Source organism: Marivivens sp. LCG002 (assembly GCF_030264275.1).
Lineage (GTDB): Bacteria > Pseudomonadota > Alphaproteobacteria > Rhodobacterales > Rhodobacteraceae > Marivivens.
This window is the reverse complement of record NZ_CP127165.1, coordinates 2,454,999-2,511,388: the sequence shown is the minus strand read 5'-3', so window position 1 is coordinate 2,511,388 and position 56,390 is coordinate 2,454,999. Positions and strand designations below refer to the sequence as shown.

General features: G+C 58.9%; 55 protein-coding genes and 1 tRNA gene (2 of these 56 cut by a window edge). 39 read left to right on the top strand and 17 right to left on the bottom strand.

What is annotated here, in order from left to right:
* From yidC to rpmH, 6 genes are all read right to left on the bottom strand, one after another.
* Positions 1-1,454, bottom strand: partial view of a membrane protein insertase YidC gene (gene yidC, locus QQG91_RS12350; protein ID WP_285772353.1) — the 5' portion only. 346 nt of this gene lie to the left of the window's left edge; only the first 1,454 of its 1,800 coding nucleotides appear in the window; the start codon lies at positions 1,452-1,454; its stop codon lies off the left edge, out of view.
* A gap of 119 nt (positions 1,455-1,573) precedes the next feature.
* Complete coding sequence (locus tag QQG91_RS12345) at positions 1,574-3,100, bottom strand: putative bifunctional diguanylate cyclase/phosphodiesterase (RefSeq protein WP_285770527.1); 1,527 nt, start codon at positions 3,098-3,100, stop codon at positions 1,574-1,576.
* 69 nt (positions 3,101-3,169) lie between these two features.
* A complete protein-coding gene (gene ttcA, locus QQG91_RS12340) occupies positions 3,170-4,036 on the bottom strand; it encodes a tRNA 2-thiocytidine(32) synthetase TtcA (RefSeq protein WP_285770526.1) in 867 nt (288 codons plus the stop codon).
* Positions 4,037-4,102: 66 nt separating this feature from the next.
* Positions 4,103-4,339 carry a membrane protein insertion efficiency factor YidD gene (gene yidD, locus QQG91_RS12335; RefSeq protein ID WP_285770525.1) on the bottom strand — a complete coding sequence of 79 codons (237 nt, stop codon included), beginning with the start codon at positions 4,337-4,339 and terminating at the stop codon, positions 4,103-4,105.
* Positions 4,336-4,728 (bottom strand): ribonuclease P protein component, encoded by a 393-nt coding sequence (rnpA, locus tag QQG91_RS12330; RefSeq protein ID WP_285770524.1) that lies wholly within the window; start codon positions 4,726-4,728, stop codon positions 4,336-4,338. The genes yidD and rnpA overlap by 4 nt, the downstream gene beginning before the upstream one ends.
* A 17-nt stretch (positions 4,729-4,745) precedes the next feature.
* Complete coding sequence (rpmH, locus tag QQG91_RS12325) at positions 4,746-4,880, bottom strand: 50S ribosomal protein L34 (protein ID WP_068289071.1); 135 nt, start codon at positions 4,878-4,880, stop codon at positions 4,746-4,748.
* Between the two features lie 235 nt (positions 4,881-5,115).
* Between rpmH and QQG91_RS12320 the strand changes: the two genes are divergently transcribed.
* The 4 genes from QQG91_RS12320 to QQG91_RS12305 all read left to right on the top strand — a co-directional run bounded on the left by QQG91_RS12320 (position 5,116) and on the right by QQG91_RS12305 (position 8,757).
* Positions 5,116-5,826 (top strand): TVP38/TMEM64 family protein, encoded by a 711-nt coding sequence (locus QQG91_RS12320; RefSeq protein ID WP_285770523.1) that lies wholly within the window; start codon positions 5,116-5,118, stop codon positions 5,824-5,826.
* Complete coding sequence (locus QQG91_RS12315) at positions 5,827-7,200, top strand: dihydrolipoyl dehydrogenase family protein (RefSeq protein WP_285770522.1); 1,374 nt, start codon at positions 5,827-5,829, stop codon at positions 7,198-7,200.
* 15 nt (positions 7,201-7,215) lie between these two features.
* Positions 7,216-8,604 (top strand): sensor histidine kinase, encoded by a 1,389-nt coding sequence (locus tag QQG91_RS12310; protein ID WP_285770521.1) that lies wholly within the window; start codon positions 7,216-7,218, stop codon positions 8,602-8,604.
* Positions 8,605-8,680: 76 nt separating this feature from the next.
* Positions 8,681-8,757 (top strand) — tRNA-Arg (locus QQG91_RS12305).
* Between the two features lie 91 nt (positions 8,758-8,848).
* Here the strand turns inward: QQG91_RS12305 and QQG91_RS12300 are convergent.
* Positions 8,849-9,307 (bottom strand): hypothetical protein, encoded by a 459-nt coding sequence (locus QQG91_RS12300; RefSeq protein ID WP_285770520.1) that lies wholly within the window; start codon positions 9,305-9,307, stop codon positions 8,849-8,851.
* A gap of 185 nt (positions 9,308-9,492) precedes the next feature.
* Here QQG91_RS12300 and QQG91_RS12295 point away from each other — a divergent pair, with 185 nt between their 5' ends.
* Entirely contained in the window at positions 9,493-10,986 is a 1,494-nt protein-coding gene (locus QQG91_RS12295; RefSeq protein ID WP_285770519.1) for a ShlB/FhaC/HecB family hemolysin secretion/activation protein, read from the top strand.
* A gap of 10 nt (positions 10,987-10,996) precedes the next feature.
* Complete coding sequence (locus QQG91_RS12290; protein WP_285770518.1) at positions 10,997-12,154, top strand: hypothetical protein; 1,158 nt, start codon at positions 10,997-10,999, stop codon at positions 12,152-12,154.
* A 101-nt stretch (positions 12,155-12,255) separates the two neighbouring features.
* On the opposite strand, the gene exaC is transcribed toward QQG91_RS12290, so the two are convergent.
* From exaC to ilvD, 3 genes are all read right to left on the bottom strand, one after another.
* Positions 12,256-13,770, bottom strand: a complete 1,515-nt coding sequence (gene exaC, locus QQG91_RS12285) for an acetaldehyde dehydrogenase ExaC (RefSeq protein ID WP_502881602.1) — start codon at positions 13,768-13,770, stop codon at positions 12,256-12,258.
* A 138-nt stretch (positions 13,771-13,908) separates the two neighbouring features.
* Positions 13,909-14,868, bottom strand: coding sequence for a GAF domain-containing protein (locus QQG91_RS12280; RefSeq protein ID WP_285770516.1), 960 nt, complete (start codon positions 14,866-14,868; stop codon positions 13,909-13,911).
* 118 nt (positions 14,869-14,986) lie between these two features.
* A complete protein-coding gene (gene ilvD, locus QQG91_RS12275; protein WP_285770515.1) occupies positions 14,987-16,822 on the bottom strand; it encodes a dihydroxy-acid dehydratase in 1,836 nt (611 codons plus the stop codon).
* A 194-nt stretch (positions 16,823-17,016) separates the two neighbouring features.
* On the opposite strand from ilvD, the gene QQG91_RS12270 reads away from it, so the two are divergent.
* The 27 genes from QQG91_RS12270 to QQG91_RS12140 all read left to right on the top strand — a co-directional run bounded on the left by QQG91_RS12270 (position 17,017) and on the right by QQG91_RS12140 (position 43,340).
* Complete coding sequence (locus QQG91_RS12270; protein WP_285770514.1) at positions 17,017-17,829, top strand: arsenate reductase/protein-tyrosine-phosphatase family protein; 813 nt, start codon at positions 17,017-17,019, stop codon at positions 17,827-17,829.
* Positions 17,826-18,824 (top strand): ArsJ-associated glyceraldehyde-3-phosphate dehydrogenase, encoded by a 999-nt coding sequence (locus tag QQG91_RS12265; RefSeq protein WP_285770513.1) that lies wholly within the window; start codon positions 17,826-17,828, stop codon positions 18,822-18,824. Before QQG91_RS12270 ends, QQG91_RS12265 begins: the two co-directional genes overlap by 4 nt.
* Positions 18,824-20,062, top strand: coding sequence for an organoarsenical effux MFS transporter ArsJ (gene arsJ, locus QQG91_RS12260; RefSeq protein WP_502881601.1), 1,239 nt, complete (start codon positions 18,824-18,826; stop codon positions 20,060-20,062). The genes QQG91_RS12265 and arsJ overlap by 1 nt, the downstream gene beginning before the upstream one ends.
* A gap of 49 nt (positions 20,063-20,111) precedes the next feature.
* Positions 20,112-21,443: a PAS domain-containing sensor histidine kinase gene (locus QQG91_RS12255; RefSeq protein WP_285770511.1), complete on the top strand. Its 1,332-nt coding sequence runs from the start codon at positions 20,112-20,114 to the stop codon at positions 21,441-21,443.
* Positions 21,440-22,432 (top strand): NADH-quinone oxidoreductase subunit B family protein, encoded by a 993-nt coding sequence (locus QQG91_RS12250; protein ID WP_285770510.1) that lies wholly within the window; start codon positions 21,440-21,442, stop codon positions 22,430-22,432. Before QQG91_RS12255 ends, QQG91_RS12250 begins: the two co-directional genes overlap by 4 nt.
* The gene (locus QQG91_RS12245; RefSeq protein WP_285770509.1) at positions 22,429-23,859 is read left to right on the top strand and encodes a nickel-dependent hydrogenase large subunit; all 1,431 of its coding nucleotides are present in this window, start codon (positions 22,429-22,431) and stop codon (positions 23,857-23,859) included. Before QQG91_RS12250 ends, QQG91_RS12245 begins: the two co-directional genes overlap by 4 nt.
* Positions 23,859-26,093: a carbamoyltransferase HypF gene (gene hypF / locus QQG91_RS12240; protein WP_285770508.1), complete on the top strand. Its 2,235-nt coding sequence runs from the start codon at positions 23,859-23,861 to the stop codon at positions 26,091-26,093. The genes QQG91_RS12245 and hypF overlap by 1 nt, the downstream gene beginning before the upstream one ends.
* A 214-nt stretch (positions 26,094-26,307) precedes the next feature.
* Entirely contained in the window at positions 26,308-27,390 is a 1,083-nt protein-coding gene (locus tag QQG91_RS12235; RefSeq protein WP_285772352.1) for a hydrogenase small subunit, read from the top strand.
* Between the two features lie 2 nt (positions 27,391-27,392).
* Positions 27,393-29,183, top strand: coding sequence for a nickel-dependent hydrogenase large subunit (locus QQG91_RS12230; protein WP_285770507.1), 1,791 nt, complete (start codon positions 27,393-27,395; stop codon positions 29,181-29,183).
* A gap of 12 nt (positions 29,184-29,195) precedes the next feature.
* Positions 29,196-29,396, top strand: coding sequence for a hypothetical protein (locus QQG91_RS12225; RefSeq protein WP_285770506.1), 201 nt, complete (start codon positions 29,196-29,198; stop codon positions 29,394-29,396).
* 11 nt (positions 29,397-29,407) lie between these two features.
* Entirely contained in the window at positions 29,408-30,184 is a 777-nt protein-coding gene (gene cybH / locus QQG91_RS12220; protein ID WP_285770505.1) for a Ni/Fe-hydrogenase, b-type cytochrome subunit, read from the top strand.
* 272 nt (positions 30,185-30,456) lie between these two features.
* Positions 30,457-31,065: a HyaD/HybD family hydrogenase maturation endopeptidase gene (locus tag QQG91_RS12215; RefSeq protein WP_285770504.1), complete on the top strand. Its 609-nt coding sequence runs from the start codon at positions 30,457-30,459 to the stop codon at positions 31,063-31,065.
* Between the two features lies 1 nt (position 31,066).
* Entirely contained in the window at positions 31,067-31,387 is a 321-nt protein-coding gene (locus QQG91_RS12210) for a HypC/HybG/HupF family hydrogenase formation chaperone (RefSeq protein WP_285770503.1), read from the top strand.
* Positions 31,384-31,764 (top strand): thioredoxin domain-containing protein, encoded by a 381-nt coding sequence (locus QQG91_RS12205; protein WP_285770502.1) that lies wholly within the window; start codon positions 31,384-31,386, stop codon positions 31,762-31,764. The genes QQG91_RS12210 and QQG91_RS12205 overlap by 4 nt, the downstream gene beginning before the upstream one ends.
* A 12-nt stretch (positions 31,765-31,776) precedes the next feature.
* A complete protein-coding gene (locus tag QQG91_RS12200; RefSeq protein ID WP_285770501.1) occupies positions 31,777-32,616 on the top strand; it encodes a hydrogenase expression/formation protein in 840 nt (279 codons plus the stop codon).
* Positions 32,613-33,416: a [NiFe]-hydrogenase assembly chaperone HybE gene (gene hybE / locus QQG91_RS12195; RefSeq protein WP_285770500.1), complete on the top strand. Its 804-nt coding sequence runs from the start codon at positions 32,613-32,615 to the stop codon at positions 33,414-33,416. The genes QQG91_RS12200 and hybE overlap by 4 nt, the downstream gene beginning before the upstream one ends.
* Complete coding sequence (locus QQG91_RS12190; RefSeq protein ID WP_285770499.1) at positions 33,416-34,255, top strand: hypothetical protein; 840 nt, start codon at positions 33,416-33,418, stop codon at positions 34,253-34,255. Before hybE ends, QQG91_RS12190 begins: the two co-directional genes overlap by 1 nt.
* Positions 34,248-34,589 carry a hydrogenase maturation nickel metallochaperone HypA gene (gene hypA / locus QQG91_RS12185; protein WP_285770498.1) on the top strand — a complete coding sequence of 114 codons (342 nt, stop codon included), beginning with the start codon at positions 34,248-34,250 and terminating at the stop codon, positions 34,587-34,589. Before QQG91_RS12190 ends, hypA begins: the two co-directional genes overlap by 8 nt.
* The gene (gene hypB, locus QQG91_RS12180) at positions 34,590-35,417 is read left to right on the top strand and encodes a hydrogenase nickel incorporation protein HypB (protein WP_285770497.1); all 828 of its coding nucleotides are present in this window, start codon (positions 34,590-34,592) and stop codon (positions 35,415-35,417) included.
* 3 nt (positions 35,418-35,420) lie between these two features.
* Entirely contained in the window at positions 35,421-36,902 is a 1,482-nt protein-coding gene (locus tag QQG91_RS12175; protein ID WP_285770496.1) for a sigma-54-dependent transcriptional regulator, read from the top strand.
* 3 nt (positions 36,903-36,905) lie between these two features.
* On the top strand, positions 36,906-37,196 hold the full coding sequence (gene hypC / locus QQG91_RS12170) for a HypC/HybG/HupF family hydrogenase formation chaperone (RefSeq protein ID WP_285770495.1): 291 nt from the start codon (positions 36,906-36,908) through the stop codon (positions 37,194-37,196).
* Positions 37,193-38,335, top strand: coding sequence for a hydrogenase formation protein HypD (hypD, locus tag QQG91_RS12165; protein ID WP_285770494.1), 1,143 nt, complete (start codon positions 37,193-37,195; stop codon positions 38,333-38,335). Before hypC ends, hypD begins: the two co-directional genes overlap by 4 nt.
* Complete coding sequence (gene hypE / locus QQG91_RS12160; protein ID WP_285770493.1) at positions 38,332-39,366, top strand: hydrogenase expression/formation protein HypE; 1,035 nt, start codon at positions 38,332-38,334, stop codon at positions 39,364-39,366. Before hypD ends, hypE begins: the two co-directional genes overlap by 4 nt.
* Positions 39,367-39,471: 105 nt before the next feature.
* Complete coding sequence (locus tag QQG91_RS12155; RefSeq protein ID WP_285770492.1) at positions 39,472-40,527, top strand: Ldh family oxidoreductase; 1,056 nt, start codon at positions 39,472-39,474, stop codon at positions 40,525-40,527.
* A 145-nt stretch (positions 40,528-40,672) separates the two neighbouring features.
* Positions 40,673-41,527 (top strand): transketolase, encoded by an 855-nt coding sequence (locus QQG91_RS12150; protein WP_285770491.1) that lies wholly within the window; start codon positions 40,673-40,675, stop codon positions 41,525-41,527.
* Positions 41,524-42,573, top strand: a complete 1,050-nt coding sequence (locus tag QQG91_RS12145) for a transketolase family protein (protein ID WP_285770490.1) — start codon at positions 41,524-41,526, stop codon at positions 42,571-42,573. The genes QQG91_RS12150 and QQG91_RS12145 overlap by 4 nt, the downstream gene beginning before the upstream one ends.
* Before the next feature lie 11 nt (positions 42,574-42,584).
* Positions 42,585-43,340, top strand: coding sequence for an SDR family NAD(P)-dependent oxidoreductase (locus QQG91_RS12140; protein ID WP_285770489.1), 756 nt, complete (start codon positions 42,585-42,587; stop codon positions 43,338-43,340).
* 48 nt (positions 43,341-43,388) lie between these two features.
* Here the strand turns inward: QQG91_RS12140 and QQG91_RS12135 are convergent, their stop codons facing one another.
* From QQG91_RS12135 to QQG91_RS12120, 4 genes are all read right to left on the bottom strand, one after another.
* Positions 43,389-44,729 (bottom strand): NAD(P)H-dependent oxidoreductase, encoded by a 1,341-nt coding sequence (locus QQG91_RS12135; RefSeq protein ID WP_285770488.1) that lies wholly within the window; start codon positions 44,727-44,729, stop codon positions 43,389-43,391.
* A gap of 63 nt (positions 44,730-44,792) precedes the next feature.
* Positions 44,793-45,752: a LysR substrate-binding domain-containing protein gene (locus QQG91_RS12130; RefSeq protein WP_285770487.1), complete on the bottom strand. Its 960-nt coding sequence runs from the start codon at positions 45,750-45,752 to the stop codon at positions 44,793-44,795.
* 32 nt (positions 45,753-45,784) lie between these two features.
* Entirely contained in the window at positions 45,785-46,630 is an 846-nt protein-coding gene (locus QQG91_RS12125; protein WP_285770486.1) for a fumarylacetoacetate hydrolase family protein, read from the bottom strand.
* Positions 46,627-47,310 carry a GntR family transcriptional regulator gene (locus QQG91_RS12120; RefSeq protein WP_285770485.1) on the bottom strand — a complete coding sequence of 228 codons (684 nt, stop codon included), beginning with the start codon at positions 47,308-47,310 and terminating at the stop codon, positions 46,627-46,629. The genes QQG91_RS12125 and QQG91_RS12120 overlap by 4 nt, the downstream gene beginning before the upstream one ends.
* A 236-nt stretch (positions 47,311-47,546) precedes the next feature.
* On the opposite strand from QQG91_RS12120, the gene QQG91_RS12115 reads away from it, so the two are divergent.
* The 4 genes from QQG91_RS12115 (at position 47,547) to QQG91_RS12100 (ending at position 52,061) form a co-directional block, all read left to right on the top strand.
* On the top strand, positions 47,547-48,560 hold the full coding sequence (locus QQG91_RS12115; RefSeq protein WP_285770484.1) for a TRAP transporter substrate-binding protein: 1,014 nt from the start codon (positions 47,547-47,549) through the stop codon (positions 48,558-48,560).
* A gap of 96 nt (positions 48,561-48,656) precedes the next feature.
* The gene (locus QQG91_RS12110; protein WP_285770483.1) at positions 48,657-49,457 is read left to right on the top strand and encodes a TRAP transporter small permease subunit; all 801 of its coding nucleotides are present in this window, start codon (positions 48,657-48,659) and stop codon (positions 49,455-49,457) included.
* Positions 49,458-51,086: a TRAP transporter large permease gene (locus QQG91_RS12105; RefSeq protein WP_285770482.1), complete on the top strand. Its 1,629-nt coding sequence runs from the start codon at positions 49,458-49,460 to the stop codon at positions 51,084-51,086. It abuts the gene before it with no gap.
* An 81-nt stretch (positions 51,087-51,167) separates the two neighbouring features.
* Positions 51,168-52,061 (top strand): DMT family transporter, encoded by an 894-nt coding sequence (locus QQG91_RS12100; RefSeq protein WP_285770481.1) that lies wholly within the window; start codon positions 51,168-51,170, stop codon positions 52,059-52,061.
* A 44-nt stretch (positions 52,062-52,105) separates the two neighbouring features.
* Here the strand turns inward: QQG91_RS12100 and QQG91_RS12095 are convergent, their stop codons facing one another.
* Entirely contained in the window at positions 52,106-52,840 is a 735-nt protein-coding gene (locus QQG91_RS12095) for an SDR family oxidoreductase (RefSeq protein WP_285770480.1), read from the bottom strand.
* Positions 52,841-52,858: 18 nt separating this feature from the next.
* Positions 52,859-54,640 (bottom strand): IlvD/Edd family dehydratase, encoded by a 1,782-nt coding sequence (locus QQG91_RS12090; RefSeq protein ID WP_285770479.1) that lies wholly within the window; start codon positions 54,638-54,640, stop codon positions 52,859-52,861.
* Positions 54,641-54,756: 116 nt separating this feature from the next.
* Between QQG91_RS12090 and QQG91_RS12085 the strand changes: the two genes are divergently transcribed.
* Positions 54,757-55,236: a hypothetical protein gene (locus QQG91_RS12085; protein WP_285770478.1), complete on the top strand. Its 480-nt coding sequence runs from the start codon at positions 54,757-54,759 to the stop codon at positions 55,234-55,236.
* A gap of 21 nt (positions 55,237-55,257) precedes the next feature.
* The gene (locus QQG91_RS12080; RefSeq protein WP_285770477.1) at positions 55,258-55,959 is read left to right on the top strand and encodes an RraA family protein; all 702 of its coding nucleotides are present in this window, start codon (positions 55,258-55,260) and stop codon (positions 55,957-55,959) included.
* 2 nt (positions 55,960-55,961) lie between these two features.
* Here QQG91_RS12080 and QQG91_RS12075 read toward each other — a convergent pair whose 3' ends face one another.
* On the bottom strand, positions 55,962-56,390 hold the end of the coding sequence (locus tag QQG91_RS12075) for a phytanoyl-CoA dioxygenase family protein (RefSeq protein ID WP_285770476.1). It continues 471 nt past the right edge of the window; 429 of the gene's 900 nt are visible here — the last part of the coding sequence; the start codon falls outside the window, past its right edge — the gene reads right to left on this strand; the stop codon is at positions 55,962-55,964.

Below are 56,390 nucleotides of genomic sequence, written 5' to 3'. Positions count from 1 at the left end.
TTGAGGATAGACGACGGATCGGGTGCCGAGAGGTCGCGAATCCAACCAAGCCACTCTGCATGGCGAAGTTCGATTGTGACGAAAATCACTTTGTAGAGCGAGAAGAAGATCGGGATCTGGATCAGGATCGGAAGGCAACCCGAAGCGGGGTTCACTTTGTTGTCCTTGTAGAGCTTCATCATCCCTTGCTGGAGAGCGGCGCGATCATCGCCGACACGCTCTTTGAGCTTTTCCATCTCGGGCTGAAGCTCTTTCATGCGGGCCATAGACACATAGGACTTGTAAGCCAGCGGTAGAACCAATGCCTTGAGGATGATGGTCAGCGCCACGATGGACCAACCCATGTTGCCGATACCCGCATTGAGCGTGTGAAGCAGCCAGAAAATCGGCTTTGTCAGGAAGAAGAACCAGCCCCAATCGATCGAGTCGATAAACCCGTCGACATCGTCATTGTTCTGGTACTCGCGGATGGTCTCCCACTCCTTTGCCCCGACAAAGAGACGGGTATCGACCGATGTAGACGATCCTGCAGAAATCGTGTGGACCGGCTGGACAGCCTCGGCTTGGTAGAGGTCGCGGCTTTCGAAATACTTCGAGACCGAGCGGAACGGCGTATCCTGCGCGGGAATGATCGTCGTCATCCAATAGTGGTCGGTGTAACCGATCCAGCCTTTTTCGGCGACTTCGATGCGTTCTGCCTGGGTTTGGTCAAGCTCGCTCAGGTCGTATTTGCGGATGTTCTTATACTTGGTCTGTTCAAGAACACCGTCCGACATGCGCACAAGGCCTTCGTGAAGAACGAAGAAATTCTTGAGCCCGTCGGGTTCGGTCACGCGGCGCAAAAGACCATAGGGACGCAGCGCGATTTGCGCGCCCGATGCGTTTTCGACCGACTGCGAGATCGTAAACATAAAGTTTTCATCGACCGAATAGGTCTGACGGAATGTCTGGCCTGCGCCGTTTTCCCAAACAAGGGTCACGGGCGTGCTCGGGGTGAGCTTGTCCCCCGCTTCGATCGACCAGAGCGTATCCGGGCCGGGGACGGCATCGCCGGCGATACCTTCGGCTGCAGCCCAACCAAAGGCCGCGTAATAGGCGTCGTTCTCGCCAACGGGACGCAAGAGACGCACGGTCTCGGAGTCCTCGTCGAGGGTGAGCGTGTATTTGCTCAGGTAAATGTCGTCGATGCGACCGCCGAGAAGCGAGATCGAACCAGCAAGGTTGTCGGTCTCGATCTGGACGCGGGGTGCTTCGGAGACGGTGGCTTCGCCATCGGTTGCCGTGGTCGCAGCCGTTTCGACAGCCGGAGTCGCATCTACAATGGTTTGCTCTGTGGCAACAGCCGGATCAACCGTGTTTGCCGTGTCTTCTGGTGGGAATAGCCAGAACCATACAAGGATCACGACAAAGCTGAGCGCTGTCGCGAAGATTAGGTTCTTGTTCTGATCGTCCATCTGAACCGCCGTTTTCGCGTTGGAAATGATACGGCGGTTCAATAGGTCAAGGCTCCAAAGGTCAAGCGGTTTTCAGTGAAAAAAGCCTCTTTGGCGCCATTGTCGGCGCAGTTGTGAACTTATGTCGCCCTCAGTCGCGGACGATGCGCGGCCAGATGTGACCTGATCCAGGTCTCGGTCTCTTCCTTGGGCATGGGTCTTGCGATACCGAAGCCTTGGATATGGCCACAGCCCAACGCGCCGAGCATTTCATGTTCGCCTGCGGTCTCCACACCCTCTGCCAGTGTTTCAAGCCCGAGCCGTTCGGCCATCGTGAGGATCGCCGCTACCATTTTTTGTTGCTCGGCGTCCTGATCGATGCGCGTGACGAAGCTTCTGTCGATTTTGATCCGCTCGATACTGTAGCGGCGAATCGACGTGATCGAAGCGTGTCCCGTCCCAAAGTCATCAAGGTCCAGACGACATCCGAGTTCGGCAAGTCTGGACAGGTTCTGGATCACGAGATCGTCCTCGTGATCGGCGACTACGGTTTCGAGAACTTCGACCGCAAGACGGCAAGGTTCCAGCGTGAAGCGATCCAGCTCCTGCCTGATCTTGTCTACAAGGCCCGGGTCCCTGAGTTCCGTGTTGGAAAAGTTCACACCGATGCGCGGCACATAAAGTCCGCTCCGGTCCCACTCGTGAAGAGCACCAAGTGCGTCGCGGACCATGACCTCTGCCAGTTTGTCCATGAGTCCCGCTTCTTCCAGAGCGGGGAGAAATTCGATCGGCGGGATCAGCCCGCGTTCAGGATGTTTCCAACGTGCCAGCGCCTCAAGGCCTGTGAGTTCGCCGAATTTCGTGCCGACTTGCGGCTGGAAGAATGCTCGAACTTCCCCGCGCTCCATGGCGCCGCTGACCTGTGCAATCAGATCGCTGCGACTGGTGATCCGCGTCTGCATTGCCTCGGAATAGCTTCGGATCGCGCCCGGGCCGTGACGCTGGGCCTCGATCAAAGCGGTTGTGGCGGCTTGAAGGATCTTTTCCCCCGAAGGTGCGGGGAGGCGCGACGCAAGACAGAATCCGGCCGAGGCCGTCAGATAGACATTCGCCCCATCGATCGGAATCGGAGCAGCGATCGCTTGTTGGATTCGCGAGGAAAGCTGGATCGCGGCTTCGAGGTTCAACCGTCGAATGGGCGAGAGCAGAACCCCGAAGACCGCGCCATCAAGCCGGACCGCGGCGTCGGTTTCCCGCACGGTTGCACAGATACGCTCGGCCACGATGCGCAACATCAACTCGACCGAGGGCCGCGAGTGCTTTTCCTCGATCACGCGAAAGCGGTCGATTTCAAAAACAATTGCGCCCGTCGCAAACCCTTTGCGGGCAGAGGTGGCGAGCGTTTCGTCAAGCCGTCTGATCGCACAATCGCGCAGCATCAAACCCGTGAGCCAGTCTTTGCTTGGCTCTTCGGTCTTTTTGCTCAGTGGCCCCAAAGCGAGCGCGGCGGGAAATGCGACGGCTGTCGCCGTTGCGCCGGTTGCTCCGCCCAAGGCAAAGGCTACACCGATTCCGGCAGGCATGCTCGCAAGGAGCGCAAGCCGTTTGTTTCGCGGCGTATTGAGCCGACGCATACCTTCCAAAAGGCGGTTCCGAGTGCTTTGCATAATCCGATTTCCCATAGCCCCAACCAAAAGTGACAGGGACAAAGTAGGAACATCAGGCTGACATAGGCGTTAACGCAGGTCGGGAATATCGCTCGAATTGTCACGATCTTTGGGGCTCAGCTCGAGCCCTTTGAAATCGAACAGGTTGGGGTCCAAAAGATGCGAGGGACGCGCGTTCATCAAGGCGCGGAACATCACCTGACGGCGACCGGGGCGGTTCTTTTCCCAACCGTCCAGAATGCCTTTGACCTGTTGCCGCTGAAGCCCGTCTTGCGAGCCGCAAAGATCACAAGGAATAATCGGGTAATTCATTGATTTGGCGAACTTCTCACAGTCCTCTTCGGCCACATGCGCAAGCGGGCGATAGACAAAGAGATCGCCTTCTTCGTTGACCAGTTTGGGCGGCATCGTCGCAAGACGCCCACCATGGAACAGGTTCATAAAGAATGTTTCGAGAATATCGTCGCGGTGATGGCCGAGCACCACGGCAGAACAGCCCTCCTCGCGCGCGATGCGATAGAGATTGCCGCGGCGCAGACGCGAACACAGGGCGCAATAGGTGCGACCTTCGGGGACTTTGTCCTTAACGATGGAATAGGTGTCTTCGTATTCGATCCGATGCGGAACACCCATCTTTTCAAGGAATTCAGGAAGCACGGTTGCAGGAAAGCCCGGTTGCCCCTGATCGAGATTGCAGGCAAGCAGCTCCACAGGCAGAAGCCCGCGCCATTTGAGCTCGTACAGGATCGCGAGCATCGTATAGCTGTCTTTTCCGCCCGAAAGGCAAACAAGCCAACGGGCATCGCGCTCGACCATCCCGTATTGCTCGATCGCTTCGCGCACGTTTTGAACAATGCGTTTGCGAAGCTTTTTGAACTCGGTGGTCTTGGGCGCGCCGTGAAAGAGCGGGTGGATATCGTCGCAATCGTCAAGCATGAGCGTGCTTTAGTCCTCATGAGGGTTTGCAGCAAGAAACCTTTTGGCCGCGGCCATGGTTCGGGGTCAATGTCGGCGGGTCTTGTCCGGAACAGGATCATACCCCGAGCCGCCGAGCGGATGGCACCGACCGATGCGTCTTAGGGTGAGATAGGTGCCTTTGAACGCGCCGTGCTTTTCAAGCGCTTCGAGAGAATAGGCCGAGCAAGTCGGCTGAAAACGGCAGCCATGTCCCACCCAAGGCGAAAACAAAAGCCGATAGGCCCGCACGGGGAGCGCGAGGAGATGCGCAAGCGGGCTCATTCATGCACCTTGCGGAGCGCAAAGCGGAGGTCTTTCTGAAGCAGGACGAAATCGCGTGTGGCGGTCGCGTCTTTGCGCCCGACGAGGACATAGTCCCATCCCGCTTTTCCCGCGTCACTGAGAACAAGCCGCGCGATTTCCCGCAGACGGCGCTTTGCGCGGTTGCGCGCCACAGCATTGCCGACCTTTTTCGAGCAGGTGAAGCCGACGCGAAACGGGGCGCTGTCCTCACGGAATCGCGCTTGGAGCAAGAACGCAGGTGTGCCTTGCTTGCGGGCGTTCGAAGCCCGCACGAAATCAGCCCGTTTTTTTATGACCGGAGGAAGAGCAAAAACCGCCTGAGGTAAAGCCTCGGCGGTTTCGACTTTTTCCGTTTCCAGCGAGGTCATCCGACCGCGCGGAGCGCTTAGGCGCTCAGAACCTTGCGGCCGCGTGCGCGACGAGCGTTCAGGATCTTACGGCCATTTTTGGTAGCCATACGAGCACGGAAGCCGTGACGGTTCTTGCGAACTCGGTTCGAGGGTTGGAACGTGCGCTTCATCGCGTTCTCTCCGAATAACTGCGGGCCGAACCGCATTATGCGGGATTCGAGGCCAATGAACTTTTCGAAGCCCTGCCATAGAGGGGGCCTCGATCCATGTCAACGTGTCCGAACCGTGGTTTTTAGAAAAACTCGGAAAACTCGCGCTGAAACATCGGGTCAATCCCTCGTGACAGGGCTACCACCTTTCCTCTGGATAGGCCATCTAGGGGTTGAAGCCAATGAGAGCGCCCAGATGCCTGCATATTTCCCCAAATGGTTGCCCCTCGCGGGAATCGCTTTTGTCGCCGTCGCGGGGGCCTTTTTACTGCGCGATGTCCTGACCTTCGAAGTGCTCCAGCAAAACCGTTCGGCGCTTCTCGCCTTTCGCGACGAGAACTATCTTCTTACGGCGCTTGCCCTGATCGGGTTCTATATCGGCCTTGTGACGTTTTCCTTGCCCGGTGCGACGTTGGCAACGCTGACCGGCGGGTTCCTGTTCGGCGTCTTTCCGGGTGTGCTGTTCAACATGACGGGCGCGACCATCGGCGCGGTGCTGATCTTTCTGGCGGCGCGGCGCGGTTTCGGGGAACGCCTTGCGGCAAGGATGGACGCGAGCTCGGGGTTGATTCAAAGGCTCAAGGGCGGGATAGACCGCAATCAGTGGGAGATGCTCTTTCTCATCCGTTTGATGCCTGTCGTGCCGTTTTTCGTCGCCAATCTTCTTCCCGCTCTGATGGCTGTTCCCCTTTATCGTTTTGTCGTCACGACCTTTTTGGGAATCATGCCGGGCGCCTTGGTCTATACCTCGGTCGGCGCAGGGCTTGGGGAAGTCTTCAATCGCGGGGAAACCCCCGATCTGGGTGTGATCTTTGCGCCGCAAATTCTCTTGCCGATTCTGGGGCTCTGTGCGCTTGCGGTCCTGCCGATCGTGATCAAGTCCCTTCGGGGCGGAAAGGTCATCTGAATGAAAACGATTTCCACGGATATTTGTGTCATCGGCGCAGGCTCGGGCGGGCTTTCCGTTGCTGCGGGCGCGGTTCAGATGGGTGCGCGGGTCGTTTTGATCGAGGGCCACGAAATGGGGGGCGATTGTCTCAATTTCGGCTGCGTGCCCTCCAAGGCGCTGATCTGGGCCGCCAATCAAACCCCGCCACTGGAATTTGCAGCCGCCAAAGATCACGTCAAAGCAACCATCGAAACGATCGCCCCAGTGGACTCGCAGGATCGGTTCGAAGGGCTGGGGTGCACCGTCATTCGGGACTATGCCCGTTTCGAGACCCCCAAAACCGTGATCGCAGGGGACACACGGATCAAGGCGCGCCGCTTTGTCATTGCAACGGGCTCATCCCCTTTCGTGCCGCCCATCGATGGGTTGCGCGATGTTCCTTTTTTCACCAACGAGACGATTTTCGATCTGCGCGATAGGCCTGAGCACCTTGTCATCATAGGCGGCGGCCCGATCGGTATGGAAATGGCCCAAGCGCATCGTCGGCTGGGCTGCCGCGTCAGTCTGGTCGAAGCGGGAGAAGTTCTCGCAAACGAAGACCCCGAATGTCGCGCTCTTGTGCGCCAAAGCCTGATAGATGATGGCGTCGAGATTTTCGAACAGACGAAGGTCACACGCGTATCCGGCAAAGAAGGTGCCGTCGAAGTGCACGGCGAAGAACACGTTATCCGCGGCACCCATCTTCTTGTGGCGGTCGGAAGACGCGTGAATGTTGACAAGCTTGATCTTGCGGCGGGCGGCGTTGAATTCGATCCCAAGGGGGTCAAGGTCGATGCGGGGCTTCGCTCGGTGTCCAACCGCCGTGTCTATGCCATCGGTGATGTTGCGGGGGGGATGCAATTCACCCATGTCGCGGGCTACCATGCGGGCGTCATCATCCGGTCCATGCTGTTCGGTTTGCCTGCCAAGGCCTCTCACGCGCATATCCCGCGTGCCACCTATACCCACCCCGAACTCGCGCAAATCGGCCCGAAAGAATCGGAGGCCCGCGAAATACACGGTGACAAGCTCGAAGTTGTCCGATTCGACTACGAACACATTGACCGCGCTATCGCCACAAAACGCACCAACGGTTTTATCAAGGTCATGATCGTCAAGGGACGCCCCATCGGTGTTTCGATCGTCGGGGCGGATGCAGGCGAAATGATCGGTGTCTGGGCGCTTGCCATCGCGAACAAGCTTAAAATGTCGGCGATAGCGGGGATGGTTTTGCCATATCCTACACTCGGAGAGATTAACAAACGCGCTGCGGGAACCTATTTCTCTCCTAGGCTCTTTGAGAGCAATATGGTCAAAACAATCGTGCGCTGGGTGCAAAGGCTGCTTCCCTAACCACGTGGAGGCAAAATGTTTAACTCGCTCTCGGGGCGATTTCTGATCCTGACGACGGTCTTTGTCATGCTGGCAGAGGTGCTGATCTTTGTGCCTTCTGTTGCGCGCTATCGTCAGGACTACCTTTTGCTGCGTCTCGAACGCGCCCAGATAGCCTCTCTTGCGCTTCTGGCCGAAGATATGATCTCGGAAGATCTCGAGGCGGAACTTCTTGCCAACGCAGGTGTGTTCAACGTGGTGCTTCGGCGTGACGAAGTGCGGCAACTTGCGCTTTCGTCTCCGATCCCGAAGCCTGTCGAGGCAAGCTATGATCTGCGCGATCCATCGGCATGGAGCTTGATCGTCGATGCGCTGGCGACCTTGGTCCAGAGCGGTGATCCGATCATCCGCGTGATCGGCAATCCTGTTCAGGACGGTGGTCTCTTGATCGAAGTCACGATGGAACAGGCGCCTCTTAGGCTCGCCATGCTGGACTATGGTGTGAACATCCTCGCGCTCTCTGCTGTGATTTCGATCATCACGGCGCTTTTGCTGTTTCTTGCGGTGCGCGCCTTTCTCGTGTCGCCGATAAAGGGCGTGATCCGTCATATGAAAAGCTATGCCGAGGCCCCCGAGGACGCGCGGCGGATCATCGAACCTTCGGCTGGCGTGATCGAATTACGGGATGCGGAAATCGCGCTGCAGAGCCTTCAGACACAGCTTACCGCCGCGCTCAAACAGCGCGAGCGTCTTGCTCAATTGGGTGAGGGGGTCGCGAAAGTCAGCCATGATCTGCGCAATATCCTAACGTCGGCCCAGCTTTTCGTGGATCGGATCGAAGCATCGGAGGACCCCGCTGTTCAACGTCTTGCGCCCAAGCTTGTGAATTCGATCACCCGCGCGGTGAACCTGTGCGAGACCACCTTGGCCTTTGGCAAGGCGCAAGAGCCGCCACCTGCCTTGCAACGTTTGAGCCTCGCGCGGCTTGTCGCGGATGTCATCGACGGAGAGCGTTTGGCCGCAGGGGGGTATGATCTCTCCTTTTCCGAGGATATCCCCGCAGGCATGATCGTGCGCGCGGACAACGAACAGCTTTACCGCGTGATCTCGAACCTCGTGCGCAACGCCCGTCAGGCGATCATGGCGACGGGCAAATCAGGCGAGATCAATATTCATGCCGAAGAGACGGATCGGGCTTGGTATATCGGTGTCACAGATACGGGGCCGGGTCTGCCCAAACGCGCACAGGAAAACCTGTTTCGCGCGTTTCAGGGGGGCGTCGCCAAGGGCGGCTCGGGGCTTGGGTTGGCGATCGCCGCAGAACTGGTGCGTGGACACGGCGGAACCCTTGATCTGATCCGCACAGATCAGAGCGGAACCGAGTTTGGAATCACTCTCCCCAAGACTGAAATCTCTGGCCTTTGAAAATAAAAGAAAAAAACTTTCATTTTCGCTCTTGCAAACCTTTGGGCCTAGGGATAGATCACCCTCACTCTAGCGCGGACTGGTAGCTCAGTTGGATAGAGTACTTGACTACGAATCAAGGGGTCGGGGGTTCGAATCCTCCCCAGTCCGCCATTTCCCAAAATCTCCGAATTGAGTAACGCCTTCGGGCGTGGGTGCGCGATGCAACGCGCTTGTTTGTGCTTCTGGCGATGTTTTGGGGACATCAATTACATTGCCGATAGGTGTAGTCGCCGTATTCGATCCAATGTTGATTACCGTCCTCAAAGACCAGCATCTCGCCACCGTTGTCGAGCAAAAGCGCTTTGACGAACCCCTCGGGGGCGGGTTCGTTGCTACCGAACCATGAATAGGCGGTTATGCCTTCTTCGCGACGGAACGTCTTCTCTCCTGTGAGCGTGTTCTCTTCTGAAATGTGGACGAAAATGCTTTCCTGTCGTCGCCCGTCGCTGCCGTATTCGATCACCCGCTTGATTGCGCCACCGCCGCAATAGACGCGTCCTTCCGGCGCTTCGATCCTCTGTGTGCTTGTGCAGGAGGCTGCGAAGGCAAGCGCGAAAAAGGCACTCCCGAATTTTGCGAGACGGTAAAGGTTCATCGAACTCATATTCCCCAACTGCTTCGGTGAAATGCTGATCCCGAAGGCATCGCGAGTCAAAAGCATTTTCCAGCCCGCTCTTTTTGCGGACCTTGTTGTTCGCCGAGACAGAGGATTTCAACCGAGTTCAGGATGACACATTCGATGATCCTGCAGGCGCAATGCATACATTGTTTCAATTTGAGTTTTCGAATTCCGCGATGGCTTGTTATCGTCTTGGAAAGTGTATCGGTTCGAGTGACGAGGGCAGAATGAAGATATGGCTAGCCTCCTGCGGAATTGCGCTCTTTGCGCATAATGCGATGGCGCAAGAGACACCCGCACAGTTTCACTTGGTTGGGGTTCACGAATACGATGCCGCCGAGCTTCTCCAATATGCTGCGCACTATGCTCTTATGGACGGCGGGATCGATGGCCAGCGGCTCGCGGCATTGATCGGTCAGATCTACCAAGAAGACGGCTATGTTCTTGCAGATGTCACATTGTCCTCGGATGGCAAGACGATCGTGGTCGACGAGGGCCGTGTCGGGTCGGTGCGCATCGAGGGCGTGGACAAGGACGTCCACGATCTCGTTGCAAAATATGTAGCGCCGCTTCTGACCGACAACGCTGTCTCGATCGACGAGATCGAGCGCGCCTTGATGCTCACTGATGATATCGAGACCGTTTCTGCAACAACAGAGATCACCTATCCTGATCCAAACGGTGGTGCGGAATTACGGATCATCGGCGAACAGCTTTCGGACAGCTGGGGGCAGATTACAATCGACACGCCTGGGCGAAATCCGACCTCTGCTCTTGCCGCAACCATCGACCAGCATTTCTATCATGTGGTGACCGCAGGGGATTTGCTCAAGCTGACTTTTGGAACGTCCTACGAGTTCTCGACAAAGAACCCTTCGTTCTCGGGCGCGATTTCCTATCGTGCGCCAGTGGGTGGAAACGGCGCCTATCTTGAGGGTTATCTCGGAACACTTCAGGCCCGCTACAATGCGATGGGTATTTTGCAGCAAACCGACCTCAATGGAAACACGGCGATTGTTGCCGCGGGTGTTCCTGTGGTTAGGACGGTTGATCGCTATGGTTACCTAATCGGGGAAATTCGCCGCGCAAGCTCGAGCGCGACCAATAATACCGCGAATTTCAAATCGACCGCCACCGTCGGAAGTCTGATCTGGCTTGATGGACGGCGGCTTGATCAGGGCGGGGCGCTGGAGTACGCGGCATCGCTGAGTTTCGGCACCCAGCGCGGCGATACCTCCGCTTCGACCACATTCAACTATGCCCGCTTCGGCGTGGGCTACGGTCATCCGCTTACACTTGGCGACCAACCTGCACGGATCGAGTTTCAGGCGACGGGACAGTCAAGCTCTGACGCCTTGCCCGCGACCGAAAAACTTGTTCTCGGGGGGCGAGGAGCGAACCGGGCTTATGACTTCAATGAAATATCGGGAGACAGCGGTATTTCCTTGAGCGTCGAGTTGGCCTTGGAGGGTTATAATCAGGTCACGAACGGGATCGCTTTCGAGCCCTTCGGGTTTGTCGATTTCGGCTGGTCGCGTTCAAATGCATTCGGCGCAACCGCAGCGAGCTCGGCCAAGTCGACATCCCTTGGAGCAGGTCTACGCTTTACCCTGCCACAGGACCTCTATGGTCAAACCTATTTTGCTGTGCCTCTGGTCGCGGGACCCCGCACCGCAAAAGGTGATCCGGCAATCTATGTTTCGATTTCCAAGCAGTGGTGAGGAGCGCGCGATGACCAACCCTTCAAAGACGTTTAAAGCCCGCTCTGCCGTTTTCGCCATTCTGGCGACATTGCCATTGGCGGCCCATGCCAATAACGGCAATCATTACGGCTGGTGCCAGACCAGTAACCCCCACTACGATGCGGTGCTCTGTGGTGGGTCTGTCGGATCATCCTTCGGGGGCGCGACGGCGACTGCGACGGGCACGGGCTCGACGGGCAGTGCCTTGGTGGCACCTGTCGTGACTACCCAAAAGATCGTCGTGCAGCCGATCGCACCCAAACAGTTCACAGGGTTTGGCCCTGTCGCGACAGTGACCTCGTCCAAAGCGCCCGATATCACCGGCTATAGCCCCGGCTACATCGTGCGGCCTCTTCCGCAGCAAAGTTTCGTGGGGGTAAGTCCATCGCCCGTGCAGCAAATTCCTGCGCCGTCTTTCAGTGGTTACAGTCCCGCGATTCAAGTAACGCCATTGGTCGCCCCGTCGTTCACGGGGTTTTCCCCGACCGTTACCCTTTCGCCGACGCCGACCCCGTCTTTTGTCGGTTATAGCCCTGTCGTCGTGGTCCATCCTCAGGCGACCCCATCGATCACGGGCTATGCACCTGTTCTGACTGTTGTTCCGGTAGAGTCGCCGTCCTTCACGGGGTATAGCCCCATTGTGACGGTGCATCCTGTGACGGCACCGACTGTGACGGGCTTTGCACCGGTTCAGACGGTCAGCTCTGTCGCAACGCCTCCCCTTGTCGGATACGGGCCGACCAATCTGGTTCCGCCGACCCCGAGCGATCTTCACAGCGTGAATGTCACACTTGCCCCCGTTTCGGTCCAAAGACCGCGACCCAAGCCTGCGAATTTGAAAACGGTGGGAGCGACCGGAACCATAACCCATTCCGAGAAGTCGCAGGGCTCTGTCAACACAGGCCAGATCACGTCAACAGCGGGAAGACAGGACACAGCCGAAAGGCACACCGTCTCGGATGACAGCGGGGCTGTTTGGTCGTGCCTGTCGTCTGGTCATGGCCCGCGCACAGTTGAGACGGACAACGGAGCGAATGTCGCAGTCCTTCGAAGTGCGACCCGCGTCGACACGCTTGCGCGCAACATTCCCGCAAGACATCCGCGCCAGTCGCATTGTCTCGTTTCGATCCAGCGCGATCGCAAGTGAGAGCAACAGCGCGGGTTTCACCGAGCCGCATTCCTTGAACTGGTTCTCCAAAAGGAAACGGGGCCCCGAAGGGCCCCGCCGGAGGAGAGCTTGGGTCTCGATCAGAAGAAACCAAGCTTGTTGGGGTTGTAGCTGACCAGCATGTTCTTGGTCTGCTGATAGTGGTCGAGCATCATCTTGTGGGTCTCGCGGCCGATACCCGATTGCTTGTAACCACCGAACGCCGCGTGCGCAGGATAGGCGTGATAGTTGTTCACCCAGACACGGCCTGCTTCGATTTCGCGGCCGAAGCGATAGGCGCGGGTGCCGTCGCGGGTCCAGACACCGGCCCCAAGGCCGTACATCGTATCGTTCGCGATCTGCAGCGCCTCTTCTTCGGTCTTGAAGGTCGTGACCGACACAACAGGCCCAAAGATTTCTTCTTGGAACACGCGCATCTTGTTGTGGCCCTTGAGGATCGTCGGCTGGATGTAATAGCCGTTCGCGATGTCGCCGTTAAAGCGTGCTGCATCGCCGCCCACCAGAACTTCGGCGCCTTCTTCGCGGCCGATGGTCAGATAGGACATGATCTTGTCGTGCTGCTGCTTGGAGGCTTGGGCACCAACCATGGTGTTCATGTCGCGCGGGTCGCCTTGCTTGATCGCTTTGACACGCTCGATGCAGCGCGCGATGAACTCTTCATAGATGTCTTCCTGGATCAGAGCACGGCTCGGGCAGGTGCAGACTTCGCCTTGGTTGAAGGCAAAGAGAACGAACCCTTCGACGGCCTTGTCGAGGAAGGCGTCATCGCTTGCCATCACATCCGAGAAGAAGATGTTGGGGGACTTGCCGCCAAGCTCGAGTGTCACGGGGATCAGGTTCTGCGTTGCGGCCTGCATGATCTTGCGGCCCGTTTCGGTCGACCCCGTAAAGGCGATCTTGGCGATACGGTTCGAGGTGGCGAGCGCCGCACCGATTTCACCGCCAAAGCCGTTGAGCACGTTCAGCGCACCCGCAGGAAGAAGATCGGCGATCAGCTCGACCAGAACCATGATTGCGGCAGGGGTCTGTTCGGCGGGCTTGAGGATGATGCAGTTACCCGCTGCAAGCGCAGGCGCAAGCTTCCATGCGGCCATGAGGATCGAGAAGTTCCAAGGAATGATCTGGCCGACAACGCCCAAAGGCTCGTGGAAGTGGTAGGCAACGGTGTCGTTGTCGATCTCGGACATGGTGCCTTCCTGGGCACGCAGAACGCCAGCAAAATAACGGAAGTGGTCGACCGAAAGCGGAATGTCGGCATTCACGGTCTCGCGGATCGGTTTACCGTTGTCCCAGGTTTCGGCGGTGGCGAGAAGTTCGAGGTTCTCTTCAAGACGATCAGCGATCTTGAGAAGAATGTTCGAGCGGTGCGCAGCAGACGATTTGCCCCAAGTATCTTTGGCGGCATGGGCGGCGTCCAGAGCGGCTTCGAGGTCGGCGTTGTTCGAACGCGCGACTTCACAGATTTTCTCACCGCTGATCGGGGTGATGTTGTCGAAATACTGACCACTGTTCGGGGCAACGAATTTGCCACCGATAAAGTTGTCATAGCGGGCCTTGAACGGCGAGGTGAAGTAAACCGCTTCGGGCTTGGACATATCGTTCATTGGAATTCCTCCTGTTGGCCGGATCCTCCATCCGGTGATGGGAAAACGATGGCCAAGAGGGAGATTCGTGTCAGGAGGGGCCAAGACGCTCCACCGTCTCACCTGTCTCAGATGTGAGACAGGTTCGGCCTAGTTTTCGCGAATACGAAGACGTTTCATCCGGCGATAGAGTGTGGCACGGCCGATCCCGAGTGCGCGAGCGGCCTCTGATGCGTTTCCGTTGGCACGGGCAAGAGCCCGCATAACGGCGGCGCGCTCGGCTTTCTCGAACCCGCTCGGCCCCGTTTCACGCCCGAGAACATCGGCGGCGGGCACAGCGCGGATCGTCGGTTCGGTTCCAAGGTCAAAGACCTTGCGCGCTTCGCGTGTTGCGCCGATCACGATGTCATCGTGATCAACGGCCAAAAGAACCGCGGCCTCGCTATCGTCGCCATGCGCCACGATGATACGGGATTTGGGAAAGCTGGCGCGGAAGTTGTCCGCTTCGATCTGGCGTGCGGTCTGGCTTACCATCGCGGCGATCAAGCGGTTGAAACTTTCGGTCTGATCCGCGCGGGCGGAGGAGACATCAAGCGCCGCGATCACCCGTCCGTCATGGCCATAGATCGGGGCGTCCATACAGCTCATGCCGATGTTGCGCGAATGGAAATGTTCGTCGCGGTGGATGATGACCTGACGGTTTTCTGCAAGACAGGTGCCGATCCCGTTGGTGCCTTCGCTTGCCTCGCTCCAGTCTGCCCCTTGCCAAAGGCCCCAGTCCTGAAAGGTAAGCTCATCCGCGCGGGAGCAGCGTTGATCAAGGATCACGCCCGCTGCATCGGTGAGAAGAACGCCGCAGCCCGAATTGCCCACAAGCGAGAAGAGGGCGTCGAGTTTGGGTGCCGCAACCACAAGGAATTGCTCCATTGCGGCGCGGCGGTGTTCGATGTCTTGTGCTTCGACGCGCATCCGTGGTCGCTTGTCCGCTGGGTCGAGCCCGTGTTTGACGATGGAACGCCGCCAAGACGCGGCGAGCCGTGAATGCGCGGCGGCGGAATTGCTTTGGGCTGTCTCAAGAACACGGGTCACGTGCTGCGTCGTGCGCGCCATTATGGTGTCTCCGGTATGCCGAGCATCGGCGTTCTCTGTGTTGCAGCACATTGAGTGTGCCAATGAAAAAGGGTCGGCACAATGGCCGACCCCTCGTCAATTGGTCTTATGCGGAGGCTTATTCAGGAAGCTTGCGCACCGCACCCTGAGCGGCCGAAGTCGCGAGCATCGCATAGGCCTTGAGCGCGGTCGAAACATTGCGCGAGCGCGGCGCTGCGGGTTTCCACGGCAGCGGGCCCTTGGCTTCGCGGCGTGCCGCAATCACATCGTCCGAGACAGCAAGGTGGATCGTGCGGTTCGGAATGTCGATCTCGATCACATCGCCCGTTTCCACGAGGCCGATCAAGCCGCCTTCTTCCGCTTCGGGCGAGACGTGTCCGATCGAAAGACCCGAGGTGCCACCCGAAAAACGCCCGTCCGTCAACAAAGCACACTCTTTGCCAAGGCCTTTGGACTTGAGATAGGAGGTCGGGTAAAGCATTTCCTGCATCCCCGGACCGCCGCGCGGACCTTCGAAACGGATCACGACGACTTCGCCAGCGGATACCTTGTTGGTCAGGATGCCGTTCACCGCATCGTCCTGGCTCTCGAAAACCTTTGCGGTGCCAGTGAACTTGAGGATCGATTCATCGACGCCTGCGGTTTTCACGATGCAGCCGTCCTGAGCGATGTTGCCGTAAAGAACCGCAAGCCCGCCATCCTTGGAGAAGGCATGCTCGACCGAACGGATCACCCCGCCTTTGCGGTCGCGATCAAGCTCTTTGTAACGGTTCGTCGTCGAGAAGGCTTGGGTCGTGCGCACGCCTCCGGGAGCGGCGCGGAAGAATTTGTCCACGTTCTCGTCATTGGCGGTCATGATATCCCACTTGGCAATTGCCTCTGCCATCGTGTTCGAGTGGATCGTGCCCACATCGCCGTGCAAAAGGCCGCCGCGGTGCAATTCGCCCAAGATGCCCATGATGCCGCCTGCGCGGTGCACATCTTCCATGTGAACATCGGACTTGGCAGGGGCGACCTTGGACAGGCACGGGACCTTGCGCGAGAGGCGGTCCATATCGGACATGGTGAAATTCACGCCGCCTTCATGCGCGATGGCAAGAAGGTGAAGCACGGTGTTGGTCGAGCCGCCCATCGCGATATCGAGCGACATGGCGTTCTCAAAGGCCTCGAATGTCGCGATTTCACGCGGCAGAAGGCCTTTTTCCTCGCCCTCGTAGTGGCGCTTGGTGATCTCGACGATCTTGCGGCCTGCTTCAAGGAAAAGCTCCTTGCGGTCGGCATGGGTCGCCAGAACCGAACCGTTGCCCGGAAGAGCAAGACCAAGTGCTTCAGCAAGACAGTTCATCGAGTTTGCGGTGAACATCCCCGAGCAGGACCCACAGGTCGGACAAGCGGCCTTTTCGATCGCATCGACTTCTTCGTCGGTGTATTTGTCATCGGCGGCAGCAACCATCGCATCAACAAGGTCGAGCGCATGTTCGAGATCACCGATCTGGACCTTGCCTGCTTCCATCGGGCCGCCCGAGACGAAAATCACAGGGATGTTGAGCCGCATGGCGGCCATCATCATACCGGGGGTGATCTTGTCACAGTTCGAGATGCAGACCATCGCGTCGGCACAATGGGCGTTGACCATATATTCGACCGAGTCCGCGATAAGATCGCGCGAGGGGAGCGAATAAAGCATCCCGTCGTGACCCATTGCGATACCGTCATCCACCGCGATGGTGTTGAATTCCTTGGCAACGCCACCCGCTTTCTCGATCTCGCGCGCGACCATCTGCCCAAGATCATGAAGATGGACGTGGCCCGGTACGAATTGCGTGAAAGAGTTCACAACCGCGATGATCGGCTTGCCGAAATCGCTGTCGGTCATGCCTGTTGCGCGCCAAAGGCCACGGGCACCCGCCATGTTGCGGCCATGAGTGGATCTGCGGGATCTGTAGAAGGGCATCAGTTCAATCCATGTCTTACTAGGGGTCGCCAAGGGCGAAATACGGTTCAGGGCGGAGTGATACAGCAACAACCCCCCAAAGAACAATGCAACAATGCGTTAGCTCTGCTTCCAAGAGCACTGTCATGAAAACTTCACACACTGCAGTAGGTTTATATCTGTCGAATCGTCCATATTTCATATATTCATGAATTATGGAAAAATTGGCCGTCGAACAATTTGCATCTCTCGCACATCCGCAGCGTCTTGCGGTGTTTCGCTTGCTTATGCGGCGTTATCCCACGCGGGTTCCTGCCGGAGCGATTGCTTCTGCTCTGGGGATCAAGGCGTCGACTCTCTCTGTGTATCTTGGAAATCTTCGGTCGACGGGTCTCATCACGCAGGAGCGTGAGGGCACGTCGCTGACCTATGCCGCAGATACCACTGCGGCAGGGCATCTTGTCGATTATCTTGTCGACGACTGTTGCCGCGGGCGCGGCGCGCTTTGTCCGCCCGAGATGGTGCAGGATCGACCGCTCTCGGTGCTCTTCATCTGCACCGGCAATTCGGCGCGCTCTTTGATCGCAGAGACGCTTGTTCGGGATCTGGGCCAAGGCCGCTTTGTGGCTCATTCGGCGGGAACAACACCGCGTTCCGCGCCAAGCCCTCTTGCGCTCGCGATTCTCGAGCGTCGCGGCCATGACGTATCTGCGCTTCGCTCGAAATCTCTCGATCACCTTCTGGGCGCGGGGTCGTCCCGCTTCGATTTTGTATTCACCGTCTGTGATGCTGCCGCAAACGAAGACTGTCCGCGCTGGGCGGGCCGCCCGATCACTGCCCATTGGTCGGAACCCGACCCCGTGCGCGTCACTGGCCCATTGTTCGAAAGAGCAGAGGCCTTCGACCGCACCTACCTAAACCTGCGCAATCGGATCGAAGCCTTCGTTGCGCTGCCTTTTGAAACCCTTGATCGCATGTCTTTGCAGGCAAAAGTCGACGAGCTCGCTTTGCTGGAGGAACAGAAATGACCGTTTATGCCCTCAATGGCCTTGGCCGTATCGGAAAACTCGCACTCAAGCCGCTGTTGGAAAGCGGCGCCGAGATCGCTTGGATCAACGATGCCGTCGGCTCGCCTGAAATGCACGCCCACTTTCTCGAGTTCGATACGGTGCACGGACGCTGGAACGCGGAGTTCGATCATGATGCAGACAGCATTTCGATCAACGGAACGCGGCTTTCGGTCCATTCCAAGAAAAAGCTCGAAGAGCTGCCGCTTGATGGCGTCGACGTGGTGATCGACTGCACCGGCGTCTTCAAATCCGAGGCCGCGCTTGCCCCCTATTTCGCGGCAGGGGTGAAAAAGGTGGTTGTTTCCGCGCCCGTCAAAGACGGCCCGACCGCCAACATCGTCTTTGGTGTGAACAATGCCACCTATGATCCTGCGCGGCACAGCATCGTCACGGCGGCAAGCTGCACCACCAATTGTCTTGCCCCTGTGGTCAAGGTCATTCACGAAAACCTCGGGATCAAGCATGGCTCGATCACCACGATCCACGACGTGACCAACACCCAGACAATCGTGGACCGTCCCGCAAAGGATCTGCGCCGTGCACGTTCGGCGCTCAATTCGCTGATCCCCACGACGACAGGCTCTGCGACGGCGATCACCCTGATCTATCCCGAGCTCAAAGGTCGCTTGAATGGCCATGCTGTGCGCGTTCCGCTGCTCAATGCATCATTGACCGACTGCGTCTTCGAGGTCGAGCGCACCACGACGGTGGAAGAGGTCAACGCTCTGTTTGAAAAAGCAGCCCAAGGCGATCTCAAGGGCATTCTTGGCTACGAGACGCGCCCGCTTGTCTCGACCGATTATGTCAACGATGCGCGCTCCTCGATTGTGGACGCGCCGTCGACGATGGTTATCAACGGCACTCAGGTCAAAATCTACGCGTGGTATGACAATGAATGGGGCTATGCGAACCGCCTCGTCGATGTCGCGCGGATGGTCGGAGCCTCTTTGTGATCGAACGCCCCCTTGTCGCCTATGGCGCCGTCACCGCGTCCTATTGGTCGTTCATGCTGTCGGACGGAGCACTCAGAATGCTGGTGCTCCTCCAGTTCCATACGATGGGCTTTTCGCCTGTCGAGCTTGCCTATCTCTTCGTGCTCTACGAAGTCGCGGGGATCGTGACGAACCTATCGGCAGGATGGATCGCGGCGCGCTTTGGTCTGGCCTCGACGCTTTACACAGGATTGGGTCTTCAGATCGCTGCGCTGATCGCGCTCGCCCAACTTGATCCGGACTGGAGCATCACGGCCTCTGTTGTTTTCGTGATGGCGGTTCAAGGCGTCTCGGGCGTTGCCAAAGATCTTGCCAAAATGTCGTCCAAATCGGCAGTCAAGCTTCTTGCGCCGGAAGGCGAGGGAAAGCTCTTTCGCTGGGTGGCCCTTCTGACGGGGTCCAAGAACGCGGTCAAAGGCTTCGGTTTCTTCCTCGGCGCGGGGCTTTTGGGCCTCTTCGGGTTCGTGCCGTCGGTGCTCGGCATGGCGGCGATCCTCGGGGTGATCCTTGTCCTCATCATGTGGAAAATGCCCGCAGGCCTTCCCCAAGGGCGCAAGTCGGCCAAGTTCAAAGAGGTCTTTTCCAAAAACCGCGACGTCAACTGGCTCTCTTTTGCCCGCATGTTTCTTTTCGGCGCGCGGGATGTTTGGTTCGTCGTCGGTATCCCTGTGTTCTTTTACAGCGTCCTCTCGGACGGAACACCCGACTCCAAACGCGCGGCCTTTTTCATGATCGGGGCGTTTATGGCCGTCTGGACCGTGCTCTACGGCATCGTTCAGGCCAATGCGCCGCGCTTGCTTGGGGGGAAAGAGGCACCGCTTCCCGCGCTGGTTCAAAAGCTTTCGCAGTTCACGGCGGGTCTGATCGTCATTCCCGTGATCCTCGCTTGCATCATCCTGATCTTGCCGCAAAGCCAGCTTGTGGTCGGGCTGGTGATCGTGGGGCTTTTGGTCTTTGGAGCGCTCTTTGCAATCAACTCCTCGCTTCATTCCTATCTGATCCTTGCCTTTACCACGGGCGAGCGTGTCACGATGGATGTGGGGTTCTACTACATGGCCAATGCGGGAGGGCGTCTTCTCGGGACATTGCTTTCGGGTGCGACCTATCAACTGGGCGGGATCGCGGCGTGTTTGCTGACGGCTGCTCTGCTGATCCTTCTGAGTTCTGTCGGCGTCTGGAAACTCGGACGTTCAAGGTGACTTTTCCTCGCGCCCCGAAAGGCCTAGGCTGATCGGGACGGAGGCTCTAATGCAATTCGATATCGGCAAGCTTGCCAAGACAGGAGGAACAGACCTCGGGGACGAGGTCTGGGTCGATGTGCTTGAAGCCGTCGATAAAACCTATGCCGAACTCGTTGATTACCAAGAGCAACTCGAAGCGAACAGCGCCGAGCTTCTCACCCTCAAGGCCTTCCTTAGCTCGATCATGAATTCGATCAGTGATTATCTGGTCGTCACCGACAAGGATGGAAAGATAGCTGACGCCAGCTCGTCTTTTTGCAAAGCAATCGGCCAGAAGGAAACCGATCTGATCGGTCGCGAAATAGGCGAATTTTTTCAGGGCGAGACGCAATCGCGTGTGCTCGAGGCCATAGCCAAGACAATCAGTCTGCGCCGCGAAGCCAAGATCGAGGCCGAACTCCACACCCTCGCGGGTCCCGATCCTGTCGATCTTCGCATCGCCCCGCGACTGGACCGCCGCCGCAAGTCGGCGGGCGTGATCCTGACGGGTCGCCCGCTGGGTGAATTGCGCCGAGCCTATACCGATCTCGAAGCAAGCCACGAAGAACTCAAACAGACCCAAGGCCAGTTGGTCCGCAACGAAAAGCTTGCTTCGCTCGGGCGGCTGCTTGCAGGTGTTGCGCACGAGCTGAACAATCCGATCAGCTTTGTGTATGCGAACACCCATGCGCTTGAAAAATACCTCGACCGTTTCGAAACCTATTTCGAACGTGTCCAGTCAGGGGCGGCACGGGAAGAACTTGTCGCGCTGCGTGCCGAATTGCGGCTTGACCGCGATCTCAAAAACCTGCGCACCGCGATCGAAGGCGCGCGCGACGGGTCAGAGCGTGTCAAAAGCATCGTCGAAGACCTTCGGCGACTTTCGGCGGACGGGACGGGCGACTTTGCGCGTTTTGATCTCACCGAAACCGCAAGGATCGCCGCCAATTGGGTGCAGCGCGGCGCAAGAAACGGGATGGAGGTTCTCTTTCAAGGGGAGCCGAATTGTCTCGCGGTCGGGCGACCCGGTCATATCCAGCAGGTGGTGATGAACCTTGTGCAAAACGCGGTCGATGCTGTCGCCGACCATCAGGCGCCGCGCGTCGTCCTGACGCTCGGTTACGAGGGGGACAGCGCGGTTCTCACCGTGGCAGATAACGGAACGGGTGTGCCCGAGACGGTCGCCGCGCGGATTTTCGATCCGTTTTTCACCACCAAGGACGTCGGCAAAGGAACGGGCCTCGGCCTTTCGATCTCCTACAAGATTGCACAGGAGCATGGCGGCTCCCTTGCTCTCGAGGTGTCGGGTGCGGATGGTGCGACCTTCCGGCTTTGCCTGCCCAGAGGGGATAAAGCGTGAATATACTTTGGCTTCAATCAGCGGGCTGCGGCGGGTGCACGATGTCGCTCCTCTGCGCGGAAAATCCCAACGTTTTCGATCTTCTCAACGGGGCGGGCCTCGAATTCCTCTGGCACCCCGCGCTCAGCCTCGAAACGGGAAGCGAAGTGCGCGCGCTTTTGTCCAAAGTGGAAAGCGGCGAGATCGCCCTCGATATCCTCTGTGTCGAGGGGTCCATCGTGCGTGGGCCCAATGGCACGGGCCGTTTTCACATGCTGGCGGGAACGGGGCGGTCCATGCTCGATTGGGTCCAATCGCTTGCACCACTGGCGCAGCATGTGGTCGCCGTCGGAACCTGCGCCACCTATGGCGGTGTCACCTCGGCAGGGGAAAACCCCTCGGATGCGGTCGGGCTCCAGTATGACGGCACCCACAAAGGCGGTGCTCTTGCCGCGAATTTCAGATCGCGCTCGGGGATGCCCGTGGTCAATGTCGCGGGCTGTCCGACCCATCCCGACTGGGTGACCGAGACATTGCTTCTGCTGGCGGCGGGGGCGCTTGATCATACCGCACTCGATGGCTTTGGCCGCCCACGGTTCTATGCCGACAACCTCGTGCATCACGCGTGCCCCAAGAACGAGTTTTACGAATACAAGGCCAGCGCAACGAACCTCTCCGAGATCGGATGCATGATGGAACATCTGGGCTGTGTCGGGACCCAAGCCGTCGGAGATTGCAACATTCGCGGTTGGAACGGCGAAGGAAGCTGCACACGGGCGGGCTATCCCTGCATCAATTGCACGGCGCCCGAATTCGAAGAACCGGGTCACAAATTCACCGAAACCCCAAAATTCGCAGGCATCCCCGTCGGGCTTCCTTCGGATATGCCCAAAGCATGGTTCATGGCGCTTGCCAGTCTGTCCAAAGCAGCAACGCCGCACCGTATCGGCGTGAATGCGACTTCGGACCGTATTTCGGTTCCGCCCAGCCTCAAGAAGACCAAACCATGACCGAAACCTCGCTTCTTGTCGGTCCGTTCAACCGTGTCGAAGGCGATCTCGAGATCAAGCTCGACATCGCAGACGGCCAAGTCAGATCTGCCTATGTCAATTCGCCCATGTTCCGCGGGTTCGAGAGGATCTTGCTCGGCAAAGCCCCCTTTGACGTCCTGACGATCACGCCGCGCATCTGCGGGATTTGCTCGATAAGCCAGTCGGCCGCCGCCGCGCGTGCTCTTGCCTCTGCCGCAGGTGGGCGACCCGAACCCGAAGGCGAAAAAGTCGCCGCTCTGTTACATGCGATCGAGAATATTTCCGATCACATCACGCATTTTAACCTCTTTTTCATGCCCGATTTCACGCGTCCGGTTTACGCGGACCGTGCGTGGCACACCGAAGCCTTGGAGCGCTTTACCGCGCAAAAAGGATCTTCGCTGCGTGCCGCAATCGAGGCCCGTTCCAAGCTTTTGCACATTGTTGGGCTCTTGGGCGGGAAATGGCCGCATACCCTCGCCATCCAGCCGGGGGGTGTGACGCGCGCGCCCTCCGTTCGCGACAAGATCCGCATCGCAGCAGACCTGCGCGAGTTTCGCAAATATCTTGAAACCACGCTTTTCGGGGCGCCCGTCGAAACCTTTGCAGCCCTATCGTCGGTTGACGAACTTGACCGTTGGGCCACCGGGGATGCGGGGTTCTTTTTGAGACTCTCCGCGTCGCTCGGTCTTGACCGCATGGGGCAAGGGCAGGGGCGCTATATGTCCTTCGGGGCCTATCCGATGGCAAGCGGCCCACTGTTCGCAGCGGGCACATGGGACAACGGAAACTTCAGCGAACTCGACGTTTCGGCCATCCGCGAAGACCTGAGCCATGCCTGGATGCTTGGTGACAATCTGCACCCCGCCGAGGGTCAGACGCTTCCCGATGAAGCCATGCGGGAGGACGCCTATAGCTGGTGCAAAGCCCCTCGGCTTGCGGGCAAACCTGTCGAAACCGGAGCACTCGCCCGCCAGATCATCGACCGTCATCCTCTTGCTCTGGCGCTCGCAGCCGAGGGCGGCGTGCGTGCCCGCATCGCAGGGCGTCTTCTAGAAGTGGCGCGGACCCAAATCCTTCTGGAAGAGCTGGTAGGCTCGATCCGCCCCGAGGCCCGCTTTATGGCGCAAGTCGCCATGCCCGACTTTGGTGAAGGCGTAGGGCTTGTCGAAGCCGCGCGCGGCTCGCTCGGACATTGGATCACCATCGAGCGCGGCCAGATTGCGTCCTATCAGATCATTGCCCCGACCACTTGGAACTTTAGCCCAAGGGATACCGCAGGGACCGAGGGCCCCGTCGAAGCGGCGCTCAAAGGTGCCAAGGTCTTGGACGCCGAAGAAAACCCGATCAGCGTCCAGCATATCGTGCGCTCCTTCGATCCTTGCATGGTCTGCACGGTCCACTGATGCAAGCGCTTCGCATCCGCGTCAAAGGTCAGGTGCAAGGCGTCGGCTTTCGCCCCTATGTCTGGCAATTGGCGCGGCGTTTCGGTCTTCGCGGCAAGGTGCTGAACGACCCCAAAGGGGTTCTGATCTTTGCTGCGGGTGATGGGCTTGACGCCTTCGTTGCCGCAATCGAAACCGAAGCTCCGTCGCTTGCACGCATTGATGGCATCGCGACATCGCCGTGGGTGGGCGATCTCCCGCTCGGTTTCGAAATCGCGGCTTCTGAAGGGGCAGGCGCACAAACGCGTGTCACGCCCGACGCGGCGACCTGTCCCGACTGCTTGGCCGAAATCACGACAAAAGGCGAGCGAAGGTATGGCTATGCCTTTGCCAATTGCACCAATTGCGGCCCGCGCTTCTCGATCCTGAACGCTTTACCCTATGATCGCTCCAAAACGACGATGGCCGCGTTTACGATGTGCCATGAGTGCGGCGCTGAATATGCCGACCCTGCGGATCGTCGGTTCCACGCGCAGCCCATCGCCTGTCCTGCTTGCGGGCCCAAAGTCTGGATCGAACCCGAAGACCCTGATCCGATCGACGCCGCTGCCTCGCGACTTCGTGCAGGGGAGGTTGTGGCCGTAAAGGGCATTGGCGGCTTCCATCTTGTTGTGGACGCCCGAAACGCCGCTGCCGTAGCGCTTTTGCGTCAACGCAAAAACAGGCCGACCAAACCCTTTGCTCTCATGGGACGGATTGCGGATATAGAAACCTTTTCGGTTGTGAGCGATGAGGAGCGTGCGTTGCTCCATGACCCCGCCGCGCCGATTGTCCTTCTCGCGAAACGCGGGGACGCGCTTCCCGATGATCTTGCCCCGAACCAGACGACGCTGGGCTGGATGTTGCCCTATTCGCCCTTGCATCATCTTTTGCTTGCGGCGTTGGATGGGCCATTGGTCATGACATCGGGCAATCTTTCGGGCGAGCCTCAGGTGATCGGCAATGACGAAGCCCGCGAAAAGCTCTCACGCTTTGCGGATGCAATCCTCATGCATGATCGCGAGATCGCCCGCCGTCTCGACGACAGCGTCGAGCGCATGACACCCCACGGTCCGATGATCCTGCGTCGTGCTCGGGGCAGGGTGCCCGCGACTCTCCCGCTGCCTCGGGGGTTCGAAGGCGCGCCACAGGTTCTTGCCGTGGGTGCACAGATGAAAGCCGCGATCTGCCTTGTCAAAGACGGGCAAGCGCTCCTTGGCCATCACCTCGGCGAGCTCGAGGACGCTCTGACGTGGGACGCATTTCTCCAAGCCAATGACGACTATCGCGCGCTCTTCGATCATGCGCCAAGCGTGATCGCGCGCGATCTTCACCCCGAATTCAGGTCCTCGGTCTATGCCGAAAACCTCGGCCTTCCCGTGGTTGCGGTCCAGCACCATCATGCCCATGTGGCCGCCTGTCTTGGAGAAAACGGTTGGGGGCGCGATGCGGGCAAAGTGGTCGCGATTGTCGCGGACGGCCTCGGTCTGGGCGAGGACGGAACCGTCTGGGGCGGCGAGATCATGGTCGCCGACTATCTCGGGTATCAACGCATGATGCATCTGCGCCCCGCGCCTCTTATCGGGGGCGACGCTGCAAGCCGCGACCCTTGGCGCAATCTTTTGGCGCGGCTTGATCAGGCAGGCCTTGGCTCCCTCGCCGACGACATCCTCGGCGATTACCCGCGTGATACCCTCAGACGCGCCGCGGCTTCGGGCATCAATGCGCCGCTCTCATCGTCCATCGGGCGGCTCTTCGACGCTTTTGCCGCCGCCCTCGGGATTGCGCGGTCCCGCCAGAGTTTCGAAGGTGAAGCGGCAATGCACCTTGAGGCCCTCGCGCAAGGTGGAACGGGTGAACCCTATCCCCTTATCGTCCGAAACGGCGAAATCGACCCCGCACCGATGTTTGTGCAATGGGCGCACGAGCGGCGCGCTGCGCCCAAACCCGAAGACATGGCTTTTCGGTTTCATGCAGGTCTGGCCGAGGCTTTGGCCCAAGCGGGCCGAGAGGCGATGGACAAGACGGGCGCCAAGGCGGTGGCGCTCGCGGGGGGATGTTTCCAGAACGCACTTCTCCTCGACCTCGTGGTCAAAGCGTTGGGTGATGTGCCGATTCTGCTTCATCGCAAAACTCCCGCAAATGACGGCGGCATCGCTCTGGGTCAGGCACTGGTGGCTGCGGCGCGCGCGCTCCAGCCTGCGGAAAGCGAGTAACCGCAAAGGTGGTTATGCGGTAATCGGGTCTCCATCTACGGCACTGGCCGGTAATGGCATTTTTCACTTAAACTCATGATTTTATTTACTAATCCGTCACGCCCGAAATCGGCTAAGTTCTTTTTGTAACCGCTCCGAGGGTCCGCCAGAGTCACGATTGGGAAGTTGTATGCAGTTGCATCCCAATACGAGGATCATGAGGGAGGGACCCGCGTTGAGCCAGATCGAAACCTTTTACGATGTGATGCGTCGGCAGGGGATCACCCGCCGCAGCTTCATGAAATATTGTTCGCTGACTGCGGCCGCCTTGGGCCTGTCGCCGTCATTCGTGCCTAAGATCGCACACGCGATGGAAACCAAGCCCCGCACCCCCGTAATCTGGGTGCACGGTCTTGAATGCACCTGCTGCTCCGAGAGCTTTATCCGCTCGGCGCATCCGCTCGCCAAAGACGTCGTGCTGTCGATGATCTCGCTCGACTATGACGACACGCTCATGGCCGCCGCGGGCCATCAGGCCGAAGCCGCGCTTCAGGACACCATCGAAAAATACAAAGGCAACTATATCCTCGCCGTCGAAGGCAACCCGCCTCTCAACGAAGACGGCATGTTCTGCATCGTGGGCGGCAAGCCTTTCGTCGAACAGCTCCGCCATGCTGCAGAGCACGCCAAGGCGATCATCAGCTGGGGCGCCTGCGCGTCCTATGGCTGTGTGCAGGCCGCCAAGCCGAACCCGACCCAAGCAACACCTGTGCACAAGGTCATCACCGACAAGCCGATCATCAAGGTGCCCGGTTGTCCGCCGATCGCCGAGGTTATGACCGGAGTTATCACCTATATGCTGACCTTCGACCGTTTGCCCGAGCTTGACCGTCAGGGCCGCCCCGCGATGTTCTATTCGCAGCGTATCCACGACAAATGCTATCGTCGTCCGCATTTCGACGCGGGCCAGTTCGTCGAAGCGTGGGATGATGAAAACGCCCGCAAGGGGTATTGTCTTTACAAGATGGGATGCAAGGGTCCGACGACCTATAACGCCTGTTCCACGATCCGCTGGAACGAAGGCACGTCTTTCCCGATCCAGTCGGGCCACGGCTGTATCGGCTGTTCCGAAGACGGCTTCTGGGATCAGGGCAGCTTCTATAATCGTGTGACCGATCTCACCCAATTCGGTGTCGAAGCCAATGCGGACAAGCTTGGTGTCGGTGCCGCGACCGCCGTCGGCGGCGCCGTTGCCGCCCATGCCGCGATCAGCGCACTCAAGGCCGCGCAGCGCAAAACCCAATCCGAGGAGGCATAAGAATGACCATTACTCCGAACGGTTTCGATCTCGACAACACGGGTCGCCGCATCGTCGTCGACCCCGTGACCCGCATCGAAGGTCACATGCGCTGTGAAGTGAACGTCGATGAAAACGGTGTGATCCGCAACGCAGTCTCCACGGGCACGATGTGGCGCGGTCTCGAGGTGATCCTCAAGGGCCGTGACCCGCGTGACGCTTGGGCCTTTACCGAGCGGATTTGCGGCGTTTGCACGGGCACGCACGCGCTCACGTCTGTGCGTGCGGTCGAAGATGCCCTTGGCATCTCGATCCCCGACAACGCGAACTCGATCCGCAACATGATGCAGCTGAACCTGCAAATCCATGACCACGTCGTGCACTTCTACCACCTGCACGCCCTCGATTGGGTGAATCCCGTCAACGCGCTTCGTGCCGATCCCAAAGCGACATCGGAGCTTCAACAGGCCGTAAGTCCCTCGCACCCGCTCTCTTCACCCGGTTACTTCCGCGATGTGCAGAACCGGCTCAAGAAGTTCGTCGAAAGCGGCCAACTCGGACTTTTCAAGAACGGCTATTGGGACAACCCCGCTTACAAATTGCCGCCCGAAGCGGACCTTATGGCGACCACGCATTACCTTGAAGCGCTTGATCTGCAGAAGGAAATCGTCAAGGTCCATACGATCTTCGGCGGCAAGAACCCGCATCCGAACTGGCTTGTCGGCGGTGTGCCCTGTCCGATCAATGTGCACGGCGTGGGCGCTGTCGGCGCGATCAACATGGAGCGCCTCAACCTCGTCAGCTCGATCATCGACAAATGCATCGAGTTCAACCGCAACGTCTATCTGCCTGACGTCAAGGCCATCGGCGGGTTCTACAAGAACTGGCTCTATGGTGGGGGTCTCTCCTCGCAGGCCTGCCTTGCCTATGGCGATATTCCCGAGAATCCGAACGATTTCTCGCCCGAGCAGCTTCACCTGCCGCGCGGCGCGATCATCAACGGCAACCTGAACGAAGTGCATGACGTCGATCCGCGCGATCCCGAGCAGATTCAGGAATATGTCGACCACTCGTGGTATGAATACGGCGAGCCGGGCATGGGTCTTCACCCGTGGGATGGCGTCACCCAGCCCAAGTATGAACTCGGTCCGAACGCCAAGGGCACCAAGACCAACATCCTCGAGCTCGACGAAGGCGCCAAGTATTCGTGGATCAAGGCCCCGCGCTGGAAAGGTCACGCGATGGAAGTCGGTCCGTTGGCCCGCTATGTCGTCGGCTATGCCAAAGGTCACGAGGACATCAAGGATCAGGTCGACGGCTTCTTGCGCGACATGAACCTTCCGCTTGATGCGGTGTTCTCGACGCTAGGTCGCACTGCGGCGCGCGCGCTCGAGTCCGAGTATTGCGGCCGCCTGCAAAAGCACTTCTTCGACAAGTTGATCACCAACATCAAGAATGGCGACAGCTCGACCGCAAACGTCGAGAAGTGGGACCCTTCGACTTGGCCCAAAGAAGCCAAGGGCGTCGGCATGACCGAAGCTCCGCGCGGTGCACTCGGTCACTGGATCAAGATCAAGGATGGCCGCATCGAGAATTACCAATGCGTTGTTCCGACCACTTGGAACGGCTCTCCGCGCGATACCGCGGGCAATATCGGCGCTTTCGAAGCCTCGCTCATGAATACGCCGATGGAGCGCCCCGACGAGCCCGTCGAAATCCTGCGCACGCTCCACAGCTTCGATCCGTGCCTTGCCTGTTCGACGCACGTCATGTCGCCCGACGGCGACGAGCTGACCACTGTTAAAGTTCGCTAAGGGAGGGGACAGATGTTCAAACGGACGATCGCAATTCTCGCACTGACCACAGGGTCCGCGCAGGCGCATAGCGGCCACGGTGCCGCGAGCGAAGCCCATTGGCTGTCTCAGGGAGACCACATCGTCGTGGTGATCCTGAGCGCCATTGCTCTCAACCTCGGGGTGCAGCTGGCGTTTCGCCGGATCAAGGCGCTGCACCACCGCGAAACCTGAGGGGATAGGAGATGGCCAATCAGTCTATCCATACCCCGAATCCCGATGTCGAAGTCCTTCGGTCGGCACGACTGACCGGAGACGCAACGGCGGATGACATCGAAAGCATCCGCAAGCGCACCTCTGTCTATGTCTATGAGGTGCCCGTGCGCCTTTGGCACTGGGTGAACGCGCTTGCGATCATGGTGCTTTGCATCACGGGCTGGTTCATCGGAAGCCCGCCTCCATCGATGCAGATCGCCGAAGCCACCCATCAGTTTGTCTTCGGCTATATCCGCTTTGCTCATTTTGCGGCGGGTATGATCCTAACTTTCGGCTTTCTCGGCCGCTTCTATTGGTCGTTTGTCGGCAACCATCACGCGCGCCAGCTCTTTCGCCTGCCCCTATTGAACAAACATTGGTGGTCCGAGATCTGGTTCGAGGTGCGCTGGTATCTCTTTCTCGAACGGGAACCCAAGAAATACGTCGGCCACAACCCGCTTGCACAGGCTGCGATGTTCTTCTTCATGACCTTGGGGATCACCTTCATGATCGTGACGGGCTTTGCGCTCTATGCAGAAGGCGCGGGGCAGGGCAGTCTTCCCGATACGCTCTTCGGCTGGCTGATCCCCTTGGTCGGCAACAGCCAGACGGTGCATTCGCTCCATCATCTGGGAATGTGGTCCATCGTGATCTTTGTGATCATCCATATCTATGTGGCGATCCGCGAAGACATCATGTCGCGTCAGTCGATGGTCTCGACCATGATCTCTGGTCATCGGACTTTCAAAGACGACCGCCCAGAGTAACGGGCTATCCATAGGAAGTAGAAAAGGCGGGGTCATTCCCGCCTTTTGTATTTATGGTTTCCAATATCGGATAAAATTGGAAAGTAACTTTTCGAATTTCAGATTTGCGTCATCACCAAATTTCCAAAAATATGAAGCAAAATCATGGGTTTGAATTGTATCCCACGGTATCCACCTTTTTGCACCTTTGGCTAAACTGAATCCCCTAAGATCGAATCCAGAACAGAATGGAAAGTTGACTTCCACTTTCGCAGCTTGGGGAGGAGGCGAAAATGGCGCCGCGTGTGCTTATTCTCGGTATCGGCAATGTGCTTTGGGCAGACGAGGGCTTTGGCGTGCGCTGTGTCGAACGGCTTGCCGAAACCAAAGTATTTCCCGACAACGTCCAGCTTCTCGATGGGGGCACTCAGGGGCTCTATCTTCTTCCGTTTCTCGAAGAGGCCGACGTCTTGGTGGTGTTTGATGCTGTCGACTATGGCCTTGAACCCGGAACGCTCAAGCTTGTGAAGGATGAAGACGTGCCCGCCTTTATGGGGGCGAAAAAGATGAGCCTTCATCAAACCGGTTTTCAGGACGTTATCGCAACCGCCCAGCTCATGGGATACTGTCCCGAACGTCTCTTTCTGATCGGTTGTCAGCCCGAAGAGCTCGAAGATTATGGCGGCGGTTTGCGTGCTGTTGTTGCCGCTCAGATCGAACCCGCGATCCAAGCGGCGCTCGACTATCTAGCCGGCTTCGGGATCGTTCCGACCGATGGTGTCGGCGACCAGAGCAATCTTGCCGACAAATCGATCTTGCGCAGCGCCTACGAAGAAGGCCGCCCATCCGAACACGAGGCCTGTCGCAGCGGCGACGACCGCTTCTTCCCGAAGGCGGTGTAGGATGTGTGTCGGTGTGCCCCTTCGCATTCTCTCGGTGGACGGCATTGCCGCCCGCGCCACCGATGGCACGCACGAAGAGCTTATCGATCTGTCGCTTGTGGGGGAGGTTCCTGTCGGCGCTTGGGTGCTTGGATTTCTGGGCGCCGCCCGAGAGGTCATCACTCAGGACGAAGCCGAAAAGATCGGCAAAGCATTGAACGGATTGCGCAGCCTGATGAACGGGGGCGAGCTCGGTGCCGCCTTTGACGATCTCGAACAGCGCGCACCGCAATTACCGCCGCATCTTCAAGCGGCCTTGGACAAAGGGGAGACAATAGCATGACGCATCCGCTCGTTTCGCGGCTCAGCGATGAATTCGGCTGGGCATCGCTCGACAGTCGCAATGACCTGATCGAGTTCACATCACGTCCGGGCGTGCATGTGGCCTTTGTCCCGGGGGACGCCGCCCGCAATCTGGAAACCCCCGATCTTGCGGTGATCCTTCCCGAGATCAAACAGGCGTTTCAGGGCAAGTTCGATTGCGCCGTCATCGGTGACACCATCGAAACCGCCGTGCGCGAAGAAACAGGCGTCCTTAAAACGCCGAGCCTGATTTTCTATCGTGACGGCCAGTTTCTCGCGGGGATTCCGCGTGTCCGTGACTGGGACGAATACATGAGCCGTATCACGCAAATTCTTGCCCAACCTGCTGCAGCCTAAGGACCCGAAACGATGGTAAGCAACTTTCACCTCCCGCCTGTCGGCTATGGCCCCGGTTCGCAACCTCCCGAAGAGGATGGCAAAGAGCTCGAATATCTCCCGATGCCACAGGATATGCGCGCCTATTCCGCCCATATCCCCTTTGTCGAAGCAACCGACGCTTTAACCCCCGCGCTCACCCTTCTGCGCGAGATCGCCGCCGCTTCCATCGCAAGCGGCAAAGGCGCACAAAATCGGGTCTTCGATCTTTCGGGTCTTGATCGTGCCAACCGTGCCTTGATCGCCGAAACCATGGGCGAAGGCGAAGTGTCGATCAAAATCCACGATATTCCAGCAATCGCCGTGCAAGAGAGCGTCTTTGCAGGGGTCTGGGTTCTCAAATCCGCCAAGAGCGACGAGATCGAAGTCGGTCCGGTGCCTGCCAAGGTTTTCGAGCGTGCATTCAAATCGCGCAAGCCTGCAACGCTTGCGCTCACCGAACGCTTTCCGGGCGTGCTGAACGCTCCCTCTTTGGTCGTGGAGCTCGCGGACAAATCCAAAAACTACGCCAATGGTGACGAACCCTATGTGGTGAACCTGACGCTTCTGCCGCATACGGAACAGGATCTTGTTTGGTTGGAAACCGCGATGGGGCTTGGTTCGGTCGATATTCTGTCGCGCGGCTACGGCAATTGCCGCGTCACGGCCACCGCGCTCGAACATGTCTGGCGTGTCCAATTCTTCAACTCCATGGATACGCTGATCCTCGATACGTTCGAAGTCACCGCCGTTCCCGAAGTCGCACTCGCCGCAGCCGAAGACCTTGTGGAAAGCGGTGAGCGCATCATCGAGGTGCTGGAGGCCATTCGATGAGCGGTTTCGAAGGCTCATATCTTGGGGCGAACGACAAGATCAGCCCGCGCGCCATCATGGAGTGCAAGATCTGTTGGACGCCCTACGATCCGGCCGAGGGCGATGATACGCGCCAAGTCCTCCCTGGCACGCCGTTCATCGCCCTCCCCGACGACTGGTCCTGTCCCAATTGCGATGCACCGAAAGAGCAATTCCTCGTTTCGGAGGACCCGGGATCGGACGCCATGCAACAGGCCGCTTGGCTTGCCGCCCGCACCGAAGCGCTTGTCACCGATTTCACCGAAGTCTGGCATGCCAAGATGCGGGATGTGCCGATCGTCAACAAACTGCTGCACGTGCAGGCGGTCGGCTTCGACCTTTATCAGGGCCGTCCTTTGGGCGTTCTTCTTAGCCCGTGGTTCATGAACCTGATCCTGTTGCCCGCCGAGGGCGAGGACTGGTCCGACCTTCAACCGGGAGCCAAGGAGCACATTACCTTTGCTTCGGGTCAATACGAGTTCATTCACAACAAAAGGGACATGACGGGGGGATACAAAGCCTGTTCCTTGTTCTCGCCGATGAATGATTTCCGCTCGCAGGCCCAAGCCGTCGAAGTGGCCCGCGCCGTTCTTGTCGCCTTGTTTCAGGAAGAGCATCGCGCCGAAACGGACCGCTCCGCCGAAATCCGCGCCGCGCGCGAGGCAGAGCTTGAAGCCGTGACCGAAGCGGAAGCGGAAGAGGATGCCGAAGCCGCCCCGATCATCGAGGCGCCGACCCGCCGTCAGGTTTTGACCGCAGGTCTGTCTGGGGAGCAGGGCTGATGCTCGATCACGCAGGTTATGCCATCCACACCAGCAAAGGTCTGTCCGAAGAGGCAGGACGGCTCGTGCTCGGCATGGCACCGCGTGAGGCATGCGACACCCTCGGGCGGGTGTTCAATCTGTGTAAACAGGCCCAGATCATGGCCGCCGAATATGCGCTGGGTCTTGCTCCGAGCGGCACGGAAGACCGGCTTTGGGCCGATATCCGCAAAGACCATCTCTTTGCGCTCTCCCTAAAACTTACCAAAACGATTGAATTGGATTCCATTGGGCTTTCGGTCGAAACTCTTTTGCCAAGCGGCTTGCCCGCCACACCCGAAGACTTTGAAGCCTTTCTGGCGTCGGGCAACGGCGCGGCTGCCCTTTTGCAGCGGATCGATGGGCTTTTCCCGTATGGGGTCGGCACCGCCGACCTTGCCCTGGTGGATGCGTCCAGAGCGATCCGCAAGACCGCTTGCGAAAACTCGGTCGCCGCACGTCAGGCGCATCATCCTGTGATGGAATATCTCGCCCGCACGCGCGGCAAAGGTCCGCTTTGGCGTGTCTTTGCGCGCCTCGTGGATATGTGCTGTGACCTTCCGCCGCCGATGATGCACCATGGCGTCGCACTGGTTCCCGCCGCACGCGGGCTCTATGCCGTGCGGGGCGAGGTGCAAAACGGCATCGTGACCAAACTCGAGCGTGTCACCCCGACCGATCATTTGCTCGCCAAAGACGGCGTCCTCGAGCAAAGTCTTCGGACCTTGCCCGCAGATCACTTGAACCTTGCTACGGCATTGGTTGATAGTCTCGATCCATGCCAGCCCGTCGAAATCACAGGAGCGTTCCAACATGCATGAGATGTCCCTCTGCGAAGGTATCCGCACCGTGATCGAAGATCAGGCACGGCAACATGCGGTCGGCAAGGTCAAGCGCGTGCGCCTTGAAATCGGTCGCTTTTCGGGTGTGGAAAAGCCGGCTCTCGAATTTGCTTTCGATGTCGTGATGCGCGGTTCGGTGGCCGAAGGTGCGCACCTCGAGATGATCGATTTGCCGGGTCGGGCGATGTGCTACGATTGTATCAAAGAAGTGGAAATCATCGAGCGGCTCGACCCTTGTCCCGATTGTGGCGGCGGTAAGCTGATGCCCGTGGGCGGCGATGAATTGCGGATCAAAGATTTGGAGGTGGTATAAATGTGTAGCGTTTGCGGGTGCGGAACGTCATCGGTCGAGGGGCATGATCACCATGACCACCATCACCATGACCACGATCATCACCACCACCATGGGCACGGGGACATCCATTTCGGTCAGGGACCCGCTGGCGTTGCCGTTGCGGGCATGAGCCAGGAACGCCTGATCGAGATCGAGACAGGTATCCTCGCCAAGAACGACCGCTATGCCGCTGCCAATCGGGGCGTTCTGGGGCATCTCGAAACCTTTGCGATCAACCTTGTCTCTTCTCCGGGATCGGGCAAGACGACACTCCTGTGCAAAACGATCGAGGCGCTGGGCGACCAGCCGCTGGCCGTGATCGAAGGCGATCAGCAAACCGCCAATGATGCCGACCGCATCCGTGCCACAGGAGCGCGCGCCATTCAGGTGAACACGGGCAAAGGCTGTCATCTCGACGCCCATATGGTCGGCCACGCGATGGAGCATCTAGAGCTTGCCAAAGGATCGATGCTATTCATCGAGAACGTCGGCAACCTCGTTTGTCCCGCAGGGTTCGACCTCGGCGAGGATTGCAAGGTCGCCATCCTGAGCGTGACCGAAGGCGAAGACAAACCGCTCAAATACCCCGATATGTTCACGGCCTCGCGACTTGCCGTCCTCAACAAGGTGGACCTTGCCCCCTATTGCGATGTCGATCTGGAGCTTTACGAGGCGAACCTGCGCCGCGTGAACCCCAAGATCGAAATTCTCCGCGTTTCTGCCCGCACCGGCGAGGGGATGGAGGCATGGGTCGGCTGGCTCACGTCCAATCTTGCGCAAAAATCGAAAACGGTGGCGGCAGAGTAACCCATGGCCGACACCCTCCCCACCATCCTGCTCGTCGATGATGAAGAGCATTCCCTTGCCGCCATGCGCATGGCGCTGGAAGATGCTTTCGACTGCCTGACCGCAAACAGCGCGGATGCGGCGATGGCCTTGATGGAAGACAACTTCGTTCAGGTGATCTTCTGCGATCAGCGCATGCCGGGAAAGACGGGCGTCGAATTTCTCAGCCAGGTGCGGGACCGCTGGCCCGATACCGTTCGGATCATCATTACGGGCTATACCGAAACCAACGATATGATCTCTGCGATCAATGACGCGGGTATCTATCAGTTCCTCACCAAACCTTGGCACCCCGATCAGCTTATGATGACCGCCAAGAATGCCGCCGATCTCTTCCGTCTCAATCGCGATCACGAGCGTATGTCTCTGGAAATGCGGTATTTGTCGCGCACGGTGGAAACCAAGCTCGAAGAACAGCGCAAAGCGCTTCGCGAGGGCATGGGGTTCGAAAACGTGATGCGCGCGCCGAACTCGCCGCTGAACGCCGTGATCGCCCAAGCCCGCCAATTCGCAAGTTTCAACGTCCCCGTCCTTATCATCGGAGAGGCAGGGACGGGCAAAACCGCGCTCGCCCGCGCGATGCATTATTCGTCGCTCCGCTCGGAAAAACCGTTCTACGAAATCAATTGCCTAAGCGCCGATGACGACATTCTTGAAATCGAGCTCTTCGGCGCAAAGCGCGGTGCCATCGCGGGCCTTCAATCGAACAAGGCGGGGCTTTTGCAAAAGGCGGATCGCGGCACGATTTTTATCAACGGGATTTCCGAACTTTCCCCGCGCCTACAGCTCGAACTTTGCCGCGTTGCGACCGATGGTATGTTCCGCCCAGTCGGAAGCCACGAGATGGTGCGCACCGATGTGCGGATCATTGCAGGTTCGGATCGCGATTTGCGGATCGACGTGAACGATGGCCGCTTCCGCTCTGATCTCTACTATGCGCTCGCCCGCACCACGCTGCATGTGCTGCCGCTTCGCTCGCGGACCGAGGATCTCGCCCTCTTGGCGCAGAATTTCCTCTTCGAGGCCGCACGCATTCATGGCAAGCCCGTTCATGGTCTTTCGGACGATGCGATCCAGTTTCTGGCGGGTTATGATTGGCCCGGCAACCTGCGCGAACTTGAAAACGAAGTGACCCGCATGCTGATCTTTTCCCAAGACCCGATCCTTGGGCCCGAACTCATCAGCCGACATATCCTTCAGGCAAGCCCGATCTCGGATCGGTCCGATAGCTCGCTCGACATGGTGCTCGCTTCCGAGGGCACGCTCAAGGACCGCGTCGAAGAGGTCGAGATGCGCATCCTTCGCGAAACGCTCACGCGTTTGAAATGGAACAAGAGCCGCGCTGCGACCGAGCTTGGCCTAAGCCGCGTAGGCCTTCGGGCCAAGATAGATCGCTACGGAATAATTGAACCCAGCCGCGCCTGCGGCGACGCGTCGGAGGATTGAGGGATGTGTCTAGGAATTCCGGGTCAGATTGTGGCCCTCACCGACCCGAGCCGCATGATGGCGATGGCCGAGGTGTCGGGCGTCCGCCGCGAGGTGAACATCGCCCCGATCGTGACCGGCCACCTAGAGGATGTCGTCGGTAAATGGGCCCTCATCCATGTCGGCTTTGCCATGGCCGAGATCGACGAGGAAGAAGCCGCCAAGACACTCGAAGCGCTTCGCGGTCTGGGCGAGGCGCAAGAAACGCTCGAGGCGATGGCCGCAGGGGACGCCGCATTGGAGGGCCGCGCATGAAATACGCCGAGGAATTCCGCGACCCCAAGGCCGCCAAGGCGCTCTTGAACGAGATTGCCAAACTCGTGGGCGAGATCGGTGCCACCAAGGACAAGCCCGTCCACATCATGGAAATCTGCGGCGGCCACACGCATGCGATTTTCCGCTACGGCCTTGATAAACTCACCCCCGACGGGATCGAGTTCATCCACGGTCCGGGCTGTCCCGTTTGTGTTCTTCCCATGAGCCGCGTGGATGAATGTGTGACGCTCGCCGAGCGCCCCGAGGTGATCTTTACCACCTTCGGCGATGCGATGCGTGTCCCCGGTCGGCGCAAGTCGCTTCTTCAGGCCAAGGCGGATGGCGCGGACATCCGTATGGTCTATTCCCCTCTCGATGCGCTCGAACTTGCCCGCCGCAACCCTCAACGCGAGGTGGTCTTTTTCGGTCTCGGGTTTGAAACGACGACCCCCTCGACCGCGCTTTCGATCCAGCAGGCCGCGCGCGAGGGCCTCACCAACTTCAGCGTCTTTTGCAACCACATCACGGTTCCCCCGCCGATCAAGGCGCTTCTCGACGATCCGCATATGATCCTCGACGGTTTTGTCGGGCCGGGACATGTGTCCATGGTGATCGGCGTGCATCCCTATGACTTTATCGCAGAGGAGTATGGCAAACCCATCGTGGTCGCAGGCTTCGAACCGCTCGACCTTTTGCAGTCGGTCGTGATGGTGCTTCGGCAAATCCGAGATGGCCGCGCCGAGGTCGAGAACCAGTATTCCCGCGTTGTTCCCGAGCACGGCAACCCTGTCTCTCTTGCGGCGATCGAAGATGTTTACGAACGCCGCCCGAGCTTTGAATGGCGCGGCCTTGGCGAGATCGAGGAAAGCGGCCTTCGCATCCGCGAGAAATACGCCGCCTTTGACGCCGAGGCGAAGTTCGAAATCGGCTACGGAGCAGGTCCCCGCGAAACCGCCGAGGCCGAAGGCTGTGAATGCGGCGCGGTCATGACGGGTCGTCTCAAGCCTGTCCAATGCCCGCAATTCGGTCGCGGCTGCACACCCGAAATGCCGCTGGGCGCTCTTATGGTAAGCTCCGAAGGCGCCTGCGCGGCCTATTACCAATATGGCGGCGCGCGCGCCGTGGAGCCTGCGGAATGAACATGCTGAACCGAATGAAGCAAGACCGCGTCACGCTCGCCCATGGCGGCGGCGGCAAGGCCATGCGCGATCTGATCGAGGACGTTTTCACCTCGGTCTTTCAACCCGAAAGCATGGAAGATCAGGCGCGTCTTATGACCGATGCGCTTTTGGAAAAGGGCGCGCGTCTTGCCTTTACCACCGACAGTTTCGTCGTCGATCCCGTCGAATTTCCGGGTGGCGACATCGGCAAAATCGCGGTCTGCGGCACGGTCAATGATCTGGCGGTCGGGGGCGCGGTCCCGCTCTGGCTTTCGGCGGCGTTCATCATCGAAGAAGGCACCGAGGTCGCGCTTTTACGCCGTATCGTCGCCTCGATGAAGGCCGAAGCCGAGAAGGCGGGCGTCCGCATCGTGACGGGCGACACCAAGGTCGTCGGGCGCGGTAGCGCGGACAAGGTTTTTGTTACCACTTCGGGCGTCGGAGTGATCCCTGCGGGCCGTGATCTCTGTGCGTCCAACATCCAAGCGGGTGACGTTGCAATCGTCAACGGCGTGCTTGGCGATCACGGCGCTGCGATACTTGCGGCGCGTGGGGACATGGCGCTTTCAGCGGACATCGTTTCCGATTGTCAGGGCCTTGGCCATCTCATGGCCGCAGTGGCCGAGGCGTGCCCCGATCTTCGTGCTGCGCGGGACGCAACCCGAGGCGGCCTTGCATCGTCGCTCAACGAAATGGCCGAAGCCGCCGGCATCGCCATCGAGATCGAAGAAAGTCTTCTGCCCATTCGCACCGAGGTCAAAGGCATGTGCGAAATTCTCGGACTCGATCCGCTTTATCTCGCCAACGAAGGCACCTTGGTTCTCTTTGTTCCCGAAGCCCAAGCTGACGCCGCGCTCGAGGCCATGCGCTCGACTGACGCGGGCCGTGGCGCTGTGATCATCGGTCGGGCCAAGTCGGGCGAGGCGGGGCGCGTTACCATGCGCACGCTCTTTGGTGGCGCGCGGATCGTGGATATGCTGGTGGGTGAACAGCTTCCGCGGATCTGCTGACTTTAGGCTTGCTTCAATCTGATTGAACGAAAGCGATGGGCTCCCCCTCTGTCGTCCCGTCCTGAAAAGGAGTTAGATGCGGGCAACACGAGGGGAGATCACCACATGGACCGCTTCTACAACCGCGCCGACCTATTGGCTTTTGCAACATCGCTCTTGGTCAAAGAGGGGATGACCGAGGACAAGGCCGATGTCGTGGCCGAGCTTCTGGTTCAAACCGACGAGCTTGGCGTGACCACGCACGGCGTTTCCATGATCCCCTATTACATCCCCGAACTCCGCTCTGGGAACATGACGACAACGGGCGAGGTCACCGTGCTGAGCGACCGCCCCGTTGCGATGGTCTGGGACGGCAACTACCTCCCTGGTCACTGGATCATGAAACAGGCGCTCGACGTCTGCATCGACAAAGCCAAAGCGAGCGGCATGTCCGCGATGGCCATTCGGCGCAGCCACCACATCGGGTGTCTCTCGACCCTCACTCGCATCGCCGCCGATCAGGGTCTTGTCTGCTACATCGCGACCTCTGACCCTTCGGGCAAATGGGTCGCGCCCTATGGCGGGGTCGATCCCGTGCTGACGCCGAACCCTTGGGCGGTCGGCTATCCTGCCAAGGATCACCCCGTTCTGATCGACACCTGCGCTTCGATCACCACCGTTTCCAAGGTGCGTGAATACGTGAACTCGGGCCGCCAGTTCGATCACCAATGGATGCTTGATGGAGAGGGCAACCCGACCACTGATCCCAATGTGGTGAACCAGACCCCCAAGGGCACAATCCTTCCTGTCGGCGGGGCGGATCACGGGCACAAAGGCTTTGCCCAATCCCTCATGGTCGAAATGCTGACCCAAGCGCTTGCAGGCCATGGCCGTGTCGAATCTCCGACCCGTTGGGGCGCGAATGTCTTTATTCAGGTGATCGACCCCGAGGCCTTTGGCGGTCTTGGTGCCTTTACCGATCAGGTCGAGCATCTCAACGCGCTCTGCCGCGCTAGCCGCCCCGCCAAGGGCTTTACCCGTGTCCGCGTGCCGGGTGACCGCGCGTCCGAGGCACTGGCTCAGGTCGCAACCAAAGGCGTGCGCATCGTGGACGAGGTCTGGACCCGCCTGTCCGCCGCCGCGAAAGACGCAGGTCTCGAAATGCCGGAGCAACGCGCCTAGCTTTAGCATCGCTAAGGCAAACCTTCATTTTTCGGCGAATAACCGGCGTTTGATTAAGTCTTGCTTAATGATCTGTTTCATTAATCAAGATCGACCTGTGCCGTGACTTGAGGCAATTGTCCTGAAACGAATTCAGGAGGACCCCATGGCCGAGCAGCTCTCGCCCAAAGCGGGCAACAACGTGTCGCTCGAGCGCCGCGCATGGCAAATCCGCCGCAACGCGCTCTTGATGGGCGAGGTTCAGGGCCAAGGTTATATCGGTCAGGCCTTGGGCGTGGCCGACGTCCTTGCCGTATCCTATTTCCATGCCATGACCTATCGCGCCGAAGACCCCGAATGGGAGGGACGCGACCGCTTTCTTCTCTCCATCGGGCATTATGCCATCGCGCTCTACGCCGCCTTGATCGAGGCAGGCATTCTCCCCGAGGACGAGATCGAGACCTATGGCATGGACGAAAGCCGTATGCCGATGTCGGGCATGGCAAGCTATACGCCGGGAATGGAGATCACGGGCGGCTCGCTCGGGCAGGGGCTCGGGATCGCGGTCGGCGTCGCGCTTGGTCTCAAGCGCAAGGACAACCCCGCATTCGTCTATAACCTTCTGAGCGACGGAGAGCTTGGCGAAGGCTCCACATGGGAGGCCGTGATGTCCGCCGTCCAGTGGAAGCTGGATAACCTCATCGCCATCGTCGATTTCAACGACCAGCAAGCGGACGGCAAAAGCACCGATGCTCTCGCCTTTGGCGACGAGGGCGCGAAATGGGCCGCTTTCGGCTGGTTTGCCCAAACCGTGGACGGCAACGATATCCACGCGGTGAAAGAGGCGTTTGACGCCGCCCGTGCGGACACAAGCGACCGCCCGCGCGTCATCATCTGCAACACCAAAATGTGCAAAGGCGTGCCCTTCCTTGAAGAGCGCGACAAGACCCACTTTATCCGTGTCGAGGCTGATGAATGGGCCAAGGCCCTCGCGCATCTGGATCAGGAGATGCCCGCATGACCCATGCCGTCTTTGGCGCCCACTCGCGCCGTCAATCCAAATACATCGCCCGTGTCGCCGCCTCTCCCGAAGCCCGCATCGCCACCTCTGCGATGATTGCTTCTCTCGATGCCGAAGGACGCGACACGGTGTCCGCGCCCTTCGGTCAGGCACTCATCGACCTTGCCGCCGAACGGGACGACATCGTGGGGCTGTCCGCCGACCTATCGAAATACACCGACATGCATGTCTTTGCCGAAAAGCATCCCGACCGCTTTTACCAGATGGGCATGGCCGAACAGCTCTTGATCTCTGCTGCGGCAGGTCTCGCCAAAGAGGGCTTCACGCCCTTTGCGACGACCTATGCGGTTTTCGCCTCGCGCCGCGCCTATGACTTCATCGCCATGGCGATTGCCGAGGAAAACCTCCCCGTCAAAATCGTCTGCGCCTTGCCTGGACTGACCACGGGCTATGGCCCCAGCCACCAAGCAACCGAGGACCTCGCGATCTTTCGCGGGTTGCCGAATATGACGATCATCGACCCCTGCGATGCCGAGGACGTCTATCAGGCGACCCATGCCATCGCGGATCAGAGCGGCCCCGTTTACATGCGTCTTTTGCGCGGCAAGGTGCCGAATGTGCTGGGCGAATATGGTTACCAGTTCAAACTCGGCAAAGCCCAGTTGATCCACGACGGGGACGACGTGCTCTTTATCTCGACGGGCTTCATGACCATGCGCACCATCGACGCCGCAAAAGCACTTGCCAAAGACGGTGTGAGCGCGGCGGTGCTCCATGTGCCCACGATCAAGCCGCTCGATCTCGAAACCATCGCGGCCGAGGCGCAGCGCAAAGGCCGCTTGGTCATCACGGCCGAAAACCACACGATTATGGGTGGTCTCGGAGAAGCCGTCGGCGCAGGTCTCATGCGCCAAGGCGTCTTTGTCCCGTTCAAATCCATCGCATTGCCCGACGAATTTCTGGATGCAGGCGCTTTGCCGACCCTGCACGATCAATACGGAATTTCCGTGGGCGGTATCGTCACGAGCGTCAAGTCCTGGCTCTAAAGGAAAACAGAATGCAACTTCTCAAAGGTAAAACCGCAATCATCACCGGCGCCGCCTCCAAGCGCGGCCTCGGCAAGGCAACCGCCAAGCTTTTTGCCGAGCATGGCGCAAAAATCGCCATTTTCGATCTGAGCGCCGAAGCCGCTCAGGCCGCTGCCGCCGATCTTCCGGGTGAAGGCCACATCGGCCTTGCCTGCAATGTCACCGACAAAGCGGAATGCGACGCAGCCTCTGCCGCCGTCATCGGCACCTTCGGTCAGGTCGATATCCTCGTCAACAACGCAGGCATCACCCAGCCGCTCAAGATCATGGACATCGCGCCCGAGAACTATGACGCGGTGCTCGACGTGAATCTGCGTGGCACGCTTTACATGAGCCAAGCGCTTATCCCGCATATGAAATCGCGCAAGACAGGCTCCATCGTGAACCTTTCATCCGTCTCCGCCCAGCGCGGCGGCGGCATCTTCGGGGGCCCGCACTATTCAGCAGCCAAGGCGGGGATCCTCGGTCTCACCAAGGCGATGGCCCGCGAGCTTGCGCCGTTCAACGTGCGCTCCAACGCGATCTGTCCGGGCTTTATCGCAACCGACATCACGGGCGGCGCTTTGACCCCCGAGATGATGACCATGATCCTCGAAGGCATCCCGATGGGCCGCGCGGGCGAAGCGTCGGATGTGGCTGGTTGTGCGCTCTTCCTCGCATCCGAACTCTCTGCCTATGTCACAGGGTCCGAAGTCGACGTGAACGGCGGCTCGCTGATCCACTAAACCTGACTTGCGAATGAGAAGGGGCGCCCGAGAGCGCCCCTTTTTCGTTTAGACCTCGAGCAGCTTCTTCTGCTCTTCGCGGATCGCGAAAATATCGAGATCGTCTTTCACTTCCACATCATCGAGCGTCACAACCTGATCCTTCTTGATCGGGCGCCTGAGCTTGATGTGATGGGCAAGCCCGATAGGCAGCGCGTTCATCGGCACCGATACCGAGGCGGGGATCGCCTTGGCCCAGACCTTATAGCCGCCCTCACCGTCAAGGAACTCACCCGCACCGAAATCCCCTTTGGACGTTGCAACGGCATCCGCGCGATAATGGTCCGACGATCCCGTCGCTTCGCCACGCAGAACGGCCGAAAGAACCGAGACGCTCGTCTCGAGCCCGATGAGATGGAACGGACGCCACATCGAACCATACCAACCCGATTTATCGGTCAGCAAACCGTATTGCTGGAAACAAGCACGGGTGTATTCGTCTGGTGCTTTGAAGGTGACGAACATACCGTACTGGATGTTGTTCTGAACCACACGGCCATCGGGTTCGCGGCTCGCGGCAATGTCCACGATCCCGTTCTTTTCAAGCCGACCACCCTCCGAGACGGGTTTGAACACCGAAGCCAGATCATGAAGCCCTGACGGATGGAACCCGAGACCATCAACCGGACAATCCATGCCCGTGGCGTTCGCAACAGCTGCCATTTCGATGGCGGCCTTGGTGCCATCGGTGAACGAGTTGTACATCTTGGGGTTAAAGTCGCCTGCGGCCACCTCTTCTTCGGTCCATCCGAAATACCCCCAAACGGTGTCGGGTGTGGAATAGCGATAGGAGGGCGCAAAATTCATACCCTTGCCCGCCGACACCAACTCGAACCCGCAGGACTTTACCCAGTCGACCAGTTCGCAGATCGCCGCAGGCTGATCGCCATAGGCCATCGAATAGATCACGCCTTTTTCACGCGCCCGCGCCGCGAGATAGGGGCCGCACATCACGTCGGCTTCGACGTTCACCATGACCACGTGCTTTCCCGCCTCAATGGCCGCCAGCGCATGGCGTGTGCCCGCAAGCGGGTGGCCCGTCGCTTCGATGATGCATTCGATGCCGTCGAAATCGAAGAGATCCTGCGCGTTGTCGGTCACGAAAGTCTTGCCGCTGTCATAGGCATCGCCCAACGATTTTGCGCTGTATTGGTCCTCTTCCCAATGGACGCGCTTGAGCGATTGGCGGGCCTTACCCTTGTCGAGGTCCGCAATGCCGACGACGTGATAGCCTTTGATATGCTTGGCCTGAGCAAGGATCATCGATCCGAACTTTCCCGCGCCGACAAGCCCGATCCGAACGGGTTTGCCCTCGGCAGCGCGAGCGGCAAGCATGTGAGAGAGGTTCATTTAAGTGACTCCATACGATTTAAACAAAAGAAAACCCGCGGCCTTCGGGCTGCGGGCGAGGGTTTATCCCGAGGCAAGATCCAGATCCGTAACCTTCAGGCTGTGACGAGAGACGATCGCCTCTACATCGGCATTATGATCGACGACCTGTTGCTCGACCCAACCGAGGAACGAGCGGACGGGCCGTCGTTGGAGATTTCGTGCGGGACAGATCGCCCAATAGGCAGGGAACCGCAGCACAGGCAGATCTGGGAACACAGGCACAAGCCGTCCCTCTGCGACCTCTTGCGCCGTCAGGGCCAGCGACTCGAGCACGATACCCGCCCCGTCGAGGGCCAGTTGGATCGCCATACTGGACCGATCCATCAAAATGGACTGGCTCTTGGGCGAAACGGGAAGTTTGCTCTGCTTGCACCAATCGTCCCAACGACAGATGGCCCTTGCGCTGTCGATCAGCCGCGCCTTGTCGATCATCTCCTGGGCTGTATTCCCCTTGAGCTGACGGAAGTAATCGGGGCTACAAAGCGGCAGGATGTGATCCGACAGGATCGGCTGCGCGTGATAGCCCGGCCACATCCCGATACCATAGCGGATATCAAGCTCGATCGTCTCGCGGTCAAAGTCCGAAGGATCGGGCGCGGCATCCACATGGAGTTCGAGCGTCGGATGCTTGTCGAGAAAATCGGCCAGACGCGGGCCGAGCCAGCGCACGCCGAAACTCGGCGTGACCCGAAGATTGAGCCTGAGCGGTTCGTGCACACGGCCCAGATCGCGCTGCGCCTCCAACAGGGCACGGATCGCCGACGAAGACGTCTGGAAAAGCTGGTTCCCCTCGAAGGTAAGCCGCACCGCCCGCCCGTCACGGCGAAAGAGCTTCACCCCGAGCTGCTGCTCCAGAAGTTTGATCTGTTGGCTGACCGCCGAGGGTGAAACGCAAAGCTCTTCGGCGGCGCGGGTGATCGTGCCCCGCCGCGCCACCGACTCAAAATAGAGAAAGGCGTTCAGGTTCACAGTGCGTGACATACCCTTGCCTCCATGATCCTGAACCCCTGTCCTTACTTGGCCGCGACAGCGGTCTGGCGCTGGTGGCCGAGACCTTCGATCTCGAGCTCCATCACATCCCCGGGCTTGAGGAAGCGCTGCGGCTTCATGCCCATGCCAACGCCCGACGGAGTGCCTGTCGCGATGATGTCACCGGGCTGCAATTCCATGAACTGGCTCATGTAGGAAATGATCTGGCGCACGGTGAAAATCATGTCGTTGGTGTTCGAGTCCTGAACCACCTCACCGTTAAGAGAAAGTTTAAGATCAAGCACCTGCGGATCGGGGATTTCATCCGCCGTGACAAGATAGGGACCCGTCGGACCAAAGGTCGGCGCCGACTTGCCCTTGACCCACTGGCCGCCGCGTTCGATCTGGAACGCCCGTTCGGACATATCGTTGATGACGCAATACCCCGCCACGTAATCGAGAGCGTCCTCTTCGCTCACATAGAGCGCGGTCTTGCCGATCACGACACCAAGCTCGACCTCCCAGTCGGACTTTTCCGAATTGCGCGGGATGATCACGTCGTCATTGGGACCACAGAGCGCCGAAGTCGCCTTGTTGAACATGATGGGTTCCGCAGGCACCGCCATGCCGCTTTCGGCGGCGTGTTTGGCATAGTTCAAACCAATGCAGAAAAAGTTCGGAACGCGGGCAACGCAGCTTCCGTAACGGTCGATATTCTCGACAACGGGCAGGGTGCTTTCATCAAGCGCGCGGATCCGTGCAATCGCCTCGAGCGAGATATTCGCGCCCTCGAAATCGGGCACGACACCCGAAAGATCGCGCACTTTTCCGTCCGAGCCGAGCAGTCCCGGCTTTTCCTGACCCTTGGGGCCGAAACGAAGGAGTTTCATTTATTCTCTCCGACTGAAGTTGAGGTTTTGCGTTCTTCGGCTTCTCGATCCAGAGCGTTGGACACGTCCCTAAAGAGATTGCCGAGGTGATTTTGGATGGCTTTCTTTACCGCATCGGGATCGCGCTTGAGCAACGCGTCGACAATCGCCCGATGCTCCCGAATGAGCCGTTTGCGGTTCGGATCAAGGCTCGCGGCAAGAAAACGCGCGCGCCAGAGCCGTTGGAGATAGGTGCGATATGTCTCGACAAGCGCCCCGTTGTGCGAGGCTTTCACGACCGCGATGTGAAAGGACATATCGATTTCGAACATGTCGATGGCGTCGGTGCTGTCGAATTGCGCGGCCATCGTTTCCGCAATTCCTGCAATTCGTCCGAGGTCGTCGTCGGTCGCATTCTTGCACGCAAGCTCGGCCGAAAGATTTTCCAGAACCACCAAAAGCCGGATCTGGTCGGCGACCACCTGCTTGCTTTGATTCGCAACAATCGGGCTCCGAGAGGGGCGCAATTCCACCAAACCTTCGTTCCCGAGAAGACGAATCGCTTCGCGCATCGGGGTTCGGCTGACCCCCATTTTGCAGGCAAAATCCCGTTCCTTTATCGCATCACCAGGACGCAGACGTCCGCGCAGAATGTCCTTGCGTAGTTCGTTCGCGATACTGATCGACAGGTTTTCTTCCACGCTCCCTCGCCACGTGAGCTTTGTTTCCAAAGAGATGGGGCCGAGCTCCTCCTTCGCCCCTCATCCTGAAGTTAGGCTACAGCGCATTAAATGAATTTGGTATACCAAAATGTGTTGATTGTGAGGAGAATGGCCGCTAGCGTTCATTCCAGATGGTATACCATCTCGGAAAGCGCGTTTGAGGAAACGCAAAAACGAAACGGTGGTTCACGGCCACCAAGGGAGGAAAAAACCTAATGAAACTTTCCAAGATTCTTATGACTGCAGGTGCTGCTGCGCTTCTCGCAGGTGCTGCATCGGCAGACCCGATCACCCTGCGTATCCAGACGCACTATGCAACCGAACACCCCACCGGCAAGCGCCTTGCCGAGTTCGTCGATGACGTTCAGACCATGTCGAACGGCGATATCACCATCGAGATGTTCTATTCGTCCTCGGTCGTTGCGACCACGGAAACCTTCGACGCTGCGATCAACGGCATTCTTGATTGCGACGCGACGGGCGGTGCCTATCAGACCGGCAAGAACCCCGCGTTCCAGTTCGTCGGCGACATCATGGGCGGCTATGACACCCCGTGGCAGCAGTATTCGTGGCTCTATCATGGTGACGGCTATGCCGCCGCTCAGGAGCTTTACAATGCCCAGAACATGCAGCTGATCGGCTGGTCGATCTACGGTCAGGAATCGCTCTCGTCCTCCAAGCCGCTCGCTGGCTTCGAAGACCTCAAGGGCTGGAAGTTCCGTTCGCCTCCGGGCATGGAAACCGAAATCTTCCAGGAACTCGGCGCATCGCCGATCGTGATGGACTTCACCGAAATCTTTACCGCTCTTGAAACCGGTATCATCGACGGTGCAGACGCTTCGGGTCTTGCAAACAACGTCGGTCTCGGCCTCTACGACATCGTCAAGCACGCAACCTATCCCGGCTTCCACTCGATGCCGTCGGACCACCTTGCTTGTAACCTCGACGTCTGGAACGGCATGACCGAAACCCAGCGCCGCATCATCGACACCGCATGGCAGAAGCTCTCCTTCCAGATCGCTCTCTACAACGAGAAAGCAAACTCGGAAGCCGCAGCCGCTCTGACCGAAGCAGGCGTGACCCTCTACAACTGGTCGGCCGAAGACCGCGCTGCCTTCCGTCAGGCTGCTCAGGTTGCTTGGGAAGACTGGGGCACCCGTTCGCCCGAAGCCGGTGCGATCCTCGAGAGCCACAAGAGCTATCTCAAGGCCCTCGGCCTTCTGAACTAAGCCCAAAGACTTCGCGTCTTTGATTTTCGATGGCTCCCCGATCACGGGGGGCCATCTTCAAACTAAAACCAGACCTATCTGGTTTCGGGAGGGTTCATGGAAAAGGAAAGCGTTTGGCTCGGCTCGTTTCGCAAGCCGGTCCGTATGATCGCTATCGCATCGACCGCCGTATCCATCCTTGTTTACGCGTGGTTGGTCATTAACAAACTGTTTGTTGCTGACGCCCTTGGCATGCACGAGATGATCCGCCCCGAAGGGCATCCGATCGTCTCTGTGATGCTGATCAGCCTCTTTGTCGCCATCGTCTCGGCAGGTGTCTATCTCTCCGACGAAGTCGGAATGATCGAAGACAAACCCGATGGCTTTTTCGATATTTTCTCGCTCGTCATCTCGCGCATCGCGATGATCATGATCGCGATGATCGTGCTCGTGATGTTCTACGAAGTGGTGTCCCGCTACGTCTTCTCGCGCCCGACGCTCTGGGCGAACGAGCTGTCTCTTTGGATTGCGGCCTTCGTGCTTTTGTTCGCGGGGCTCTACGCCATGCAACAGCGCAGCCACATCCGCATCTATGTCATCTACGACATGATGCCCCGCTGGATGCAAAAGACCGCTGACGTGATTTCGCTGGCTTTGCTCCTTGCCTTCACCTTTGCGCTGGTCTGGGGCGGCTATGCCGACGCCAAAACCCGCCTCTTGCGGATGGAGACCTTCGGCACCGCGTGGGACCCACCCATTCCGGGCGTGGTCAAGCCCGCAATCCTCATTCTTATCGTGCTCGTGTCCGTTCAGGCCATCTCGAACCTGATTGCCGACTGGAACAAAGAGCCCCACTCCGGTGGTGAAGAGGTCGATGAGACCGAGATCGAAATGATCCGCCGGACGCTGGAGGACTAAATGGAATTCCTAGAACTTTTCTCATGGATGAAGGTGGGCGACGTAGGCACGCTCAGCCTCTTCCTTCTGCTCGGCATGTTCGCACTTCTTGCGATCGGCATGCCGCTCGGTTTTGCTTCGGCATTCCTCGCGGTCATGGTGCTCGTGATGAAATTCGGCCCCGAGCTTTTGTTCCGCGACTTCGGCAAAGGTCCGCTCTCGGTTCTAGGTCAGGCGGTCTATCGCCAGATGACGAACTATGTGCTCATCTCGGTGCCGCTCTTTATCTTTATGGCCGCTTTGCTCGAACGATCTGGTATCGCCAAGGACATGTATAGCTCGCTCAACGTCTGGCTCAGCCGGATGCGCGGCGGTATCGCCATCGTGACTTCGATCATGGCGGTGATCATGGCGGCAATGTCGGGTATCATCGGCGGTGAAGTGGTTCTCTTGGGCCTCATCGCACTGCCCCAGATGCTCCGTCTCGGCTATAACCAGAACCTCGCCATCGGCACGATCTGTGCGTCGGGCTCGCTCGGCACCATGATCCCTCCGTCGATCGTTCTGATCTTCTACGGCCTCGTGACCGAAACCTCGATCAAGGCGCTCTTTACCGCTTCGTTCCTGCCGGGCTTCATGCTGGCTTCGTTCTTCATCATCTACATTCTCGTGCGCACCCGCATGGATCATTCCCTTGCGCCGCTGCCGCCCGTCGATCCGACAGCTCCCGAGGGGCGCGAAAAGGGGCTGATGTTCCTTGGCTTCCTGTCCAAGTTCACGCTCTACGCCTCTGCCGCTTTGCTCGTCCGTGCTCTGTTCTTCACCGTCATGGGACAGAACAAAGTGATCGAAGGCGTCGATCCCATCGCACTCGGCATGGTCTCCGACATTCCCTATCTCGTCGGTGCGTTTGTGCTCTCCTTTGTCACGATGCGTTTTGTCGTCGGCAAGGAGCGCGTGGACACGGGCTGGGAAATGGGCAAAGGCCTCGTCGCTCCGATCATCGTCATCGGCGTTGTGCTCGGTTCGATCTACATGGGCATCACAGGCATCACAGAGGCAGCAGGCATGGGCGTTGTCGCCGTCTTCATGATCAGCCTCCTGCGCGGCGAGATGACCTTCCTAATCGTCTGGGACAGCTTGATGCGCACGCTCAAGTCCACGGGCACGATCATCTGGGTGACCATCGGGGCTTCGGCGCTTGCCGCCGCCTATACCCTCGCAGGGGGTCCGACCTATGTTGCCAACCTGATCGTTGCGGCGGAACTTCCCACGATGGGCATCATCCTCGTGATGATGGTGATCTTCCTGATCATGGGGATGTTCATGGACTGGATCGGCATCGTTCTTTTGATCATGCCTGTGTTCCTTCCGATCGTGCTCAAGCTTCCCGTCGAAGAAATCGGCGTCCTTGGAAACCTTGATCCCAAGCATGTTTCGATCTGGTTCGGCGTGGTGTTCTGTATGAACATGCAGGTGAGCTTCCTCTCGCCGCCCTTCGGCCCCGCAGCCTTCTATCTCAAGTCTGTGGCTCCGGCGCATATCTCGCTGACCGACATCTTCCGTGGTTTCTTGCCCTTCATGGTGCTCCAGCTGACCGCGCTGGGTGTGCTTCTGGTCTGGCCGCCGATCGTATCGATCTTCCTCTAGGATCACCCCAAGGGCCGAAGCGCAAACTTCGGCCCTTGTTCATTTGCAAGACCCCACCACCAATTCCCGCCCGAGGCGCATGTGAGCACCGTCCTTCCCCGCGAAGAAAAAACAGCCTTCGGTGTCATGCTCATGGCGCTTGCGGTCGCCTTCTTCATCTGCATCGATACGTCGGCCAAATGGCTCGCCCTCGCTGGCTTTCCCGTCATCCAGATCGTTTTTGCCCGCTACGCGGGGCACATGATCTATTCCTTTATCTACTTCTTTCCCAAAGAAGGTTGGTCGATGTTCCGCTCGAACGCCCCCAAACGGCAGTTCCTGCGCTCGTCCTTCCTGCTCGGAAGTACCGCGATCAACTTCCTTGCACTCAAGTATCTCCCCATCACCGTCACAACGACGATCCAGTTTGCCCAGCCTGTGCTGATCACTGTTCTGGCTATGCTCTTTCTGGGTGAAAAGGTCGGTATCCGCCGTTTCGCCGCCATCGTGGTCGGCTTCTTCGGGGTGGTCGTGGTGATCCAGCCGTGGGGCGCCGAATTCCAGCCCGCCATGCTCCTGAGCCTTCTCGTGCTGGTGCTGGCCTCGCTCTATTTCATCATGACGCGGGCGCTTGCGGGCATCGAACTCAATGCCACGCAACAGGTCTGGTCCTCGACCCTTGCCGCTATGGTCCTTCTGCCATTTGCGATCCATGTTTGGGTTTGGCCGGAAACGCCGACACAGATCATCGTCTTCTGCATCATCGGGTTCTTCGGGGCGATGGGCCATATACTTGCCACATGGGCAAGCCGTCTCGCTGGGGCATCGACCCTTGCCCCCGTGGTCTATACCCAAGTCTTCTATGCCACGATTGTCGGCATTGTGCTCTTTGACACATGGCCCACGATCTGGACCGCCGTCGGGGCTGCGATCATCATCGGGTCGGGTCTCTACATCTGGCAGCGCGAGCGGATCAAAGCCCGTCACGCCCAATGAAAAAGGCCCCCGAAGCGGGGGCCTTCCTATCCTTCCATCTAGGCTCAACCGCGTCCGATAAACGGCATCCCCGACGCCATGACGGTCATGAACTGAACGTTCGTGCCGAGCGGCAGATCCGCCATATGAAGCACCGACTCCGCCACATGCTTCACGTCGATCACAGGCTCCACCGCGATTGACCCGTCCGCTTGCGGCACACCTTGGGTCATCGCATGGGCCATATCGGTGAGCGCGTTGCCGATGTCGATCTGGCCGCAGTCGATGTTGAACTTGCGCCCATCAAGCGAGATCGTCCGCGTCAGACCAAGCACCGCATGTTTCGACGCGGTATAGGGCGCAGACCCCCAACGCGGCACATAGGCCGACACCGATCCGTTGTTGATGATCCGTCCGCCCTGCGGGTCCTGATGGCGCATAATGCCAAAGGCCGCACGCGCCGCGATAAAGGCCCCCACAACGTTGATCTCGATCAGCTTGCGGAAATCATCGACCGACAGCTCGTCGACGGGTGCGCCTTTGACACTCACACCCGCATTGTTGAAGATCGCATCAAGACGGCCCCAGTCCTTGGCGGCGGCACCGAAAACCTCGGCGACCTGCGCCTCGTCGGTCACATCGCATGGCATGACGCGGGCATTGGGGTTGCCGCCTGCGGTTGCTTCAAGCGGCTCGACGCGCCGCCCGACAAGTCCGACGCGCCATCCTGCGTCGAGAAACACCTTGGCCGTTGCGCGCCCGACGCCGGACCCCGCTCCGGTGATGATGATCGTTTTCATATCAAAGTCCTTTCAGGGTCAGTGGTTGTCACGCGGAAGATCACGTCCGACTTTCTGGTATGCGGTCGCAAGTTCGAGACAGCCACCATCCGAAAGCTGACCCACGTGGGTGCGGTAAATCTCTTGCCACGGAGTCTGGTGGCGGATTTCGGGCGGCGTCCAAGCATCGATCCGCGCCTGCCACTCGTCCTCGGGCACTTCTGCGTTCATGGTCGAGGTGTTCAGGTCCAAAAGCACCATGTCGCCCGTCTTGAGGTAAGCCAGACCCCCGCCGACGACGCTCTCGGGCGAGGCATTGAGGATCGACGGGCTTTCCGATGTGCCTGACTGGCGTCCATCCCCCACCGTGGGAAGATGCTTGATCCCCTGTTTGATGATCGCATCCGGCGGCTGCATGTTCACCACTTCGGCCGAGCCGGGATAGCCGACACAGCCCACGCCGCGAATGAAAAGGATCGTCTTTTCGTCGATCCCGAGCGAGGGATCATTGATGCGGTCGTGATAATCCTCGGGCCCTTCAAAGACGACAGCCCGTGCGCGGAACGTGCCCTCGGCGCCTGGTGTCGAAAGGAACCGCTCCTGAAAGTCCTTCGAGATCACCGAGGTTTTCATCAGAGCCGAGTCAAAGAGATTGCCCGACAGAACCTTGAAGCCAGCGTTTTTGCGCATCGGTTCGGCATAGGTTTTGATGACGTCGATGTCCTCGCTTTCCCAGCCTTCAAGGTTCTCGCCCATGGTTTTGCCCGTCGCGGTCATCGCGCCGTCATGGATGCGCCCCGCCTTGCGTAGTTCGCCCATCACCGCAGGCACGCCGCCCGCGCGGAAAAAGCTCTCGCCAAGGTATTCGCCCGCAGGCTGCATATTCACCAAGAGCGGCACATCGAACCCGACGGTCTCCCAGTCCTTGACGTTCAGCTCGACCCCGATGTGACGTGCCACCGCCTGAAGATGGGGCGGGGCGTTGGTCGAACCGCCGATGGCCGCGTTCACGACGATGGCGTTCTCGAAGGCTTCGCGCGTCATGATGTCTGAAGGCTTGAGGTCCTCGTAAACCATCTGCACGATCCGCTTGCCTGTCTCGTAAGCCATGGTCATGCGCTCGCGGAACGGGGCAGGGATCGCCGAGTTCCCCGTCAGCGACATGCCCAAAGCTTCGGCCATCGCGTTCATCGTGCTTGCCGTGCCCATTGTGTTGCAGTGACCCAGAGACGGGGCCGAGGAACAGACGCGGCTGATGAATTCGTCGTAATCGATCTCGCCCTCGGCAAGGAGGCGGCGGCTTTCCCAGACGATGGTGCCCGAGCCTGCGCGCTTGCCCTTCCACCAGCCGTCGAGCATCGGGCCGCCGTTGAGTGCGATGGCGGGGATATCCACCGTCGCCGCCCCCATGAGCATCGCGGGCGTGGTCTTGTCACATCCCGTGGTCAGGACAACGCCGTCGATGGGATAACCGTGAAGCACTTCCACAAGGCTGAGATAGGCAAGGTTGCGGTCCAAAGCAGCGGTCGGACGCTTGCCCGTTTCCTGAATGGGATGCACGGGGAATTCCATCGGAATGCCGCCCGCCTCACGGATACCCGCTTTGATCCGATCCATAAGGAAGACGTGGATCTTGTTGCAGGGGGCAATGTCGCTTCCTGTCTGCGCAATCCCGATGATCGGCCGCTCGCTCTGAAGCTCTTCGCGCGAATAGGTCTGGTTTTGGTAACGCTCGATATAAAGCGCGGTCATGCCCGGATTGTTCGGGTTATCGAACCATTCTTGCGAGCGGAACCGCTTGTTCGCGCGGGTGTCAGACATCAGAATCCTCCTAATGATGTGCCGAACACACTCCTCTGTGTTCAGGAGACTTGTGACACAATTCCAATTTGGTATACCAAATGCAAGGGCAATCATCGCCCAAGGGAGGAAGTTGGATGTTGAAATGCAAACGCGCGGCCTTTGGCGCTGCGCTGTGCCTGATCGTGGCCGCACCCGCCTTTGCCGAGATCGACATCGCGGCGGTAAAGTCCTGTTTCGCGGAGACATCGGCAAGCGGTGAACAGCTCTCTTGCGTCGAAGCCGCTCAATCCGACTGCGCCGAATTTCCCGCCGAAGCGATGAACGCCGCGCACTTGTGTTACACACAAACCAAGGACGCATGGTCCGCCGCCATCGGTCAGGAAATGGCCGCAGCCGCATCCGCGATCCCCGAGGGCGATTTTGTCAAACTCCAGATCAACGCCAAATACGATCTGCTCGGCGCGCTTCAGGCCTGTGATCGCACAGAAGAGCTTGCCGTTGCCGCCTCGGACCTGCCTGCGGAAGTGATCGCCTTTTACAAAGCGGGGTGCCAGTCCACCTCGGTCGGCAATGTCTACATCGCGATTCTCATGCGCCTGAACGCCCTGAACTAAGCATCCCCCAAGGAGACGGACATGATCCAAGAACCGCGCCAGCTTACCCTCCGCAAAAGCTTCCCAAGGCCGACCAAAGCCCAGATCGACGCCTTTCGCGATGTCCCGACGGGCTTTGTCTGCGATGCGATGGACGGGCAGGGCGCGCTTTCGAGCGAGATCAAAGCCATCGGTGATGGGCGCGATATCAAATGTCATGCAGTCGGCCCCGCAATCGTTGCCGACAACGGCCCCGCAGGAATTCTCGGCACAATGGGCGCGCTCCATATGCTCGAGGCGGGCGACATCGTGGTCGCCGCCGTGCATGGTCACAAGAACTGTTCCGCTTCGGGCGATCAATTCATGGGCATGCTCAAGAACAAAGGTGCGGCGGGTTTCGTCACCGATGGCGAGATGCGCGACTATGACGGCATCGTCGAGGTCGGTCTTCCTGCATGGTGCACGGGCCTCAGCCCCAATTCGCCCTATGCCACGGGTCCCGCTTGGGTCGGCTTCGGCGCGGTGGTCGGCGGTGTGCGCATCGAAAGCGGCGATCTGATCGTAGCCGATGTGAACGGCGTCGTCGTGGTGCCCTTTGCCAAGATCGACCATGTGATCGCCAAGCTTGCCGAGGTCAAAGCGCTCGAAGAGGCGCTCGAAGCCAAAGTCAAATCGGGCTTTTGCACCATGGCCGCCATCGAAGAGATGCTCTCCGATGGCCGCGCCGTGATGCTGGACGACTAGGCCTACATCATCCTGTTGAACGCGCTTTTCGCCCCTGCCGACTCTTGGGTCTTGAAGATCGAAGAGTTGTCGGGCGCGGGCGGCAAGGGCATCTCGACAGGCACCTCTTTAAGCCGCGGCGTCAGGCATGGCTTGCCCGTGATCGTGCGGTCCTGAACATCCTCCCAGAATTTGCGCTGCCCGAGCGCATGGAAATAGCTCGACGCCCCAAGGATCGGCCAGGCATCCGCCTTGGCGCATTCATAGAAAAGAATGAACCTCGGGCGGTCGCTCACATTCGGCGCCGACCCGTGAAGAAGCCGCGAATGGTGCACCGTCATGCTTCCTGCCTTGCCCGTAAGCGTGACGATCTTGTCCTTCTCGAACAAGGGATCATCGGGATCGATCGCCCCTGCAAAAACGCCGTTCGCACGGTGATCGAGAAGCGGCCC

Excerpts from the sequence above, each read along its gene's own strand:
- hypE (WP_285770493.1), top strand. The coding sequence starts at position 38,332 with ATGAACATGCTGAACCGAATGAAGCAAGACCGCGTCACGCTCGCCCAT.
- ttcA (WP_285770526.1), bottom strand. The coding sequence starts at position 4,036 with ATGCTTGACGATTGCGACGATATCCACCCGCTCTTTCACGGCGCGCCC.
- QQG91_RS12230 (WP_285770507.1), top strand. The coding sequence starts at position 27,393 with ATGACCATTACTCCGAACGGTTTCGATCTCGACAACACGGGTCGCCGC.
- QQG91_RS12110 (WP_285770483.1), top strand. The coding sequence starts at position 48,657 with ATGGAAAAGGAAAGCGTTTGGCTCGGCTCGTTTCGCAAGCCGGTCCGT.
- QQG91_RS12245 (WP_285770509.1), top strand. The coding sequence starts at position 22,429 with ATGACCGAAACCTCGCTTCTTGTCGGTCCGTTCAACCGTGTCGAAGGC.
- hypD (WP_285770494.1), top strand. The coding sequence starts at position 37,193 with ATGAAATACGCCGAGGAATTCCGCGACCCCAAGGCCGCCAAGGCGCTC.
- QQG91_RS12140 (WP_285770489.1), top strand. The coding sequence starts at position 42,585 with ATGCAACTTCTCAAAGGTAAAACCGCAATCATCACCGGCGCCGCCTCC.
- QQG91_RS12280 (WP_285770516.1), bottom strand. The coding sequence starts at position 14,868 with ATGGCGCGCACGACGCAGCACGTGACCCGTGTTCTTGAGACAGCCCAA.
- yidD (WP_285770525.1), bottom strand. The coding sequence starts at position 4,339 with ATGAGCCCGCTTGCGCATCTCCTCGCGCTCCCCGTGCGGGCCTATCGG.
- QQG91_RS12210 (WP_285770503.1), top strand. The coding sequence starts at position 31,067 with ATGTGTGTCGGTGTGCCCCTTCGCATTCTCTCGGTGGACGGCATTGCC.
- hypB (WP_285770497.1), top strand. The coding sequence starts at position 34,590 with ATGTGTAGCGTTTGCGGGTGCGGAACGTCATCGGTCGAGGGGCATGAT.
- QQG91_RS12295 (WP_285770519.1), top strand. The coding sequence starts at position 9,493 with ATGAAGATATGGCTAGCCTCCTGCGGAATTGCGCTCTTTGCGCATAAT.
- QQG91_RS12200 (WP_285770501.1), top strand. The coding sequence starts at position 31,777 with ATGGTAAGCAACTTTCACCTCCCGCCTGTCGGCTATGGCCCCGGTTCG.
- hypF (WP_285770508.1), top strand. The coding sequence starts at position 23,859 with ATGCAAGCGCTTCGCATCCGCGTCAAAGGTCAGGTGCAAGGCGTCGGC.
- QQG91_RS12145 (WP_285770490.1), top strand. The coding sequence starts at position 41,524 with ATGACCCATGCCGTCTTTGGCGCCCACTCGCGCCGTCAATCCAAATAC.
- QQG91_RS12310 (WP_285770521.1), top strand. The coding sequence starts at position 7,216 with ATGTTTAACTCGCTCTCGGGGCGATTTCTGATCCTGACGACGGTCTTT.
- QQG91_RS12190 (WP_285770499.1), top strand. The coding sequence starts at position 33,416 with ATGCTCGATCACGCAGGTTATGCCATCCACACCAGCAAAGGTCTGTCC.
- QQG91_RS12085 (WP_285770478.1), top strand. The coding sequence starts at position 54,757 with ATGTTGAAATGCAAACGCGCGGCCTTTGGCGCTGCGCTGTGCCTGATC.
- hypA (WP_285770498.1), top strand. The coding sequence starts at position 34,248 with ATGCATGAGATGTCCCTCTGCGAAGGTATCCGCACCGTGATCGAAGAT.
- QQG91_RS12270 (WP_285770514.1), top strand. The coding sequence starts at position 17,017 with ATGGAAAAATTGGCCGTCGAACAATTTGCATCTCTCGCACATCCGCAG.
- QQG91_RS12315 (WP_285770522.1), top strand. The coding sequence starts at position 5,827 with ATGAAAACGATTTCCACGGATATTTGTGTCATCGGCGCAGGCTCGGGC.
- exaC (WP_502881602.1), bottom strand. The coding sequence starts at position 13,770 with ATGTCCAAGCCCGAAGCGGTTTACTTCACCTCGCCGTTCAAGGCCCGC.
- QQG91_RS12080 (WP_285770477.1), top strand. The coding sequence starts at position 55,258 with ATGATCCAAGAACCGCGCCAGCTTACCCTCCGCAAAAGCTTCCCAAGG.
- QQG91_RS12095 (WP_285770480.1), bottom strand. The coding sequence starts at position 52,840 with ATGAAAACGATCATCATCACCGGAGCGGGGTCCGGCGTCGGGCGCGCA.
- rnpA (WP_285770524.1), bottom strand. The coding sequence starts at position 4,728 with ATGACCTCGCTGGAAACGGAAAAAGTCGAAACCGCCGAGGCTTTACCT.
- rpmH (WP_068289071.1), bottom strand. The coding sequence starts at position 4,880 with ATGAAGCGCACGTTCCAACCCTCGAACCGAGTTCGCAAGAACCGTCAC.
- QQG91_RS12290 (WP_285770518.1), top strand. The coding sequence starts at position 10,997 with ATGACCAACCCTTCAAAGACGTTTAAAGCCCGCTCTGCCGTTTTCGCC.
- cybH (WP_285770505.1), top strand. The coding sequence starts at position 29,408 with ATGGCCAATCAGTCTATCCATACCCCGAATCCCGATGTCGAAGTCCTT.
- QQG91_RS12155 (WP_285770492.1), top strand. The coding sequence starts at position 39,472 with ATGGACCGCTTCTACAACCGCGCCGACCTATTGGCTTTTGCAACATCG.
- QQG91_RS12105 (WP_285770482.1), top strand. The coding sequence starts at position 49,458 with ATGGAATTCCTAGAACTTTTCTCATGGATGAAGGTGGGCGACGTAGGC.
- QQG91_RS12115 (WP_285770484.1), top strand. The coding sequence starts at position 47,547 with ATGAAACTTTCCAAGATTCTTATGACTGCAGGTGCTGCTGCGCTTCTC.
- QQG91_RS12130 (WP_285770487.1), bottom strand. The coding sequence starts at position 45,752 with ATGTCACGCACTGTGAACCTGAACGCCTTTCTCTATTTTGAGTCGGTG.
- QQG91_RS12090 (WP_285770479.1), bottom strand. The coding sequence starts at position 54,640 with ATGTCTGACACCCGCGCGAACAAGCGGTTCCGCTCGCAAGAATGGTTC.
- QQG91_RS12175 (WP_285770496.1), top strand. The coding sequence starts at position 35,421 with ATGGCCGACACCCTCCCCACCATCCTGCTCGTCGATGATGAAGAGCAT.
- QQG91_RS12225 (WP_285770506.1), top strand. The coding sequence starts at position 29,196 with ATGTTCAAACGGACGATCGCAATTCTCGCACTGACCACAGGGTCCGCG.
- QQG91_RS12125 (WP_285770486.1), bottom strand. The coding sequence starts at position 46,630 with ATGAAACTCCTTCGTTTCGGCCCCAAGGGTCAGGAAAAGCCGGGACTG.
- QQG91_RS12135 (WP_285770488.1), bottom strand. The coding sequence starts at position 44,729 with ATGAACCTCTCTCACATGCTTGCCGCTCGCGCTGCCGAGGGCAAACCC.
- QQG91_RS12205 (WP_285770502.1), top strand. The coding sequence starts at position 31,384 with ATGACGCATCCGCTCGTTTCGCGGCTCAGCGATGAATTCGGCTGGGCA.
- ilvD (WP_285770515.1), bottom strand. The coding sequence starts at position 16,822 with ATGCCCTTCTACAGATCCCGCAGATCCACTCATGGCCGCAACATGGCG.
- hypC (WP_285770495.1), top strand. The coding sequence starts at position 36,906 with ATGTGTCTAGGAATTCCGGGTCAGATTGTGGCCCTCACCGACCCGAGC.
- QQG91_RS12345 (WP_285770527.1), bottom strand. The coding sequence starts at position 3,100 with ATGCAAAGCACTCGGAACCGCCTTTTGGAAGGTATGCGTCGGCTCAAT.
- QQG91_RS12320 (WP_285770523.1), top strand. The coding sequence starts at position 5,116 with ATGCCTGCATATTTCCCCAAATGGTTGCCCCTCGCGGGAATCGCTTTT.
- QQG91_RS12300 (WP_285770520.1), bottom strand. The coding sequence starts at position 9,307 with ATGCTTTTGACTCGCGATGCCTTCGGGATCAGCATTTCACCGAAGCAG.
- QQG91_RS12255 (WP_285770511.1), top strand. The coding sequence starts at position 20,112 with ATGCAATTCGATATCGGCAAGCTTGCCAAGACAGGAGGAACAGACCTC.
- QQG91_RS12265 (WP_285770513.1), top strand. The coding sequence starts at position 17,826 with ATGACCGTTTATGCCCTCAATGGCCTTGGCCGTATCGGAAAACTCGCA.
- QQG91_RS12215 (WP_285770504.1), top strand. The coding sequence starts at position 30,457 with ATGGCGCCGCGTGTGCTTATTCTCGGTATCGGCAATGTGCTTTGGGCA.
- QQG91_RS12150 (WP_285770491.1), top strand. The coding sequence starts at position 40,673 with ATGGCCGAGCAGCTCTCGCCCAAAGCGGGCAACAACGTGTCGCTCGAG.
- hybE (WP_285770500.1), top strand. The coding sequence starts at position 32,613 with ATGAGCGGTTTCGAAGGCTCATATCTTGGGGCGAACGACAAGATCAGC.